52 protein-coding genes (2 of these 52 cut by a window edge) are annotated in these 57,671 nt (G+C 60.0%); 13 read left to right on the forward strand and 39 right to left on the reverse strand.

Annotation, left to right across the window (positions count from 1 at the left end; translation table 11 throughout):
- From pnp to L2D14_01755, 18 genes are all read right to left on the reverse strand, one after another.
- Positions 1-1,158, reverse strand: the 5' portion of a protein-coding gene (gene pnp, locus L2D14_01670; protein WNK01628.1) for a polyribonucleotide nucleotidyltransferase. The gene continues 990 nt to the left of window position 1, outside the view; the window shows 1,158 of its 2,148 coding nt (coding positions 1-1,158); its start codon is at positions 1,156-1,158; the stop codon falls past the left edge of the window.
- Between the two features lie 177 nt (positions 1,159-1,335).
- Positions 1,336-1,605, reverse strand: a complete 270-nt coding sequence (rpsO, locus tag L2D14_01675; GenBank protein ID WNK00149.1) for a 30S ribosomal protein S15 — start codon at positions 1,603-1,605, stop codon at positions 1,336-1,338.
- A gap of 14 nt (positions 1,606-1,619) precedes the next feature.
- Positions 1,620-2,555 (reverse strand): tRNA pseudouridine(55) synthase TruB, encoded by a 936-nt coding sequence (gene truB, locus L2D14_01680; GenBank protein WNK00150.1) that lies wholly within the window; start codon positions 2,553-2,555, stop codon positions 1,620-1,622.
- Positions 2,556-2,966 (reverse strand): 30S ribosome-binding factor RbfA, encoded by a 411-nt coding sequence (gene rbfA, locus L2D14_01685; protein ID WNK00151.1) that lies wholly within the window; start codon positions 2,964-2,966, stop codon positions 2,556-2,558.
- 29 nt (positions 2,967-2,995) lie between these two features.
- Positions 2,996-5,605 (reverse strand): translation initiation factor IF-2, encoded by a 2,610-nt coding sequence (gene infB, locus L2D14_01690; GenBank protein WNK00152.1) that lies wholly within the window; start codon positions 5,603-5,605, stop codon positions 2,996-2,998.
- The gene (locus L2D14_01695) at positions 5,602-6,225 is read right to left on the reverse strand and encodes a DUF448 domain-containing protein (protein WNK00153.1); all 624 of its coding nucleotides are present in this window, start codon (positions 6,223-6,225) and stop codon (positions 5,602-5,604) included. Before L2D14_01695 ends, infB begins: the two co-directional genes overlap by 4 nt.
- A gap of 22 nt (positions 6,226-6,247) precedes the next feature.
- Positions 6,248-7,828: a transcription termination factor NusA gene (nusA, locus tag L2D14_01700; protein ID WNK00154.1), complete on the reverse strand. Its 1,581-nt coding sequence runs from the start codon at positions 7,826-7,828 to the stop codon at positions 6,248-6,250.
- Positions 7,821-8,324, reverse strand: coding sequence for a ribosome maturation factor RimP (gene rimP, locus L2D14_01705; GenBank protein ID WNK00155.1), 504 nt, complete (start codon positions 8,322-8,324; stop codon positions 7,821-7,823). The genes nusA and rimP overlap by 8 nt, the downstream gene beginning before the upstream one ends.
- A gap of 210 nt (positions 8,325-8,534) precedes the next feature.
- Entirely contained in the window at positions 8,535-9,263 is a 729-nt protein-coding gene (locus L2D14_01710; protein ID WNK00156.1) for a tRNA (guanine(46)-N(7))-methyltransferase TrmB, read from the reverse strand.
- Between the two features lie 23 nt (positions 9,264-9,286).
- The gene (gene metK / locus L2D14_01715; protein WNK00157.1) at positions 9,287-10,453 is read right to left on the reverse strand and encodes a methionine adenosyltransferase; all 1,167 of its coding nucleotides are present in this window, start codon (positions 10,451-10,453) and stop codon (positions 9,287-9,289) included.
- A 233-nt stretch (positions 10,454-10,686) separates the two neighbouring features.
- Positions 10,687-11,166 (reverse strand): helix-turn-helix transcriptional regulator, encoded by a 480-nt coding sequence (locus tag L2D14_01720; protein WNK00158.1) that lies wholly within the window; start codon positions 11,164-11,166, stop codon positions 10,687-10,689.
- 102 nt (positions 11,167-11,268) lie between these two features.
- Positions 11,269-12,837, reverse strand: coding sequence for an apolipoprotein N-acyltransferase (gene lnt / locus L2D14_01725; GenBank protein ID WNK00159.1), 1,569 nt, complete (start codon positions 12,835-12,837; stop codon positions 11,269-11,271).
- The gene (locus L2D14_01730; GenBank protein WNK00160.1) at positions 12,834-13,778 is read right to left on the reverse strand and encodes a hemolysin family protein; all 945 of its coding nucleotides are present in this window, start codon (positions 13,776-13,778) and stop codon (positions 12,834-12,836) included. Before L2D14_01730 ends, lnt begins: the two co-directional genes overlap by 4 nt.
- Positions 13,779-13,789: 11 nt before the next feature.
- Positions 13,790-14,335 (reverse strand): rRNA maturation RNase YbeY, encoded by a 546-nt coding sequence (gene ybeY / locus L2D14_01735; GenBank protein ID WNK00161.1) that lies wholly within the window; start codon positions 14,333-14,335, stop codon positions 13,790-13,792.
- The gene (locus L2D14_01740; protein ID WNK01629.1) at positions 14,325-15,281 is read right to left on the reverse strand and encodes a PhoH family protein; all 957 of its coding nucleotides are present in this window, start codon (positions 15,279-15,281) and stop codon (positions 14,325-14,327) included. The genes ybeY and L2D14_01740 overlap by 11 nt, the downstream gene beginning before the upstream one ends.
- A gap of 83 nt (positions 15,282-15,364) precedes the next feature.
- A complete protein-coding gene (gene miaB, locus L2D14_01745) occupies positions 15,365-16,717 on the reverse strand; it encodes a tRNA (N6-isopentenyl adenosine(37)-C2)-methylthiotransferase MiaB (GenBank protein ID WNK00162.1) in 1,353 nt (450 codons plus the stop codon).
- 180 nt (positions 16,718-16,897) lie between these two features.
- Positions 16,898-17,326: a Fur family transcriptional regulator gene (locus tag L2D14_01750; protein ID WNK00163.1), complete on the reverse strand. Its 429-nt coding sequence runs from the start codon at positions 17,324-17,326 to the stop codon at positions 16,898-16,900.
- A gap of 87 nt (positions 17,327-17,413) precedes the next feature.
- Positions 17,414-17,833, reverse strand: a complete 420-nt coding sequence (locus L2D14_01755; GenBank protein WNK00164.1) for a MucR family transcriptional regulator — start codon at positions 17,831-17,833, stop codon at positions 17,414-17,416.
- 98 nt (positions 17,834-17,931) lie between these two features.
- Here L2D14_01755 and L2D14_01760 point away from each other — a divergent pair, with 98 nt between their 5' ends.
- Complete coding sequence (locus tag L2D14_01760) at positions 17,932-18,213, forward strand: sulfurtransferase TusA family protein (GenBank protein WNK00165.1); 282 nt, start codon at positions 17,932-17,934, stop codon at positions 18,211-18,213.
- A gap of 12 nt (positions 18,214-18,225) precedes the next feature.
- On the opposite strand, the gene tsaB is transcribed toward L2D14_01760, so the two are convergent.
- From tsaB to L2D14_01775, 3 genes are read right to left on the reverse strand one after another with little or no spacing between them, the layout of a single operon-like run.
- Complete coding sequence (gene tsaB / locus L2D14_01765) at positions 18,226-18,903, reverse strand: tRNA (adenosine(37)-N6)-threonylcarbamoyltransferase complex dimerization subunit type 1 TsaB (protein WNK00166.1); 678 nt, start codon at positions 18,901-18,903, stop codon at positions 18,226-18,228.
- A gap of 32 nt (positions 18,904-18,935) precedes the next feature.
- Positions 18,936-20,300 (reverse strand): hypothetical protein, encoded by a 1,365-nt coding sequence (locus tag L2D14_01770; protein ID WNK00167.1) that lies wholly within the window; start codon positions 20,298-20,300, stop codon positions 18,936-18,938.
- Positions 20,301-20,360: 60 nt separating this feature from the next.
- Entirely contained in the window at positions 20,361-20,963 is a 603-nt protein-coding gene (locus L2D14_01775) for a malonic semialdehyde reductase (protein WNK00168.1), read from the reverse strand.
- Positions 20,964-21,135: 172 nt separating this feature from the next.
- Here L2D14_01775 and L2D14_01780 point away from each other — a divergent pair, with 172 nt between their 5' ends.
- Positions 21,136-22,182: a polysaccharide deacetylase family protein gene (locus tag L2D14_01780; protein WNK00169.1), complete on the forward strand. Its 1,047-nt coding sequence runs from the start codon at positions 21,136-21,138 to the stop codon at positions 22,180-22,182.
- Here L2D14_01780 and L2D14_01785 read toward each other — a convergent pair.
- From L2D14_01785 to mutS, 6 genes are all read right to left on the reverse strand, one after another.
- The gene (locus L2D14_01785) at positions 22,170-23,195 is read right to left on the reverse strand and encodes a glucosaminidase domain-containing protein (protein WNK00170.1); all 1,026 of its coding nucleotides are present in this window, start codon (positions 23,193-23,195) and stop codon (positions 22,170-22,172) included. The two genes, L2D14_01780 and L2D14_01785, sit on opposite strands and share 13 nt — an antisense overlap.
- A 233-nt stretch (positions 23,196-23,428) precedes the next feature.
- The gene (locus L2D14_01790) at positions 23,429-23,980 is read right to left on the reverse strand and encodes a NifU family protein (GenBank protein WNK00171.1); all 552 of its coding nucleotides are present in this window, start codon (positions 23,978-23,980) and stop codon (positions 23,429-23,431) included.
- Between the two features lie 138 nt (positions 23,981-24,118).
- Positions 24,119-25,135 (reverse strand): tryptophan--tRNA ligase, encoded by a 1,017-nt coding sequence (gene trpS, locus L2D14_01795; GenBank protein ID WNK00172.1) that lies wholly within the window; start codon positions 25,133-25,135, stop codon positions 24,119-24,121.
- A 78-nt stretch (positions 25,136-25,213) separates the two neighbouring features.
- Positions 25,214-26,914 carry a murein biosynthesis integral membrane protein MurJ gene (gene murJ, locus L2D14_01800; GenBank protein WNK00173.1) on the reverse strand — a complete coding sequence of 567 codons (1,701 nt, stop codon included), beginning with the start codon at positions 26,912-26,914 and terminating at the stop codon, positions 25,214-25,216.
- On the reverse strand, positions 26,844-29,633 hold the full coding sequence (locus L2D14_01805; GenBank protein ID WNK00174.1) for a [protein-PII] uridylyltransferase: 2,790 nt from the start codon (positions 29,631-29,633) through the stop codon (positions 26,844-26,846). Before L2D14_01805 ends, murJ begins: the two co-directional genes overlap by 71 nt.
- Positions 29,634-29,736: 103 nt before the next feature.
- Positions 29,737-32,415, reverse strand: coding sequence for a DNA mismatch repair protein MutS (mutS, locus tag L2D14_01810; GenBank protein ID WNK01630.1), 2,679 nt, complete (start codon positions 32,413-32,415; stop codon positions 29,737-29,739).
- Between the two features lie 281 nt (positions 32,416-32,696).
- Here mutS and L2D14_01815 point away from each other — a divergent pair, with 281 nt between their 5' ends.
- Positions 32,697-34,961, forward strand: coding sequence for an NADP-dependent malic enzyme (locus tag L2D14_01815; GenBank protein ID WNK00175.1), 2,265 nt, complete (start codon positions 32,697-32,699; stop codon positions 34,959-34,961).
- On the opposite strand, the gene ppa is transcribed toward L2D14_01815, so the two are convergent.
- Entirely contained in the window at positions 34,958-35,491 is a 534-nt protein-coding gene (gene ppa / locus L2D14_01820) for an inorganic diphosphatase (GenBank protein WNK00176.1), read from the reverse strand. The two genes, L2D14_01815 and ppa, sit on opposite strands and share 4 nt — an antisense overlap.
- A 132-nt stretch (positions 35,492-35,623) precedes the next feature.
- Here ppa and L2D14_01825 point away from each other — a divergent pair, with 132 nt between their 5' ends.
- Together L2D14_01825 and L2D14_01830 are read left to right on the forward strand one after the other, a co-directional pair.
- On the forward strand, positions 35,624-36,916 hold the full coding sequence (locus L2D14_01825; protein ID WNK00177.1) for an MFS transporter: 1,293 nt from the start codon (positions 35,624-35,626) through the stop codon (positions 36,914-36,916).
- Between the two features lie 61 nt (positions 36,917-36,977).
- Complete coding sequence (locus L2D14_01830; GenBank protein ID WNK00178.1) at positions 36,978-38,003, forward strand: glycosyltransferase family 9 protein; 1,026 nt, start codon at positions 36,978-36,980, stop codon at positions 38,001-38,003.
- Here L2D14_01830 and L2D14_01835 read toward each other — a convergent pair.
- The 4 genes from L2D14_01835 to L2D14_01850 form a co-directional block, all read right to left on the reverse strand.
- Positions 37,957-39,267 carry an AmpG family muropeptide MFS transporter gene (locus L2D14_01835; GenBank protein WNK00179.1) on the reverse strand — a complete coding sequence of 437 codons (1,311 nt, stop codon included), beginning with the start codon at positions 39,265-39,267 and terminating at the stop codon, positions 37,957-37,959. The two genes, L2D14_01830 and L2D14_01835, sit on opposite strands and share 47 nt — an antisense overlap.
- 7 nt (positions 39,268-39,274) lie before the next feature.
- Positions 39,275-40,438, reverse strand: coding sequence for a glycosyltransferase family 9 protein (locus L2D14_01840; protein WNK00180.1), 1,164 nt, complete (start codon positions 40,436-40,438; stop codon positions 39,275-39,277).
- A 115-nt stretch (positions 40,439-40,553) separates the two neighbouring features.
- Positions 40,554-42,377, reverse strand: a complete 1,824-nt coding sequence (gene typA, locus L2D14_01845) for a translational GTPase TypA (GenBank protein ID WNK00181.1) — start codon at positions 42,375-42,377, stop codon at positions 40,554-40,556.
- Between the two features lie 31 nt (positions 42,378-42,408).
- The gene (locus L2D14_01850) at positions 42,409-43,401 is read right to left on the reverse strand and encodes an adenosine kinase (protein ID WNK00182.1); all 993 of its coding nucleotides are present in this window, start codon (positions 43,399-43,401) and stop codon (positions 42,409-42,411) included.
- A gap of 294 nt (positions 43,402-43,695) precedes the next feature.
- On the opposite strand from L2D14_01850, the gene L2D14_01855 reads away from it, so the two are divergent.
- From L2D14_01855 to L2D14_01865, 3 genes are read left to right on the forward strand one after another with little or no spacing between them, the layout of a single operon-like run.
- Positions 43,696-44,382, forward strand: a complete 687-nt coding sequence (locus tag L2D14_01855; GenBank protein ID WNK00183.1) for an EI24 domain-containing protein — start codon at positions 43,696-43,698, stop codon at positions 44,380-44,382.
- Positions 44,383-44,441: 59 nt separating this feature from the next.
- Positions 44,442-45,032 carry a polymer-forming cytoskeletal protein gene (locus L2D14_01860; protein WNK00184.1) on the forward strand — a complete coding sequence of 197 codons (591 nt, stop codon included), beginning with the start codon at positions 44,442-44,444 and terminating at the stop codon, positions 45,030-45,032.
- Entirely contained in the window at positions 45,025-45,492 is a 468-nt protein-coding gene (locus L2D14_01865) for a hypothetical protein (GenBank protein WNK00185.1), read from the forward strand. Before L2D14_01860 ends, L2D14_01865 begins: the two co-directional genes overlap by 8 nt.
- Positions 45,493-45,510: 18 nt before the next feature.
- Here L2D14_01865 and nth read toward each other — a convergent pair whose 3' ends face one another.
- Positions 45,511-46,149, reverse strand: a complete 639-nt coding sequence (gene nth, locus L2D14_01870; protein ID WNK00186.1) for an endonuclease III — start codon at positions 46,147-46,149, stop codon at positions 45,511-45,513.
- Positions 46,150-46,217: 68 nt separating this feature from the next.
- Between nth and L2D14_01875 the strand changes: the two genes are divergently transcribed.
- Positions 46,218-46,748, forward strand: coding sequence for a DUF2244 domain-containing protein (locus tag L2D14_01875; GenBank protein ID WNK00187.1), 531 nt, complete (start codon positions 46,218-46,220; stop codon positions 46,746-46,748).
- Here L2D14_01875 and dapB read toward each other — a convergent pair.
- From dapB to hrcA, 5 genes are all read right to left on the reverse strand, one after another.
- Positions 46,738-47,541, reverse strand: a complete 804-nt coding sequence (gene dapB / locus L2D14_01880) for a 4-hydroxy-tetrahydrodipicolinate reductase (protein WNK00188.1) — start codon at positions 47,539-47,541, stop codon at positions 46,738-46,740. The genes L2D14_01875 and dapB overlap by 11 nt on opposite strands.
- A 188-nt stretch (positions 47,542-47,729) precedes the next feature.
- A complete protein-coding gene (dnaJ, locus tag L2D14_01885; GenBank protein ID WNK00189.1) occupies positions 47,730-48,875 on the reverse strand; it encodes a molecular chaperone DnaJ in 1,146 nt (381 codons plus the stop codon).
- Between the two features lie 72 nt (positions 48,876-48,947).
- Positions 48,948-50,882, reverse strand: a complete 1,935-nt coding sequence (dnaK, locus tag L2D14_01890) for a molecular chaperone DnaK (GenBank protein ID WNK00190.1) — start codon at positions 50,880-50,882, stop codon at positions 48,948-48,950.
- 202 nt (positions 50,883-51,084) lie between these two features.
- On the reverse strand, positions 51,085-51,861 hold the full coding sequence (gene grpE, locus L2D14_01895) for a nucleotide exchange factor GrpE (GenBank protein WNK00191.1): 777 nt from the start codon (positions 51,859-51,861) through the stop codon (positions 51,085-51,087).
- 25 nt (positions 51,862-51,886) lie between these two features.
- On the reverse strand, positions 51,887-52,933 hold the full coding sequence (gene hrcA / locus L2D14_01900) for a heat-inducible transcriptional repressor HrcA (GenBank protein WNK01631.1): 1,047 nt from the start codon (positions 52,931-52,933) through the stop codon (positions 51,887-51,889).
- 183 nt (positions 52,934-53,116) lie between these two features.
- Between hrcA and rph the strand changes: the two genes are divergently transcribed.
- From rph to hemW, 3 genes are read left to right on the forward strand one after another with little or no spacing between them, the layout of a single operon-like run.
- Positions 53,117-53,833, forward strand: coding sequence for a ribonuclease PH (rph, locus tag L2D14_01905; GenBank protein ID WNK00192.1), 717 nt, complete (start codon positions 53,117-53,119; stop codon positions 53,831-53,833).
- 4 nt (positions 53,834-53,837) lie between these two features.
- Positions 53,838-54,449 (forward strand): RdgB/HAM1 family non-canonical purine NTP pyrophosphatase, encoded by a 612-nt coding sequence (rdgB, locus tag L2D14_01910; GenBank protein WNK01632.1) that lies wholly within the window; start codon positions 53,838-53,840, stop codon positions 54,447-54,449.
- Entirely contained in the window at positions 54,450-55,598 is a 1,149-nt protein-coding gene (gene hemW, locus L2D14_01915) for a radical SAM family heme chaperone HemW (GenBank protein ID WNK00193.1), read from the forward strand.
- On the opposite strand, the gene L2D14_01920 is transcribed toward hemW, so the two are convergent.
- Positions 55,599-56,990 carry a penicillin-binding protein activator gene (locus L2D14_01920; protein WNK00194.1) on the reverse strand — a complete coding sequence of 464 codons (1,392 nt, stop codon included), beginning with the start codon at positions 56,988-56,990 and terminating at the stop codon, positions 55,599-55,601.
- 68 nt (positions 56,991-57,058) lie between these two features.
- Between L2D14_01920 and rsmI the strand changes: the two genes are divergently transcribed.
- Positions 57,059-57,671 carry the 5' portion of a 16S rRNA (cytidine(1402)-2'-O)-methyltransferase gene (gene rsmI / locus L2D14_01925; GenBank protein WNK00195.1) on the forward strand. It continues 386 nt past the right edge of the window, so the window shows 613 of its 999 coding nt (coding positions 1-613); the start codon lies at positions 57,059-57,061; its stop codon lies beyond the right edge, outside the window.

The following is a 57,671-nucleotide window of genomic DNA, read 5'->3' on the forward strand; positions in this document are numbered from 1 at the left end:
GAAGTTATAATGCAGCATGAAGTTCTCACGGTAGTTATCCGCGAGACCGTCGATGATCTGTTCGTCCTGGCCGGTGCCGAGCGTCGTCGTCACCATGGCCTGCGTTTCGCCGCGCGTGAACAGGGCCGACCCGTGTGCACGCGGCAGGATGCCGACTTCGCTGGCGATCGGACGAACCGTTTTGGTGTCGCGGCTGTCGATACGCACGCCGGTATCGAGGATATCGTTGCGCACGATGTCCTTTTCGAGGTTCTTGAGAACATCTCCCATCACGGCGGAGAGCAGATCCTGATCAATGCTGTCATCGGCCTGCAGCTTTTCTGCAGCGGCTTTCTTGACCTCGGAGATTTTCGCCTGGCGATCCGATTTCACCTTGATGCCGTAAGCGGCACGCAGGTCATCGGCGGCGGCGTCGGAGATGCGCTTGGCGATCTCGTCAAGACCGGCCGGCGCTGCCGGCAGTTCCATCGGCTCCTTGGCACAGGCTTCGGCGAGATCGATGATTGCATCGATCACCGGCTGGAAGCCGCGGTGGCCGAACATCACGGCTTCGAGCATCTGCTGCTCGGAAAGCTCGCTGGCTTCGGATTCAACCATCAAAACGCCTTCCTGCGTCCCGGCGACGATCAGATCGAGATCGCTCTCGGCCATTTGCGCCAGCGTCGGGTTCAGAACCAGCTCGCCATCGACACGGCCGACGCGCGCGCCGCCGATCGGGCCCATGAACGGCAGGCCGGAAATGGTCAATGCGGCCGACGTGCCGATCATTGCAAGAATATCGGTTTCGTTTTCAAGATCGTGCGACACCACGGTGCAGATGACCTGGGTCTCGTTCTTGAAGCCTTTGACGAACAGCGGACGGATCGGACGGTCGATCAGGCGGGACGTCAGCGTCTCGCGCTCGGACGGACGGCCTTCACGCTTGAAAAAGCCGCCTGGGATCTTACCGGCGGCAAACGTTTTTTCGACGTAATGAACGGAGAGCGGGAAAAAATCCAAACCCGGTTTGGGGCTCTTTTCGCCAACCACGGTGCACAGCACCTTGCTCTCGCCAAGGGTTGCCATGACGGCCCCATCGGCCTGACGGGCAATCTTGCCGGTTTCCAATACCAGCTTCTGGCCGGCCCATTCGATCTCTTTACGGAATTCCTTAAACATCATTGTCTTTCCTCATCATACATACAACGCCGTGTCACCCGACACCGGCGCAACCCGCAGCCACCTCGGTCGCGGGCGAAGCGCAGAGCCACAAACATCTCTCAGCGTACTGAAAACATGAAGCGGCTTGCGCCGTCAGGGGTGCACACCCACCATGGATGTGCACCGCTAGCCGCATTAGCGGCGCAGGCCTAGCTTTTTGACTATGCCTTCGTATCGCTTCTCGTCCTTTTTACGCAGGTAATCGAGAAGCCGGCGGCGTTGACCCACCATCATCAGCAGGCCACGGCGCGAATGAAAATCCTTGGCATGGGTTTTCAGGTGTTCGGTCAGATTGATAATCCGTTCGGTCAGAACGGCGACCTGCACCTCGGGAGAACCCGTATCGCCGTCTTTGACGGCATGTTCTTTGATAAGCTCTTGCTTACGTTCGGCGGTAATCGACATCGTAATCTCCTAATCTAGATGTTCATGACACGGAACGGCTTTATTTCACCGCCCGTAATGCGCGCCAGAGCCAACAACGTGCCGTTCGCCGTCACCTGGACGACATCCCCTTGAGCGATATTTCGAAGGGGGGACCGCTGTGCGACAGGCAGGATGGGAACACCCTGCCCCTGCCTTAGTCTGCGCGCTTCCTGCTCCGTCAGGGCTAGTGCCGGGATGTCGTCCAGCACAGTCTCGACAGGAAGCAGATGCTTCTTCAGAAGCGCCGCCGCATGGACGCCTTCATCAGCTTCGAAGACTTCCATTTTTACAGCCTTTTCAATAGAAAAAGGCCCAACGGCAGTGCGTCTGAGGCGCCTTATATGGCCTTCGCATCCCAAGTGCAAGGCCAGATCTCTTATCAGGGCACGGACGTAAGTCCCCTTGCCGCAACGCATTTCGAAGTCGGCATGATCGGCGTCCGGCATCCCCGTGAGCCGCAAGGACTCGATGTCGACTTCGCGGGGGGCAATTTCCACGGTTTCGTCACGGCGTGCCCGCTTGTAAGCGCGCTCGCCATCCACCTTGACGGCGGAATAGACCGGCGGCACCTGCGTGATCCGGCCCGTGAAAAGCGGCAGCGCGGCCTCTATTTCCGCCTCTGAAGGCCGTTTGTCCGAACGGGCAATCACCTCACCCTCGGCATCGTCGGTGCTCGTGCTCTCGCCCCAGCGGGCGCGGAATTCATAGGTTTTAAAGCCGTCCATGGCGTATGCCTGGGTTTTCGTCGCCTCGCCGAAGGCAATCGGCAATACGCCGCTCGCCAGCGGATCCAGCGTCCCGCCATGACCGACTTTTTGGGCACCGGTGAGCCACTTGATGCGTCCGACACAGCCGTTCGAGGACGGCCCTTCAGATTTATCCAGGATCAGCCAGCCGTGAATTGGCGTGCCTTTACGCCCGCGCGCCATCTATTCACCGCTTTCCGGATCTTCGTCGTGCTTGATATCGCGCGCAACATGCGGATTGCGCAGCACCGCATCGATACGCGCCGCTTCATCGAAACTCACGTCGGCGGCGAACGATATTCTCGGAACATGGCGCAGTTGCACGTTTTTCGCGACCCAGCTACGCAAGAACCCGGACGCCCTGTTGAGCGCCTCGACGATCTGCCCGCTGTCGCCGCCACCCAGCGGCACCACATAGGCGGTGGCGTTCTTAAGATCGGGACTGACGCGGACTTCGGTCACGGTGACGGCCACGCCCTTGACCGCGGGATCACGAATTTCACCGCGCTCCAGCGCCTGAGCGATGACATGGCGGACTTCTTCACCGACACGCAATTGGCGTTGCGAAGGCGCCCGCGCAGGCTGACGGCTCATGGTATCTGCTCCTCAGATTTCAACCGCCCTTAAAGCTCGCGGCTGACTTCCTTGATTTCGAAGCACTCGATCTTGTCGCCGACCTGAATGTCGTTGTAATTGGCAAACGCCATACCGCATTCATAGCCTTCCTTGACCTCGCGGACATCGTCCTTGAAGCGCTTGAGCTGGCTCAGCTCGCCCTCATGCACGACGACATCGTCACGAACAAGGCGGACCTTGGCGCCACGTTTGACCTGGCCTTCGGTGATCATGCAACCGGCAATCTTGCCGACCTTGGTGATCGAGAAGACTTCGCGGATTTCCGCATAACCGAGCAGCTCCTCGGAAACATCCGGCGACAGCATGCCCGACAGCATCTTCTTCACATCGTCGGTCAGGTCGTAAATGATCGAGTAATAGCGAATATCGACACCATCGCGCTTGGCCGCTTCGCGGGCCTGCGGGTTGGCGCGGACATTGAAGCCGACGACCAGGGCATTGGACGCACGAGCCAGAGTGACGTCGGATTCGTTGATGCCGCCGACGCCGGAGTGCAGAACCTGCACTTCGACTTCCTCGGTCCCCATTTTGGTCAATGCGCCGATGATCGCTTCCAGCGAACCATGCACATCGGCCTTGATGATGACGGGCAGCATTTCAGCCTCGCCTTCCTTGATTTTCTCGAACATCTGTTCAAGCGTGCCGCGTGCACTGACAGAGGCGCGGGCGTCGCGGTCACGACGCTGACGGAATTCGGAAACCTCGCGCGCCTTCGCCTCGTCGCTGACAACGACGACATCGTCGCCTGCCAGCGGTGTGCCGTTCAGGCCCAAGACCTCGGCGGGCATCGACGGGCCGGCTTTGTCGAGCTTGTTGCCATGCGCATCGGTCAACGCACGCACGCGGCCCCACTCGGCGCCGGCAACGAAGATATCGCCGACATTGAGCGTACCGCTCTGTACAAGAACCGTCGCCACGGAGCCGCGGCCCTGTTCCATCTTGGATTCAACGACGACGCCTTCAGCCGGACGGTCGGGATCGGCCTTGAGGTCGAGCAATTCGGCCTGCAAAAGGATCGCTTCCAGAAGCTTGTCCAGGTTCGTGCGCTTCAGCGCCGAAACCGGGATGCAGAGCACATCGCCGCCCATGTCCTCGACCTGAATGTCATGGCTCAGAAGATCGGTCTTAATGCGATCGGGATTGGCATCCGGCTTGTCGATCTTGTTGACCGCGACGATGATCGGCACGCCCGCCGCCTTGGAGTGGTGGATGGCTTCGATCGTCTGCGGCATGATGCCGTCATCGGCGGCGACACACAACACGACGATATCCGTCACCTTGGCGCCACGCGCACGCATTTCTGTAAAGGCGGCGTGGCCGGGTGTATCGATGAAGGTGATATTATTGCCGTCGGCGGTCGTCACCTGGTATGCACCGATGTGCTGGGTAATCCCACCGGCTTCATGATTGGCGACATCGCTCTCGCGCAGCGCATCAAGCAACGAGGTCTTGCCGTGATCGACATGGCCCATCACGGTGACCACCGGTGCGCGCGACACCCTTGCGCCGTCTTGTGATTCCACATTGATCACAAGATGGTCTTCGACGTCGGCCTCGCTGACGCGTTTCAGGCGGTGGCCGAATTCCTGCACCACCAGTTCCGCCGTATCGGCGTCGATGCTCTGCGTAATTGTCGCCATGACGCCCATTTCCATGAGTTTCTTGACGACGACACCTCCGCGCTCGGCCATCCGGTTGGCCAGCTCCTGTACGGTGATCGTTTCCGGAATGACGACATCACGGATAACCTTGCCTCCTTCTGAACGGCGTTCGCGCTGTTTTTCACGGTCGCGGTCGCGCTGGCGTTTAACCGACGCCAGCGAACGGCGGTGTTCTTCGAGTTCCTCGAAGGATTCCGCTTCGGCAATGGTCAGTTTTCCATGGCGGCGCCGCTCTTCGCGGGTCTTGCCCGGCGAAGGGCGTTTGGCATCGGCCTTGACCGCCTTGCCCTTGCGGGCCGCTTTATCTTCACCTTCGCCGTCGGCAGCAGCATCGTCGCCCGCCGGACGTGTTTCACGAGCAGCTTCCTTGGAGCGGGATTTACGTTCCTCCACAAGAAGCTTGGCTTCAAGCTCCTGGGCTTCCCGGATGGCTTTTTCTTCCGCTGTTTCCTCGGGTTGCTCAGCGGCAGCTTCCTCGACAACGTCTTCTTCTTTTTCGTCAACGCGGCCAAGATCGGAAAGCTGCGGCTTGCCGCGGCCCGTCGGTTTTGCTTCCTCGCCGCCCTGGCGCGCGGATTCAAGTGCACGCATCCGTGCTTCGCGCTCGCTCTCGGTAAGCTTGGAAATATTCGCAAGTTCGGTCTCGGTGACGGCAGGCGCAGGCGCCGGCGCTTCGGGCGCCTCGGTAGCGGCGGCATCACTGGCCTCGGCCAGACTGGCGTTCCCGAAACCGGCCTTCACTTCGGCCATGTCTCCGGACGTGTCCGTCACGAAAGTCCGTTTCCGCTTTTTCTCGACGGTCACCATCTTGGAGCGCCCATGCGAGAAATTCTGCTTCACCTGACCGGTCTCGACCGTCTTGTTCAGTTCCAGTCGGCCGGGCTTGGCAAGGCCAAGCGGCTTTTTGCTGTTTTCAGTCTCTTTGGCGTCACTCATTTGCTTACGTCCATTTCCCCCGGTCGAAAACCGGTCAATCTCTCACACTCTCTTTTTAGCGATACCGCCAGTCCGCCACGCTGAATCGTCAAATACGAAACAACGCCCTTACCCGCGGCCTCACCCATTTCGCTGCTTGTCAGGCCGCTGACGACCGGCGTTTTGCGGGCCGCATAGATGACATCTTCCCTGGCCCCGCCGGCATCAATCGCAATTGCGACCAGACCCGCACCGCCGGCTTCCAACACTTCAAGCACCCGGTCGTAACCGAAAATCAGAAGATCGGAACGCCGTGCCAGGCCGATAATATCCTGACAACGCTTGGCCAACAGGGCCTCGACACGTTCCGCCAGATCTTCCGGCACCGTAACCTGAGCTTTTGCCGCGCGTGCAAAAAGCTTCTTGGCGCATGCCGTCTTCAGTGCATTCACGTCCGCGCTAAGCCAGATCCCGCGGCCAGGCAAACGCTCGCCAAGATCAGGTACTATAACATCATCCGGGCCGACGACGAACCGCAGCAACCCATGCTTGGGCGCCGTCTCGCCAGAGACGATACACCTGCGCTCGGGCGCGCCGGTCTCTCTGCTCTCGGGCTTCGTCATTTCAGCCAGTGCCGTCATTTATACCTGTCTTCCCGTTTGCTTACTCAGCCGGTTCCGCCGAAACTTCTTCCGCAGCTTCTTCGGCTGTCTCTTCGTCGGCGAACCAGTGCGCCCGCGCCGCCATGATCAGTTCATTCGCCTGATCCATGTTCATCGATCCGGAAGGCGCAATTTCAAGAAGCTCGTCACCGGCGAGGTCGGCCAGATCGTCACGCGTCTTGATGCCTTTTTCGCCAAGCGCCACCATCAGCGATGCCGACATGCCTTCCAGCTCGGCGACATCTTCCTCGACGCCAAGCTCTTTGCGTTTGGCGTCCATTTCCTCTTCGCGTGTGGCAAGGTGATTGCGCGCACGCGCCTGAAGCTCGGCGGCAACGTCTTCGTCGAAGCCTTCGATGTCGGTGAGATCCTCGACCGGCACATAGGCCACTTCCTCGGCCGAGCTGAAGCCTTCCGTCACCAAAAGGTGTGCAATCACGTCGTCGACATCGAGTGCATCCACGAACATCTTCGAGCGGTCCTGGAATTCTTTCTGACGGCGTTCGGATTCCTCGGCCTCGGTCAGGATATCGATATCCCAGCCCGACAACTGCGATGCCAGACGCACGTTCTGGCCACGACGGCCGATGGCGAGCGAGAGCTGCTCGTCGGGCACCACGACTTCGATCTTGTTGTTGTCTTCGTCGAGCACGACCTTGGCGACTTCGGCCGGGGCCAGCGCGTTGACGATGAACGACGCGGCATCGGGCGACCACTGAATGATATCGATCTTCTCGCCCTGCAGCTCACCGACAACGGCTTGCACGCGCGAGCCGCGCATACCGATGCAGGGGCCGACCGGATCGATCGAGCTGTCATGCGAGACAACGGCGATCTTGGCGCGCGAGCCCGGATCGCGGGCGACCGACTTGATTTCGATGACGCCGTCATAAATTTCCGGCACTTCCTGCGCAAACAGCTTGGCCATGAAGTCCGGGTGCGTGCGCGACAGGAAAATCTGCGGGCCGCGCGGTTCCTGGCGGACATCGGCGATATAGGCGCGGATGCGGTCGCCGTTGTTGAAATGCTCGCGCGGAATCGATTCGTCGCGGCGCAGGATCGCCTCGGCACGGCCGAGGTCGATGATGGCATTGCCGTATTCCATCCGTTTGACCAGCCCATTGACGATTTCGCCGATGCGGTCCTTGTATTCCTCGTACTGGCGCTCGCGTTCCGCTTCACGGACTTTCTGCACGATAACCTGTTTTGCCGTTTGCGCGGCGATGCGCCCGAAATCGATCGGCGGCAGAATATCGACGATGAATTCGCCGGCCTGCGCATCAGGCTTTTTGCTCAGTGCTTCGCTCAGGAACATCTGCGTCACTTCGTTTTCGCGCTCGGCACCGTCTTCCAGTACCTCGATATAACGCGCCAGCATGATTTCGCCGCTTTTGCGGTCGATGTGGGCGCGGATATCGTGCTCATGACCGTATTTCGAACGGCCGGCTTTCTGGATCGCCATTTCCATGGCTTCCAGTACCTCTTCGCGTTCAATACCTTTGTCACGCGCCACCGTATCGGCAACGACCAGCAGTTCGGGCCGGGCGTGTACGTCACCGGCTTCCATAAGCGTTTCACTCATGAGCTTTTTCTTCCTCTAGCTTGGCAAGCATCTCGTCCGTAATGATGAGTTTGGCTTTAGCGATGGCGGCATGTTCAAGTCGGACCTGCTCGCCATCAATATCGATTAAAACATCGGCACCGTCGGTGCCGTCGACCCGGCCGCGGAACTTGCGCCGCCCGTCGATCAGGGATTTCATTTCTATCTTGGCGTCAAAACCGGCAAAGCGGTCGTAATCGCCAAGGCGCACCAGCGGCCGGTCCAGGCCGGGCGAGCTGACCTCTAGCGAATAGGCGCTCTGGATCGGGTCTTCGACGTCCAGCACCGCGGACACTGCGCGCGAGATATCCGCGCAATGATCAACCGTCATTTCGCGGCCATCCAACGGCTCGGCCATAATTTGCAGAACGGCATTATTGCCGCCGCTAAGCGAGACGCGCACCACATTGAAGCCCATCGCTTCAATGGTCGGCGTCAGCAGCTGTTCAACGCGTGCAGCCAGCAATTCCTCGCTCACATCTGTCCTCTTGGCTTGGCCGGGCGGTCCCGTGGATCGCAAATCGGCATTAAAAAAGGCGGGCCGTTGGCCCACCCATCAATCTCTATTACATCGTTAGATTAACGAGTGCCCTCGTAAGGGCACGGCTGATATATCCAGATTGCCCAGGAAAAGCAAGAGGATTGTCAGGAAATCAAGGACCTAGGCCGATCCGTTCATGGCTTCCGTTCATGGCCGGAAACGGCGACGGAAGCTCAGATACGCGGGCTTGTCGCCCTTGGCCAGGGCCTTGGTTTCATAGCGCGTCGGCACCCAGTCCGCAGGCGGCCTGCGCCAGTCTTCGGGACCTTGCGCCGTCCACGACCAATCGGGATGCCGCCGTGCCTCGCCAAGCGCCCAGGCGACATAATCCATATGGTCTGAGGCGAACAGCAGGACCGTATCGTCACGTGCGATCCGGGCGAGTGCACTCAGGGTTTCCGCCTGAAAAATACGCCGCCTGTTGTGGCGTGCCTTGGGCCAGGGATCGGGGAACAGGATATAGATCCGCGATACCGAAGCTTCCGGCAGACGTTCCAGCAACAAACGCACGTCATCATCGAAAAGGCGGATATTCCCAAGACCCATGCTTTCGACATCTGCCAGCAACGCGGCAAGCCCGTTGATGAAGGGTTCGCAGCCGATGAAGTCGATATCCGGATTGGCCGCGGCCTCGCCGCTCAGGTGCTCGCCGGCACCGAAACCGATTTCCAGGCGGAGTTCGCGGGCCGGCGGACCGAAGCCGGGCTCGAACACAACCGGCCCGGCCGACGAAGCATCGGCAATCAGAAGCTGCGGCAGAAGTTCGTCGACCAGATGCTGACGGCCGGGGCGGAGCTTATGCGTCCTGCGCCGGCCGTACCACATGGGTTTCCCTGACGGGTCTTTCGGTGGGTCCTTCGGCATGTCCCGGGACATGAGACGGCCCCTCTACAAATGGCTTAGAAAGCGCTCTTCAAGGCGTCTGCGATGTCCGTGCGCTCCCACGAGAACCCGCCATCGGCTTCAGGCTCGCGCCCGAAATGACCGTAAGCCGAGGTCCGGGCATAGATCGGACGGCTCAGCTCCAGGTGCTCGCGAATGCCGCGCGGCGACAAATCGACCAACTCGCAAAGTTTTGCCGCAATCGCATCCTCGTCGACCTTTCCGGTCCCGTAGGTGTCGATGTAAACCGACAGCGGCTTTGAGACGCCGATCGCGTAAGCAAGCTGGATCGTGCACTTGTCGGCCAGACCGGAAGCGACGACGTTCTTCGCCAGATATCGCCCGGCATACGCTGCCGAACGGTCGACCTTGGTCGGATCCTTGCCGGAAAATGCCCCGCCGCCATGCGGCGCGGCACCGCCATAGGTGTCGACGATGATCTTGCGGCCGGTCAGACCGGCGTCGCCATCGGGCCCGCCGATCACGAAGCGGCCGGTCGGGTTGACGTAGAATTCATCTTCCGGGCACATCCAGCCGGCGGGCAAAATGCCCTCGACAATCGGACGAACCAGCTCGCGGACATCATCCTGCGACAGGTCTTCATCGTGCTGCGTCGAGACGACGACCGAGGTCGCGCGGACGGGCATACCGTTTTCGTACTGCAGCGTGACCTGGCTCTTCGAATCCGGGCCGAAACCGGAAAATTCCCCGGATTTCCGCTTAATCGCCATTTCCTTGAGGATGCGATGCGAAAAATGAATAGGGGCCGGCATCAGGCTATCGGTTTCATTGCAGGCATAGCCGAACATGATACCCTGGTCGCCGGCGCCTTCGTCCTTGTTGCCGAGCGCATCGACACCCTGTGCAATATCGATGGACTGCGGATGCACATGCACCTGCACCTCGGATTTTTCCCAGTGGAAATTATCCTGATCGTAGCCGATATCCTTGACGGCCAGACGCGCAAGCTCTTCCATCCTGGAGGCGGGTATGTCGCCGGCACAACGTGTTTCGCCGGCAAGAACGATCAGATTCGTCGTCACCAGGGTTTCAACAGCGACACGCGCACCTGCATCGACAGCAAGGTATGCATCGACGATTTCATCGGAAATCCGGTCACAGATTTTGTCCGGATGTCCTTCGGATACGGATTCGCTGGTAAAAAGATAATTTGATCTGCTCAAGTCGGTCCCTCCCGAGCTTAAAAGTAAAACCTGCATCATGGACCGGGGGCCGCGTATCGATCACGCTATTAGCCCACTTAGCTCAGTATTTTATGTGGCGGCAAGCGGTCCAAATCCATCCACAACGCCGAAACAGGCGCGCAGGTCTTTTTGCAACTTCCAAGCTTCGCGTCAAGACAATCCGCCTTGATGATCAAACGTGGGTGTTAACGCCCGGATCGAGCGGCCACGGGTCAGCTCTCGTCCGGGAGGTTCGCCATGGAGCGTAACAGGTCGAACAGACGCTTGCGGATTTTATCATCCTGAATCCGGTAATAAGCGCGCACCAGTTCCAGCGTTTCCTGACGGGCAAGTGGATCGTCGGTGATATTTTCCTGGCCCTGATCGGACATCCCCGTCGCTATGGGTTTGATCGGCTTGCTGCTTCCCGGCAAGGTTATGGTCGGCATATCCTGGAAAAAGAAGGATACCGGTACTTCGAGAATACTGCTGAACTGATAAATACGGCTACAACCGATACGGTTTGCGCCTCGCTCGTATTTCTGGATTTGCTGAAATGTCAGACCAACAGCCTCACCGAGTTTTTCCTGTGACATGCCAAGCATGGTCCGGCGCAAACGGACACGGCTACCGACGTGAACATCAACGGGGTGCGGCGTGCCGGGGGGAAACTCTCTCTGGCGGCGGCCGCGTCCAATTCCGGCGGGGCTCATGTAAATCTCCGGCAATCTAGCCAACGCGACTCTCCTTAACTGAACAGTTCAAAGTTCGATCCGTCAGCGCCAGGCATGTCATACGCAAAATCTGAGATTGGCTCAGGTTTTGCCGGGTTTGCGCCTATAACGACCGAACAATCCGCTAAGTATACCGAGCCACGCGATAATCAAACCTGTGGATTGTCCGTAGATTGCAAAGAAAGTTTCCGCGAGGGGCCGCGGCAAGGGGGCGTCTATAACCCCCTGTTCATCCAGTTCGATACGGTTTCGCACCCGGCCGAACGGGTCGATAACGGCACTGATGCCGGTATTGGCGACCCGGACCACGGGAAGCCCTTCCTCGATGGCGCGAAGCTTTGCCTGCACGAGATGCTGTCTCGGCCCCGTCGACGGCCCGAACCAGGCGTCATTCGTTATATTCAGGATCCAGGCCGGGCGGTCCTTCGGATCGACGACATGCCCTGAGAAAATGACCTCATAGCAGATAATCGCTGCAAATGGCGGCAGTCCTTCGAAATGCTGGGTTTTCGGGCCGGGGCCGGGAGTAAAGTCGCCCCTTCCCGCGGTCAGTTTCTCGAATGGCAGATAGTTGCGGAGCGGTACGTATTCGCCGAACGGTACAAGATGATATTTATCGAAAACGTCAACGATCTTGCCGTTGCCGTCGATGACAAAAAGACTGTTATAGACATTTCCGTCCTTATCGCGGCGCGGCGCGCCGAATATCAGAGCGCCTCCGGCCGGCACGGCCGCGGCAAGCGCGGGCGGAATATCCGAGTCGGGGCCGATAACATACGGCACGTTGGTTTCCGCCCAGATGACGTGGGTCGGCGCACCGGACGGACCCACAGTGCGTTTGCTCATCGCCATCTGCTTGAGAACATGTTGTTGGCGCAGACCGGACTGCCATTTAAGCGCCTGCGGGATCGCCGGCTGGATGAGCCTGAGAACGATACCCTCATGCGTCAGCAGGCTTGCATTGTCTACTCGCCAGGTGCCACCTGCCCACAGCAACGGCAGCAACACACCGAATCCCAGAACCTGCAAGGCACAGCGCCGAAATGCCTGGCGCTCGCAATTATATAAAAGCACCGGCGCGGTAAAAATCATCACCGTCAAAAAGCCGAGCCCCAAGCTGCCGACCCAGGCCGCGGACTGCATCATCTCGGGCAGACCGCCCCAGACCGAAGCAACGGGATTCCATGGGAATCCGGTCAGGACCCAGCCGCGCAACCATTCACTTAGCGCCCAGCACCCGGCAAAGGCGGCCACCAGCAACGGGCCGAAACGCGTGTATTTTTTGGCCAGGAAATGGAACACCGCTGCGTGCAGCGCCGTATACAGAGCCATGCCGGCGGCAATGCCGATAACCGCCATCGGCATCAGCGCGGCATAGCGCTCGGCATCGACCAGAAAGGCATGGCCGATCCAGTAAAAGCCGCCGCCGAACCAGCCGAGGCCAAACAGCCAGCCTTCCACCACGGCACGGCGCCATGTCGCCGCCGTCCACACCAGCAGGGCAAATCCCGCCAGTGCGGGCCACAGCATTACGATGACATAGAACGGCGGCAGCGCCGCAACCGCGCCGAGACCGAGGAACAAAGCCGCAAGCTTCCGATACCGCCCGTTTTCCAGAACGGCTGCCAGGAAGCTCACAGCCTGAGTCACTTGGACCCCTTGGATTCCGACTGTTCGGTCTTTGATGACCCCTTACGGATGCGCACCCGATGGATGCGCCTTGGATCGGCATCGAGAATTTCAAATTCCGTGCCGTCCGGCAGGCTGATGATTTCGCCCCTGATCGGGACCCGGCCGGCAATCGAGAAGACAAGACCGCCGAGGGTGTCGATGTCTTCATGCTCGTCGTTGCTGAAGCTCTTGCCCAGGCGCTCCTCGAAAGTTTCCAGTTCGATGCGGGCATCGGCAACCCACGAACCGTCGCGTCGATGTTCCATTTTTGGATCATCGTCGTTGTCATGCTCGTCGTCGATTTCCCCGACGATTTCCTCGACCAGGTCCTCAATGGTAACCAGGCCGTCGACACCCCCGAACTCATCGACCACCAGCGCCATGTGCGAACGTTTGACGCGCATTTCCAAAAGCAGTTCCAGCACGCGCATCGACGGGGCCACGAAAAGAAGTTTGCGCTGCACGTCTTTCAGTTTGAATTCCGCGTCGCGGCCACGCCAGCCGACCACATCCTTGATATGCACCATACCTTGTGCGTCATCGAGGGTTTCGCTGTAGATCGGCAAACGGGAATGGCCTTCGCGGGTGGCAACGTCGATGACTTCCTGCAAAGAAGCATTGATCGGAATAGCCACAATATCGGCGCGCGGCACCATGACGTCATAGATGGTAAGGTTTCTGAGTTCGAGAATATTGGCGACAAGCAACCGCTCGTCCGGGTCGAGCGGCTGTTCCGATTCTTCGCGCTCGTCGATCAGCTCATCCAGCGTATCGCGCGCTGATCCGTTCGACCCCGAAATCCGCTTGAGATTGCGCATCCAGAGCCGGATGCGGTCGGAAAAATTCTGGTTCTTGCCGCCGTCGTCGTCTCCGTCCCCTTCCGGACTCGGAGGCTCCTCAATTGGATTTGAATCTTTCATATCCGGGTCTGTCATTCTTTCAGGGCCGCCAACCGGCCGTCATAGGGGTTTGCAACGCCGCGTGATGCAAGAATTTCGATTTCCAGCGTTTCCATTTTTTCCGCGTCTTCATCGGTTTCGTGATCATATCCGCCAAGGTGCAGCATGCCATGCACCAATAAATGACAAAAATGATCGGCAAATGACAATCCCTCAGCGGTTGCCTCACGCTTGACCGTTTCAAGCGCCAGCGAGATATCGCCGAGCGGCAAGGGCATATCGCCGGGGAAACCGTCCGCCGCACTTTCCCCCGACGGGAACGACAGCACGTTGGTAGACGCATCCTTGTCCCGGTAGCAGGCATTGAGTGTCTGCTGGTGCGCATCGTCCGTCAGCACCACCGACACTTCATATGGACGCGACGGATAGTTCAGAAACGCGTAAGCCGCGCCGAGCACTTCCCGGCAGAAATCCGCGGGGTCATCCAGCGCCTGACGCCAGGCCGGATCGGCTATATCGACATCGATCATCAGGTTTCCCCGCGCGCCATCAACGTCTGCAGTGGATTCAGTCTTCATCGTCCCCTGCGGCCTTGTCTTCGTTCTTGTACTGCGCGCCCGCACCGCGTTTGCTCTCAAGACTGTTGTAGGCCTTGACGATGCGGCCGACCAGTTGGTGGCGCACGACGTCACTGTCCTTGAAACGCAAAAAGCGGATGCCCTCAACCTGTGACAGGGCCTCGCGCGCATCGCGCAGCCCGGATCGTGTGCCGCGCGGCAAATCGACCTGGCTGAGGTCTCCGGTAATCACCATCCTGGAATTTTCGCCCAGACGCGTCAGGAACATTTTCATCTGCACCGCCGTTGTGTTCTGCGCCTCATCCAGAATAACAAATGCATTGGCAAGAGTGCGGCCGCGCATGAACGCCAGCGGGGCAACTTCGATCTCGCCGCTTTCGAGACGCTTCTGCACCTGCTGACCGGGCATCATGTCATGCAGCGCGTCATAGAGCGGGCGCAGGTACGGGTCGACCTTTTCACGCATATCGCCGGGCAGAAAACCAAGCTGTTCACCGGCCTCGACCGCCGGCCGCGAGAGAATGATCCGCTCCACATCGCCCCGAACCAGGCGCTCGACCGCCTTGGCAACAGCCAGGTATGTCTTGCCTGTCCCGGCCGGGCCTTCGGCGAAAACCAGCTCCGACTCGTCGATGGCGCGCAGATAGTCCGCCTGCGTCGGCGTGCGTGCGCTGACAACGCGATTGCGGGTGCTGACACCGGCATCCATGCCCGGCATCGAGCGCTCGGGCTCGGCGGAAAAGCGCAACATGGCATCGACTTCCGGTTGATCCACATCCTGACCCTTTTCGAGACGTTCATATAAAGCATCGAGAACGCTGAGGGCGCGGGCAACGGCTTCGGCGTCGCCGGTGATCGTAACCTCGTTCCCGCGGGCGTGAATAACGACCTTGAGGCTGCTTTCGATTTGCGCCAGATGGCTATGATGTGAACCGAAAAGGGCGATGGCCAGCGCGTTTTTCGGGAATGTTTTCTTGCGTGTGACGGCACCGGAATCTTTTGTCCGGGTCACGGTGCGGCTGCCCCTGCTCAAGCGACGGCCTCCTGTTGATCACGGACGGCGGCGGAAAGGCTGTTTGGTTTCGCTGTGTCGATCATGACGGTGACGATCTCTCCCATAAGGTTGGTGGGCAACGATGCATGAACTGCCTGCATGTAAGGGCTGCGTCCGACAAGCTGTCCGTCGCGCGCACCCGGGCGGTCGAACAGGACCGGCATCGTGCGCCCGACACAGCTCTCATTAAACACGATCTGCTGACGATTGAGTTCGCCCTGCAGTTCCTGCAGCCGTTCGGATTTAAGCGCTTCGGGCACCTGGTCTTCCATGTCGGCGGCCGGCGTGCCGGGACGCGGACTGTATTTGAAGGAATACGCCTGAACGAACCCGACGTCGCGGACCAGTGCCATGGTTTCCTGAAAATCCGCATCCGTTTCGCCGGGGAAGCCGACGATAAAGTCGGATGAAAGGGCAAGATCCGGTTGTGCCGCACGCAAGCGGCTGACGATTTCCCGGTAATCTCCGGCGCTGTGGCGGCGGTTCATGGCTTTCAGAACCTTGTCCGAGCCGGACTGCACCGGCAAATGCAAAAATGGCATGAGTTCCGGTACATCGCGATGTGCCGCGATCAGTTCCGCGTCCACTTCAGCCGGATATGACGTGGTATAACGAATACGCTCGAGGCCGTCGATTTCCGCCAGCTCACGGATCAGTCTGCCAAGCGACCACTCCGCACCGTCATCATGCACGCCATGGTATGCGTTGACGTTCTGGCCGAGCAGCGTGATCTCGCGCGCGCCCTTGGCGGCGAGAAGGCGGGCTTCGCGCAATACCGGATCGACAGGCCGGGAGAATTCCGCACCGCGGGTATAAGGAACGACACAGAAGGTGCAGAACTTGTCGCAGCCTTCCTGAACCGTCAGAAACGCGCTGGCACCCTCAAGCTTGCCGGCTTCCGGCAGCTGATCGAATTTATCGTCCGCCGGAAATTCCGTATCGACAACGGCCTGTCCCCGGCTTTCCAGTTCGCGCAGCATCAGCGGTAGCCGGTGATATGTCTGCGGGCCGAAGACCAGGTCGACATAAGGCGCGCGGCGCAGGATTTCCTCGCCTTCCGCCTGGGCGACGCAGCCGCCGACGGCAATGCGCATCGGACGTGAAGATTGAGCGCGCTCGGCCTTCTCCTGGCGCAGACGGCCAAGCTCGGAGTACACCTTCTCGGCCGCCTTCTCGCGGATATGGCAGGTGTTGAGGATAACCAGATCGGCACCGCTCATATCAGTGGCGCTGTCATATCCCAACGGCGCCAGAACATCGTGCATCCGCGATGCATCATAGACATTCATCTGGCAACCATACGATTTGATATGGACGGACTTTTTCACGGGCACTCTCTAAACCCCGGCATCATCACGGGGCGCGCTTTGACGCCAACTGCATTACGGGCGCGGAACATGATCATCGGCCATGCACCTGTCAAGCTGGCGCCTGTCAAGCTGGCAACTTTCAAGCTGGCAACTTTCAAGCTGGTAATTACCAAACGGCACGCTCCATGAGCGATGTTCTCATTCAGCCTTGTCCGATTCCTTGAGGGGGACGCCGTATAGCTCCAGGCGATGCCCGACCAGCTTAAGCCCATGCTTGCGTGCCACACGTTCCTGCAGGCGCTCGATTTCCTCGTTTTGAAATTCGATCACGCGGCCCGTCTTAACATCGATCAGGTGATCGTGATGTTCGTCCGAAACCTCTTCGTAACGCGCCCTGCCGTCACCGAAATCGTGACGCTCGACAATGCCTTCGTCTTCGAAAAGACGCATTGTGCGATACACCGTGGCGATGGAGATTTTGGAATCCTGTTTCGAGGCGCGCCGGTAGACTTCTTCGACATCCGGATGGTCCTCGGCATCCGACAGAACACGGGCGATCACACGCCGCTGCTCCGTCATTTTCATGCCCTTGTCGACACACAGCCTTTCGAGGCGAGATACGTCCATAGCCATCCCTTGCCGTTCAACAGATTGATGGTAACGCCCCAATCACGCCGTGTGAAGGGGAGAGAGCATAATTGGATGACTTTGGGCTTATTTGGCGTTCCGGCGCGCGCCCGGCTTACGGCCGAGGCCGATTTTCTTGGCGAGCGAGCTTCGCTTCTTGGCGTAATTCGGCGCAACCATCGGATAGTCCGCAGGCAAACCCCACCGTTCGCGGTATTCTTCGGGTGTCATGTTATAGGATGTCTTCAAATGGCGCTTCAGCATCTTCAGCTGCTTGCCGTCCTCAAGACAGACGATGTAATCCGGCGTTATGGATTTTTTGATGGCAATGGCCGGTTGCGGACGTTCCTGGGGGGCATCGATGCTGCCCAGTGTTTGCAGCGTTGCGAAAACATCTTTTATGATCTGCGGCAAATCATTTGCGGCAATCGTATTGTTTGATGCGTGCGCAGACACAATCTCAGAGGTAAGTTCAAGAAGGTCCGTTTGGGTCGGCTGCTCAGACATTGGCTTTGGTTGACTCCGGTAAAATAAATTCTCGTGCGGCAAAAAATAAGGTAAGCCACGTTTTATAAGTATATTCATTATTTGGTGCAAGTTATCCCATGAAAAAAATCAATAATGATCAGAAAAGTATTTCTCCGGACCATACAATAGACATCACCGGCCTGATCTGCCCCATGACCTTCGTGCGGACAAAGCTGCTCCTTGAGAAAATAGCCCCCGGCGACGTTCTCGAGGTCCGGCTCAAGGGCGAAGAGCCGCTGACAAACGTGCCCCGCTCCGCACGTCAGCACGGCCACACCATATTGTCGCTCACGCCTGAAACGCCGGACCAGGCGCCGGCAGGCATACACCGCCTGCTGATTCGCAAAGAAGACGCCTAGCCCATTTGTTGCTCAGGCCTTGGGCAGCGACACATCCGGCGGTCGCAGGTACAGCGGCGTCGCTGGGAAATTATCTCTTATATTCAAATTGTTATATCCAATCCTTGCAATGACACAAGGATCCGGAATGTCGACGTCATGCAAATGCCGGACATCGAAATTCGCGCCCAGGGCCTCTGCCACCCTGGCACCGCCATCGCCAGCGACGACGACTCGCCTACAGCCCTCCAGAAGCCCGCCAACCTGCTCCGGGCGTAATACTGCGGCCTCACCGATTGGCCCGCCCTGCGGGTTGAACAGGGCAATGAAGAGTTCTTCACGCTTGCTTTCAACGGCGATAACCAATGCGTCCGCGCTTTCGAGCGCATCCGTTTCGAGTACTTGCGCTAATAATATGTCGAAAGTAATGATTCCGAGACAGGGGCGGGCAATGGCCAGTGCCAAAGCGCGCGCTGCGGCAAGACCGATCCTGAGCCCGGTGAACGCGCCGGGCCCCCGGGTGACGGCAATCGCATCTATATCGGCGAAATCGACACCGCTGCGATCCATCACGTCATTGATCATCGGCAGCAAGGCTTCCGACTGGCCGCGCGCCATGCGCTCACGTGCGTCGGCAAGGCGTTCGCCATCACGGCACAGCGCCACGGCACAGCCGCTCGTTGCGGTATCGATGCCGAGTACGATTGTCATGTGCGCGCCTCGTTCCAGGAATACATGCCGGCTCACGAATACAACAGATGGCGGATGATAACCACATAAGTGGCCACCACGCATGATGACAATGCGATCACCGGCGGACCCCAGCGCCAGGCGATGACATGACTGGGCAATCCCACGACACGTGCCATGAACAGCGTCGTCGCCGAGAACGGCGAAACCATGGTCGATGTCCCCCACACCCCGAGCAGTGCAATCGCCAGCACCTCGGGCGCAATGCCGATCACCTCGGGCGGCAGGACTTCACCGACGAGGATGGCAATAATCACCGGATGCAGCCCCGCCATCCCCAGCAGCGAAGTGCCGAAAACGATCCCGACCACGATCACGTCTTCATGGATGCCGAATGTCTGCAGCCACACGCTGATTTTTTCCGGCGGCAGCACCTTGGAAACGCCAACCCCGAAAACGGACGCGGCGACAAAGGCAATCGCCTCGTTTCTGAGTTCCGGTATGTTGATGAATATGCGCTGTATCAGCGGCCGTGCGCCCAGTGACCAGCGCCGGCCGCGCTCGACCTGCACTGCCGCCCAGGCAATGGCGAACGGCGGGCCGATAACGCCAAGTGCAATGGGAATGGAGAGACCGATAATTTCATGCGCGCCCATAACCAGGAAAATCAACTGCACCAGAACGAGCGCGGCACGGCCGATGGTCACCGGTGTCAGGGGTGTGCCGCTTCGTGTTTGCCCGACGACCGGCTTTTCGCGCAGAAAGATGCGGTCATAACTCCAGCCAACCAGCAGCAGAAATACCGATAGGCACAAACCAAGAGGTGCGATCTCAATCCACCTGAGCCCAGGAATCGCGGTCAGAATGACCGATATGCTGACGTAGAACGGCCCCCACGTCGACGCTGTCGTAAACCCATGCATCAGGCAGATCGACAGGCGTTTTTTCAACCGGGCATCGGTTTGCTCGCCGACCATGGACGAAAGCAGACTCATCGCCGCCAGATTCAACACAGAACCCAGAAAATGTCCGCTCAGCCATAAGATCGGGTAGCGCCGCCCGGCAGGCTGGCTGACCACCGCATCGCGCAGTGTCCTGAGCGAAGGGCTGGTGACCGCAGGCTCGCGGAGCCACATCACGGCGAAAAACATCACCAGGAAAATCTGCGAACGTTCAAGTCCGTTCATCATGCCGCCGACGAGATCGCCGCCGGCCCAGGCACCGGCAAAGCCCAAACAGAATAGAAGTGCGCCGACATTCCGCTGCAGGGCGGGCGCCTTGGCGAATTCCAGAGCCAGGAACACTACCGTAAGCCCGATCCCGATTTCACGGCCGTAAGGGAATGGCCATATTCTCGAGATAATCGCAACGACGACCAGGACGAGGTAAATGCTTGCTGAAAACACGTTTCGTGTCACGTCGTCGCCTTGCTGCCAGAGAAACGAAATCACACGCTAAACACGCGGGCTATAAATCTATTATGCGACACGGCAGGCTTCTGCAAACGTGAGGCGCGGGCTGCGCGGGAAAAGATTCTTATCCGTGCCATAACCGATATTGCACAGGAAGTTGGATTCAACCGCTGTCCCGGCAAAAAATGCGGCATCGACCTTTTTCTTGTCGAAGCCCGACATCGGACCGCAATCGAGCCCGAGCGCGCGCGCCGCGAGCATGAAATAAGCGCCCTGCAAGGTGCTGTTGCGGAATGCCGTTTCCCGGATCAACGCGGCATTCCCGGCGAACCAGGACCGCGCATCGTCGTGCGGAAACAATTCCGGCAATTTATCGTAAAACGCCATGTCCTGGCCGATGATCGCCGTGGCCGGCGCCTGCATGGTTTTGTCGACATTGCCGCCCATCAGAAAGGGGCGAAGTTTTTCCTTTGCCGCCTTGGACGTGACGAAAACGATTCGTGCCGGGCTGCAGTTCGCGCTCGTCGGACCCATGCGGGCAATATCCCATATTCTCTCCAGCATGACCTTTGCGACCGGCTTATCCGACCAGGCGTTATGGGTCCGCGCTTCCATGAACAGCGTATCCAGCGCTTGTGCATCCAGCGGTGCTTTTGGTGAAAGTGACATTCAGGTCCTCCGCGGGCTTGATATTCAGGGGCGGCCGTGCGACGCGTCACAGCCGAAGCGGATCATCCGGTACATACTTGATGATCCTAAGACGATACCGCAACAATTCTTGCTAAGCTGACGTTAAGTCATCATGTTTCAGTTTGGTCTGCTGCTCATAGGGGGAGCGTGGATGTTTTTATTTCGATTACTTGTTTTGCCGGTCGTACTCGCATCGGTAGCCGGCGGCTTAATGACGACGGCATCGGCGAGTGAGCCGGCGACCAAAGCCGTGGTCATTATGTATCACCGTTTCGGTGAAACGGACTTCCCATCCACGAATGTTACCATGGAGCAGTTCCGCGCCCACGTCGAGGAACTGCGCACTGGTGGTTATCATGTCGAATCATTGCCGAAAATCGTCGCCGCCCTTAGAAGCGGCGAGAAGCTGCCGCCCAAAACCGTCGGCCTGAGTGTCGATGATGCCTATGAGAGTGTTTATTCGCGTGCCTGGCCGATCCTGAAGGAAGCCGGGTATCCCTTGACCGTGTTTGTTGCCACGGACCCTGTCGAGCGAAATCTGCCTCGCTACATGAACTGGGATCAGCTGCGCGAGCTTGCCGATCAAGGTGTCACCATCGGCAGTCAGACCAAATCGCACCCGCACATGGCCGATATTGGCCGCGAACGTGTCGTGGCCGAGCTTAGAAAGTCGAATGCCCTGTTCGAAGAGAAGCTTGGGAACGCGCCGGATCTGTTCGCCTATCCTTATGGCGAGGCCAACAATGACGTCATGACTCTGGTCAAAAGCGGTGGCTTCGTCGCTGCCTTCGGTCAGCATTCCGGCGCCATCGGCACCGGCAGCGAGCTATATTACCTGCCGCGGTTTGCCATGAACGAGGCCTTTGGCTCGCTTGACCGATTTAAGCTGGCGGCGAACGCGCTGCCGATACGGGTTGCCGACATAACGCCCGACGATCCGACCATATCCAGCCCGAACCCCCCGCTCATCGGTTTTACCCTGACATGGCCGGACAGGGGACTGGATCGCCTCAACTGTTATTCATCGCATGTCGAAAAACTTGATTTGCAGCGGCTGGGCAAGCGGATCGAGGTACGTACCGAAACCGCCATGCCGCCAGGCCGTACCCGGCTCAACTGCACCATGCCGGCCGGCAACGGCCGCTGGTACTGGTTCGGGCGGCAGTTCTACGTTTTGAAAAAAAATCAGACCGACTGATCGTCATCCTTGGCGTCGGCGACCAGACGCGCATCGTCCAGTTCACTCAGACCGTTGACGCCGATGATGGTGCTGACACTGTCGACATATTCCTCACCACGCTCGGAATATTTCGTCAGGCTCTTGGCAAGAAGCAGCCCGTCCAGCGCATCGCCGCCCTGGCGCAGCACCGCACGTGTCTGGCGCAGCCCCTTGTAGGCGCGGTGTGTGTTCAGATTGCGCATGTATGCAGCAACGGATTGCTCCAAATTGTCAAAGGCGCGAACCTTGTGGTCCATACCTTCCGGGCGCTCGTTAGGAACCAGTCCCTCACCGTCGGCCGTGGTCCACTGGCCGTAAATGGCGTTGCCGTGCCGGGCAAACCGCGACGTGCCCCAGCCACTTTCTTCGGCCGCCTGCGCCATCGCCAACGAAGGGGGAATCACATCGACGCGCTGTAAAAGCGTGCCGAGGTTCTCGTCCTTGACCTTATAGCGCTCTGCCAGAACCGCCAGCCACAGGCGGTCGCGGGCCGCAAGCTTGCCCCCTAGTGCCTGTTCCGCCTTAAGCCGGATCAAACGGTGGCGGTCTCTCAGAATGCGTTCGTTTTCCTGCAGGATCAGCGGCAGCATGGTCTGAAAGAAAACCGTTTTCTTGAGGGATACTTCTGGAACGGCATGCAAATCGTGAGGCATCTCAGCAAGGAACACACGCGGCACAGGCGATCCCTGTTCGCGCACTCTGTCCAGATGGTAGCCCATTTTGTCGAAGCGATCCGCCAACACATGTGCATCGCGTATCGACGCGATGGCGGGGCCTGCGGCGAGTTCCATATTTTCCGGCATATCTTCCGGCGCGACACGCTCAACGCCCTGATTCAGGTGCGCCGCTTCGGCGTGGGCCTGATCGAAGGAAACCCGGGGGCTGGCGGTGACGCCCGATGATTGCGGGCTGACAAGACTGGCGGATGCCGTGGCAATCACGGCAAAGCCGATGATGCTGAAGATCATGTGGTCGAATTTACGAGTCGTCATAAATGCTCCCGGCGTCATGCTTACGGCATGCACGCCGTTCCCCTACTCTCGTTTCAGTCGCCCTGGGTTTTTTTCGGCTCAATCGATACTCATCCAACGGTATTTTTACCTGTCGGATCACTGGCCGGCTTTATTGTGGGAACATGGTTAACATAGACAACTTCGGCGCGCTACATATTTTAAGCGCCTCGTTTTGTTATCTAAAAAAGTCAATGAAACAGTGGGTTTACGACCTATTCGACGGCCCGGACTTCCTGGACTTCGGGCACGTAATAGCGCAGCATGTTCTCAATTCCGTGCTTGAGAGTCGCGGTCGAACTCGGGCACCCGGCACACGCACCCTGCATGTGCAGCGACACCACACCGCCTTCAAAACCCTTGAAGACAATATCGCCGCCATCCTGTGCCACGGCGGGACGCACGCGTGTGTCGATCAACTCCTTGATCTGCTTGACGATCGGATCGTCTTCGCTGTCGGAGGATGTATCGCCGCCGACTTCGTCCTCGATCATCGGCCGGCCCGACTGATAGTGCTCCATGATGCCACCAAGGATTTGCGGGCGCAGAACATCCCAGTCCTTGTCATCGGTCTTGGTTACGGTCACGAAATCGGACCCTAGAAACACGCCGGCCACACCTTCGATCGCGAACAGGCGCGTGGCCATCGGCGAACGGGCGGCTTCCGACTGTTCGGCGAAGTTCGCCGTGCCACTTTGCATAACGGCCTTACCGGGCAGAAACTTGAGCGTCGCCGGATTAGGGGTGCCTTCGGTCTGAATGAACATTTCTCTCTCCAATACCGCTGCCACGCACATCAGGGCAGCGTCGTTCGTCGCTGTCGGTCAGTATACCCCATAACGTGGGGCGGGGGATAGATACATGCAACCTCGCAGATGGGCTCTGGCAACGAAGCTTTACATAACTCAGCCGCGCTTTCTATTAGGACGCAGGAAGCCGATGACGTCCTGGACTTCGCGGAGCACCGGCTCGGCGATGGCGCGTGCGCGTTCCGCGCCATCCGCCAGCGCATCGTCGATGATCGCCTTGTCAGCCAGAAGGCGTCGGTATTCGTCCTGGATAGGTGCCAGGTTTGCCACGGCGACATCGGACAGACGCTCCTTGAGCGCGGAAAACTGCTGCCCGGCGAATTCCTGCACCGCCGCATCTACGGTGATGTCGGAAAGGGCCGCATAGATGCCGAGCAGATTTCTCGCTTCCGGGCGGTTTTCAAGGCCGGCCGTGCTGTCGGGCAGCAGGTCCGGATCGGTCTTGGCCTTGCGGATCTTGCGTTGAATGGTCTCGGCATCGTCCGTCATGTTGATGCGCGACAAATCGGACGGGTCGGACTTCGACATTTTGCTCATGCCGTCCTTCAACGACATGACCCGTGTCGCGGCCCCCAGGATCAGCGGTTCGGGAACGGGAAACGTCTCGGTCTTGAAATCGTTGTTGAATTTTTGCGCGATATCGCGTGCCAGCTCCAGATGCTGCTTCTGGTCCTCGCCGACAGGTACGTGCGTGCCTTTGTATAAAAGAATATCCGCGGCCATCAGGTTCGGATAGGCGAACAGCCCGACTGAGGCGTTTTCCCGGTCCTTGCCGGCCTTTTCCTTGAACTGGGTCATGCGTCCGAGCCAGCCCATGCGGGCGACACAGTTGAATATCCACGCCAGTTCGGCATGGCCCGAGACCTGCGACTGATTGAAGATGATGTGCTTTTGCGCATCGACACCGGCGGCAATCATCGCCGCAGCGACTTCGCGGGTCGACGCGCGCAGGCTTGCCGGATCCTGCCAGACCGTGATGGCGTGCAGATCGACGACACAGAACAGGCAGTCGTAATCGTCCTGCAACTTCACCCAGTTTCGGATCGCACCCAGATAGTTCCCCAGATGCAGGTTGCCGGTCGGCTGGACGCCTGAAAAAATTCGCTCGCTCATGATCGGTTACGGTTCCGGTTGCTCATATAGAGAGCGGGTTATCGCGCGTAGCTTCAGGGTGGTCAAGGTTTGCCCCGCTCAGCGCGCGCGTCGCACCGTGGCCTTGATTTCCTGAATGGAATAGACACCGAACAGTCTGGCCGAAATCAGATACAGCGCGAGACCGCCGGCAATCAGCACAGCCAGCGTCACGACCTGTTCGATAGCGTTGCCGGACAGCCACGGCACGGCCCAGGCTGCGGCGAACCACAACACCCCGGCCATGATGACGCTGGCGCCGGCGATACCGAACAGCCGCGATATCAGCCGGGCGTCGGATTTGTAATGACCGCGCCGTGCCAGCACGACCACCAGAAGAATGATATTGAGCCATGCCGAAACACTCGACGCCACCGCGATGCCGACATGACCGAGCGGCTGCATCAGCACAACATTGAGCACCACATTGACAAGCATGGCCAAGGCCGCGATTCGCACCGGCGTCGCGGTATCCTCGCGGGCGAAGTATCCAGGCGTAAAAACCCGGATCCCGACATAGGCCGGCAAGCCGATCGCATACGCCATCAAGGCCGCCGCCGTCGCGTCCGTCGCCGCGCTGTCGAAGGCGCCGCGCTCGAACAGGACCTGAATGATCGGCTGTGGCATGACAATCAGCGCAAGCGCCGCCGGGACGGTCAGCAGCAGGGCGATTTCGATGCCGCGGTTTTGCGACGTGTTGGCCTGTTCGTCGTTCCCGGCCTCGAGCTGACGCGAAATCATCGGCAACAGCGCGGTTCCCACCGCGATGCCGACGACGCCCAGCGGCAACTGCGTCACCCGGTCGGCATAATAAAGATATGAAACCGCCCCGTCGGAAATCATCGTCGCCAGTATGGTCCCGATCAGCAGATTGATCTGGTACAGGCTGGCGCCGAAAACGACCGGCAGAATACGCCGCCCCAGCACCCGGACCTTATCGCTGAGCACCGGCATGCGAAGGCGGAGAACGACACCTTCGCGGTGGCAATGCCAGGCAAGCCAGACAAACTGCACGATCCCGGCCGCGAACACTCCCCAGACAAGGGCGCGCCCGGACTCCGCGTCCGAGCCGCCGAACGCCAGCAGGAACGTGATCAGCGTGATGTTCAACAGCACCGGCGCGGCAGCGGCGGCGCTGAATTTACCGAAGGCATTGAGCACACCCGACTGCAGGGCAACCAGCGAGATGAACAGCAGATAGGGAAATGCAATCCTTGAAAACACCGTCGCCATTTCCATTTTCCCCGGTACCTGATCGAACCCCGGCGCCAGGTACGGCATCAGCCACGGCATCGCCAGTTCGAAGGCGGCAACGAAAACAAACAGCACGACGGCCAAAACGCTGAAGGCTTGCTCGGCAAAAATGCGGGCAGGCTCGCGCCCTTCGCCTTCGAGGCTTCTGGAAAACATCGGCACAAAGGCCGCGGCAAACGCCCCTTCTGCGAAAAGTCTGCGAAACAGGTTGGGAAACCGGAATGCGACGACAAAAGCGTCCGCCACCGTGCCGGCGCCGAGAAAGTTGGCGATCAGGATATCGCGGGCAAAGCCGAAGATGCGGCTCAGCATGGTCATAGACCCGATGGCGGAAATGGCGCGAACCAGGTTCATCGCCGCAGCCTTGGGCCGGAATGCGGCATGGATATGGCGCCGGTCTTCTGTCTGGCCATAGTGCCCTTCAGCGGATCGGCGTTCACTCGGCGGCCTCGGGTTCGGCGCTGCCTGTCGTTCCGGTGATGGCGGCCAGAAGCTTGGCGCGCACATCCTCGATCTTGTTCGGCTGTTCCATTTTCAGCCCGAAGATGTCCTTCACGTAAAAAACGTCGACGACCCGCTCACCATACGTCGTGATGTGCGCCGATGAAATCTGCAACCCCGCACTTGTCAGTACGTTGGTGGTGTCGTGCAGGAAGCCCAGCCGGTCACGGCCGTTCACCTCGATCACCGTGTGCGTCCGGCTCGCCTTGTTGTCGATAAGAACACGCGGCGGCACCTTGAAGACGCTTGTGCGGGACGGCATCGCATTGGCGCGTGCCTCCTTCAGTTCGTACGCCGGCGACGCGAGGCCGGAGAGTGCACGTTCCAGCCGGGTGCGGATACGCGCCATCCGCGCTTCACCGGAAATCGCTTCCGACTGCTTGTCCTGTACCCAGAACGTGTCCAGCGCCATGCCATTATTCAGTGTGACGATCTTGGCATCGACGATGTTGATGCTGCCCAGCGACAGCGCGCCGGCAACCTTGGCGAACAGGCCCGGATGATCGACGGTGAAGACGACGACTTCGGTCGCGTCATGGGCCTCGTCGGCGGTCAGGTCGATCACCAGATTCTGGTTGTTGATGGCGGCGGTTTTGATCAGTTCCGCATGACGCAACAACGCGTCGGTGTCGAACGTCAGCCAATAGGTATCGCGGCCTAGATCCAGGTGCGCTTCAATTCTTTCGGGTGTCCATTCGCTCGAACTCTCACTGAGCGCCTGAGCGAGCTTTTGCTTGGCTGTTTTCGCCCGCTTCGACAACCGCTCCTGCGGGCTTTCGCCGGACATCGCTTCGCGTGCTTGCCAGTATAATTCGCGCAGCAGCCCCGCCTTCCAGGCGTTCCAGACGTTGGGGCCGACGGCACGGATATCGGCAGTGGTCAGAATCAACAAAAGCCGCAGCCGTTCCGGCGACTGTACTATCTCGATGAAATCGGACACCGTTTTCGGATCATCGATATCGCGCTTGAAAGCCGTGTGGCTCATCAGCAGATGATGGCGCACCAGCCACGCAACGGTCTCCGTTTCCCAGTCGCTGAGACCCATGCGCGGGCCCAGCTTGAGCGCGATCTCGGCGCCCAGTTCCGAATGATCGCCACCCCGTCCTTTGGCAATATCGTGCAGCAAGACGGCCAGATACAACGCGCGTTTCGACTGCACCTCGCCGATCACGGAGCACGAAACCGGGTGATCATCGATCAGGCGGCCGGTATCGATACCGTGCAACACGCCGATGGCACGGATGGTATGCTCGTCAACGGTATAGACGTGATACATATCGTACTGCATCTGCGCGACGACACGGCCGAAGTCCGGCACGAACTTACCGAATACCCCGGCTTCGTTCATACGCAACAGGGTTTTATCCGGATCCGGGCCGGTCAGAATGTTGATGAAGATTTCGTTCGCTTGCGCATCGTTCTGCAGCTTGCGCGTGATCCGTTTCAGGTTCTTGGTCACCAGGCGGAGCGCACTCGGGTGCACATCGAAGTGATGCTTTTGCGCCTGCCAGAAAAGGTCCAGAAGCTTCTTCGGGTCTTTTTCGAAAATATCGTCGCTGGCAACCATGATGCGGTCGCCGTCGACGCTGAAGCCGTCGATTTTCGGGCCGCCCTTGCCGAATCGCGGCAGACGGAACCGCTGGCGTTTCTTTTTATGCTGCTCTTCAAGCGCGGCACAGATGATCCGCGTCAGATCGCCGACATCCTTGGCGATCAGGAAATAGTGCTTCATGAACCGCTCAACGCCGCTTAATCCCGCGTGGTCGGTGTACGCCATGCGCTCACCGATTTCGGTCTGCACGTTAAACGTCAGGCGTTCCTCGGGCCGGTCGGCGAGGTAATGCAGGTGGCAGCGCACGGTCCACAGAAATTCCTGCGCCTTTTCAAAACGCCGGGCATCGTCCGCCGTCAGCACATCTTTCTGCTTCAAATCAACGATAGATTCGATGTCATACAGATACTTGGCGATCCACATCAGCGTCTGCAGGTCACGCAAACCGCCCTTGCCGTCCTTGATGTTGGGCTCCAGCACATAGCGCGTGTCGCCCATGCGTGCGTGGCGGTCGTCGCGCTCGGCCAGTTTGGCCTCGACGAAGGCCATGCCGGAATCGCTGACGACGTCATCGTGAAACAGTTTGCGGAACTTCTCGAATTGCTCTTCGTTGCCGGTGATCAGCCGCGATTCCAAAAGACTGGTGCGAATCGTGATGTCGTCCTTCGAAAGCCGCACCGCTTCTTCCGCTGAGCGCGTCGCATGCCCGACCTTCAACCCGAGATCCCAGAGGGTGTAGAGCATGTATTCGACGACCTGCTCGGTCTGCGGCGTCAGCTTGTAGGGCAGCAGGAACATCAGATCGATGTCCGAATGAGGCGCCAGTTCGGCACGCCCGTAACCGCCGGTCGCAATGACCGACAGCTTGTCCGTGGATATCCCGGCACCAAGCGGATAGACGTGCTCTGTCGCTACTTCGAAGATGATCCGCACAAGCTGATCGATTAAATAGGCACCGGCGCGTACCGTGTTGCTGCCGCTCTGCTCGCCACTTTCGAAACGCCGCTGTATTTCCTTCCGGCCCTTTTCAAGCGTCGTGCGGTAAATCTCGAAAATTTCAGGCTGCGTTTCGGGCGTGTAGCCGGACCAGCCGAGGATTTCGTCCAGGCGGGTCAGCACCGCCTTACGGTCGATGATATCGCGTGGCTTGGTCACTTTGATCATGGACGGCATTTATACAGACCCCGTACCGCTTTGCGCAAAACAGAACGAAAGGACAAGGGGCGCCGCGCCGGAAATACCCGCAGCGACAGGAAAACAGCTTAATGTCAGCCGATTAATCATGATTCATTGCCATCAATGATTTGAGCTTATATAGCTCTTCGAGGGCTTGAAGCGGCGTTAGGCTGTCTGGGTTAATCTTATTGAGTGCCGCCTCTGCCTTGCTTTCCTGTTTAGGCTCAGGGTGCTGCGCTTGAATTGCAGAAAACAGGGGTAAATCGTCCCCCAACGTACTGGACTGACTCGATTTCTTGCTTTCAAGCTTCTCTAAGATCATCTCGGCACGTCTAATAAGACTAGTCGGCAATCCCGCTAATTGGCCGACATGAATGCCGTATGAGCGATCGGCGACACCGGCCTCGACCTCGTGCAGGAAGACAACGTCGCCTTTCCATTCCTTGACCCGCATGGTGTAGCATTTGAGCGCGGACAGGCGCTCGGCCAATGCTGTCAGCTCGTGGTAATGGGTGGCAAACAGGCCCCGGCAGCGGTTGACCTCGTGCAGGTGCTCGACGACGGCCCAGGCAATGGACAACCCGTCAAAGGTCGAGGTGCCCCGGCCGATTTCATCAAGGATCACCAGTGCGCGCGGCCCGGCCTGATGCAGGATCGCCGCCGTTTCAACCATTTCCACCATGAAGGTGGAGCGCCCGCGCGCCAGATCGTCGGCGGCGCCGACCCGGGAAAACAGCCTGTCGACGATCCCGATGTGTGCGTGTGCGGCGGGAACATACAGGCCGGCCTGTGCCAGCACCGCAATCAACGCGTTTTGACGCAGAAATGTGCTCTTCCCGGCCATGTTGGGCCCGGTCAGCAGCCACAGCTTTGCACCTGCAGCGTCATCGTCGCCCGGCTCAAGCCGGCAGTCGTTGGCAACAAAGGCCACGTCGCCGCTTTTCGCCAGCGCCGCCTCGACCACCGGATGGCGGCCGCCCTCGATGCCGAAGGCTTCGCTGTCATCGACAAGCGGGCGGACAAAATCGTCGCTGAGCGCCAGTTCCGCCGTTGCCGCCGCAACATCCAGCACCGCCAAAGCCGATGCCGTGGCATCGATCGCCGCGGCGGCGTCACGGATCATTAAACAAAGCGCTTCGAAAATTTCCATTTCCAGCGCCAGCGCACGCTCGCCGGCGCGGGCGATTTCGGCTTCCAGATCGTTCAGCTCAACCGTGGTATAGCGCACGGCGTTGGCCATGGTCTGGCGGTGAATGAACGGGCTGTCCGTGCCGCTCGGTATCTGGTCGGCCTGTTTCGCCGTGACCTCGATGAAATAACCCAGCACATTGTTATGGCGCACTTTCAGGGCCGATATCCCGGTCGCATCGGCGTAGCGCTTTTGCAGCGCGGCGATCAGGCGGCGGCTTTCGTCGCGCATCGCAACCAGTTCATCGAGGCGCGGATGAAACCCCTTGCGCACGAACCCGCCATCGGCGCCGCTCATCGGCGGTTCGTCGATCAGGGCACGTGCCAGTTCGTCAATCAGGTCGTCGTGTCCGCCAAGCGCGTCGACCAGTCCCGGCAAATCGTCAGCCGTTTGCAAAGACGGCAGATCACGCAGATTGCGCTTGATATCCAACGCTGCGCTCAGACCGGCCCTAACCGCGCCGATATCGCGCGGGCCGCCGCGGCCGATGCTGATCCGGCTCAGTGCACGGGCAATTTCCGGCACCGATTTCAGCCGCTCGCGCAGCCTGTCGCGGGCACGGCTGTCGGCATGGAAAACCGCCGCCAGGTCAAAGCGCGCATTGATCTCCGCGGGCGACGTCAGGGGCGCCGCGATCCGCGCCGCCAAAAGACGCGCACCACCGCCGGTAACGGTTCTGTCGACCGCATCCAGCAGGCTGCCCTTGCGCCCGCCCGACATGGTCTGCGTGATTTCCAGATTACGCCGTGTCGCCGCATCGATCTCCATCACCGCGCCCTGTTCGACGCGGGCCAGCGGATGCAGACGCGGCAGCTTGCCTTTCTGCGTCAATTCGACGTAATCGACGAGCGCGCCGGCGGCGGCGATTTCGGCGCGGCCAAAGGCGCCGAATGCGTCCAGCGTCTTGACACCGTAAAGCGCCAGCAAGCGGCGGCGGCCGTTTTCGCTGTCGAATCGCGCCGCCGGCAATGGTGTCAGCTTGTCGGCGACATCGAACCATGTCTGTTCCGGCAACGCATCGCCCAGCAGGCTATCGGCGACAATGACTTCGCCGGGGTCGAGGCGTGCCAGAATCGCCGCGATATCCCCGGGCGCCGCAGACTGCGCGCGAAAGTTGCCGGTCGAAACATCCAGCCAGGCAACGGCGCAATCCGACTGCGCACGGGCAACACAGGCAAGATAGTTGGCCCGCCGCGCTTCGAGCAGATGATCCTCGGTGATTGTCCCCGGCGTCACGACCCGCGCCACATCGCGCTTAACGACGGATTTCGAGCCGCGCTTCTTGGCTTCGGCGGGGTCTTCCGTCTGCTCGCAGATGGCGACGCGGAAGCCTTTGCGGATCAGGCGGTTGAGATACGATTCATGACTGTGCACCGGGACCCCGCACATGGGGATATCTTCGCCCAGATGCTTGCCGCGTTTGGTCAGCGCGATATCGAGGGCCGCGGCGGCGGCAACCGCATCATCGAAGAACAGCTCGTAAAAATCGCCCATCCGGTAAAACAGCAGATCGTCCGGATGCGCACGCTTGATGCCGAGATACTGCGCCATCATCGGCGTCACGGATTTATCCCCGCCCCCGGCGCGCATCAAGGCAGATTCCGCGCCCCCGTTTTCCGGCGCAGCTTCATATTCCGGGGTTTCGTTCGCAAGCGGGGTTTGTTGGTTCATCCGTTTTCCGGGGCTTTCCGGCAACACCTGGCGGCAATAACAAAATCGTCTGGACCATATCACACGTGAAGGCGTAGGCACACGCGCCGTTGCACTTTTTGTTTCTACTGGCAATATTGTGGTTCAGACGCAGGCTAGCCCCTATGGCGTGCCCGGCAACGAACAATGAACGATACAAATTTCCTGGGAGAAACGTCACTATGGACGAGCGCGCCACCGAACTGCTGTACAACGAAGCCATGCGCATGCACGCTTCGGGCAAACCCGGTAAAATCGAAATCCACCCGACCAAGCCGCTGACCACACAGCGGGACCTGACGCTGGCATACTCGCCGGGCGTTGCCGGTCCGTGCCTGGCCATCCACGATGATCCAAGCCGCGTCTGGGAACTAACGGCGCGTGGCAACATGGTGGGTGTTGTTTCAAACGGCACCGCCGTGCTCGGTCTCGGCAACATCGGCCCGCTGGCGGCAAAGCCGGTCATGGAAGGCAAGTGCGTGCTGTTCAAGCGCTTTGCCGATGTCGATGCCTTCAATGTCGAGGTGTTCTCGGAAGACGTCGACGAAATCGTCGAAAGCGTGCGCCTGTTCGGCAATGCCTTCGGCGGCATCAATCTTGAAGACATCAAGGCGCCGGAATGTTTCATGATCGAGGAGCGCCTGCGCGAGCTGCTCGACATTCCGGTTTTTCACGATGACCAGCACGGCACCGCGATCATCACCGCCGCCGGCCTGATCAATGCCGTGGCGTTGACCGGCCGCACCCTGGCGGATTCCAAAATCGTCATCAACGGCGCCGGCGCGGCATCGATTGCCTGCGCCGATCTGATGACAGCGATGGGTGTGAACACCGAAAACATCACCATGTGCGATTCCAAGGGCGTTATTTATCGCGGCCGCACCGAGGGTATGAACCAATGGAAATCGGCGCAGGCCGTCAACACCGACGCCCGTACCCTGGCCGACGCCATGAAGGGCGCCGACGTGTTCATCGGCCTATCGGTGAAAGATGCCGTCAGCAAGGACATGGTGAAATCCATGGCCGAGCGACCGATCATCTTCGCCATGGCCAACCCGGATCCGGAAATCACCCCCGAAGACGTCAAGGACGTGCGCAGTGACGCCATCATCGCGACCGGGCGTTCCGATTATCCGAACCAGATCAACAATGTCCTCGGCTTCCCCTACATTTTCAGGGGCGCGCTCGATGTCCGGGCGCGGCGCATCAACGAGGAAATGAAGATCGCCGCCGCCAACGCACTCGCCGAGTTGGCCCGCGAAGATGTGCCCGACGAGGTCGATGCCGCCTATGCCGGAATCCATCTGCAGTACGGGCCGGAGTACCTGATTCCGACCCCCTTCGATCCGCGTCTGATCGTTGCCGTTCCGAAAGCAGTTGCCCAGGCGGCGATGGATTCCGGTGTCGCGCAGAAACCGATCGAGGATATGGCCGTCTATGAGAGCGAGCTTTCGGCGCGCCTCAATCCGATCATCGGTAATCTGCAGGCAACGCTTGATCAGGTGCGCGCCAAGCCCCGGCGCGTCGTCTTTGCTGAAGGCGAGGAAGAGAAATCCATCCGCGCCGCACATGCCTTCTTGAACGCCGGTTACGGCACACCGGTCCTGGTCGGCCGCGAAGAACGCGTGGTTGAAACAATGAAATCCCTGGGGCTCGGCAAGATCGACGGGCTGGAAATTCATAACGCCCGGCTGTCCGACCGCAATGCAGACTATGCGGAGTATCTGTATGCGCGCCTGCAGCGCAAAGGCAGCCTGAAGCGCGACTGCCAGCGACTCGTCAATCAGGACCGCAATATCTTCGCCGCCTGCATGGTCGCGACGGGCGATGCCGACGCCATGGTGACGGGCTTGACCCGGAACTTCCATGCGGCGATGAACAATATCGCCCAGGTCATCGAGCCGGCACCGGGCGCACGTGTCATGGGCCTGTCGATGATCATTGATCGCGGCCGGACACTGTTTGTCGCCGATACCGTCGTCGCCGAATCGCCGAGCCCGCGGGCCCTGGCCGATATCGCCCGCCAGTCCGCCGCCGAGGCCCGCCGCTTCGGTCACGAGCCGCGCGTGGCGCTGATCTCGTTCGCCAACTTCGGCCACCCGGCGCTGCCGCGTGCCGAACTGGTCCGCGAGGCCGTGCAAATTCTCGACAAGGAGGGCGTCGACTTCGAATACGACGGGGAAATGGCCGTCGACGTCGCGCTTAACAAGGATTTGCTGGCGAACTACCCGTTCTGCCGCCTGTCCGACACCGCCAATGTTCTGGTGATGCCGGGCCTGCACAGCGCGCAGATCAGCATGAAACTGCTGGCATCGGTCAGCGGCGCAACGGTACTCGGGCCCCTGATCAAGGGGTTGAGCAAACCGATCCAGGTTGTCCCGATGGGATCAACGGTGGCGGATATGGTGACGCTGGCGGCCCTGACGGCGCACGAAGCGGCGGATTAATCCGCCGTTTTGGCGCGTTCCATCGCTTCACGGATCAGTGACATCGCTTCCTCGGCCTCGCCCCAGCGCTGCACCTTGACCCACTTGTTGGGTTCCAGGTCTTTGTAGTGCTCGAAGAAGTGCTGGATCTGTTGAATCTGCACCGGACGGATGTCCCGGTACGAGCTGACATCGCCATAAAACGGATGCAGCTCGTCAACCGGCACGCACAAAAGCTTTTCGTCGATGCCGCTTTCGTCCTCCATAATCAGCGCGCCGATCGGCCGACACTTGATGATACAGCCGGGGATCACCGGCATCTGGCCCAGAACGGCGGCATCGATAGGGTCGCCATCATCCGACAATGTGTGCGGCACAAAACCGTAGTTGATCGGGTAATACATCGCCGTGTGCAGAAAGCGGTCGACGAAAATAGCGCCGGATTTCTTGTCGACCTCGTATTTGACCGGATTGCCGCCCAGCGGAATCTCGATCAGCACATTCACGTCATAGGGCGGGTTATCGCCAACAGGCACCAGATCCATGTTCATTGCAGTTTCCTCAATAAAAAATCCGTCAACGAGCCCTCCCAAGCGGGCGCACCATAAACTTTTAGCCGCTTCGGCTCCACATATTTTCGCCGAGCTGATAGCGTAGCGCGATCTGACGGGAGTTACATCACCTTGCGACTTCGTTTCATCAATGCGCTGGCCGGGCGCCTGCCGTTTTACTATGGCTGGGTGATCCTGTTCGCCGTCTGCGCCGCGTCGTTTTCCCGCCAGGGGCCGGCTGTCGCCACACTGTCGATCTTCATCGAGCCGATGACGTCGGAATTCGGCTGGTCGAGGACGGAAATATCCGGCGCGGTCTCGCTGGGCGGGATTCTCGGCGCCGTCGCCGCGCCGCTGATCGGTCCGTTTCTGGACCGCAACGGGGCCAGAACAATCCTCTGCTTTGCAGTGCTTTTCACCGGCGTTCCTCTGTTATTCCTGTCCACCGTCAACGCCTTGCCGCTGTTTTATCTGTGTTACTGCATCGCGCGGATGAACTTTACCGGTCCCTACGATATCGGCATCTACGGATCGATCGTGAACTGGTTCTACAAGAAGCGCTCGTTTGCGACATCGATCACGACCATGGCGCTGATGTCCGGACTGGTCGCGATGCCCCTGATCGCACACTTCGCCATGCAGGCCGGTGGCTGGCGCTATGCGTGGTTGGCGGTCGGCACGACCGTGCTGATCGTCGGCTTCCTGCCGGTGTGGGTGTTTCTGCTACACCGTCCGGAAGACCTCGGGCTCGCCATCGATGGTGTAGCAAGGTCAAAGAATCGCAACTCCTCGGGCGAGGCGGCCGTGTCGGATGATTACACGCCCGCACCGCAGGAGCCGGCTTTCACCCGCGCCAAGGCCATGCGAACGCCGGCATTCTGGTTCCTGAGCCTTTTCACGCTGCTGGTCTGGCCGATCCAGGCCGGGGTCAGCCTCCATCAAGCGCCGCTTTTGATCGAACGCGGCCTTGATGCGACGGTGGCGGCAACGGCGGTCAGTACGTTTTCGCTGGTCTCGGCAATCACCGGTTTTGCCTACGGCTTTTGGCCCCGGCGCGTGCCGCTCAGGTTCGCGCTGGTGCTGGTCGGGCTGTTGCTGGGCTCGGCCGCACTGGCCATGCATGAAGTTCACAGCGCCCCCATGGCATACGCCGCAGCGGCGCTTTTCGGCTGTGGTATCGGCGGTCTGCTGACCATCTTACCGATTGCCTGGGCGGATTTTTTCGGCCGCCGGAGTTATGGCGCGATACGCGGCGCAGCTTTGACGGTACAGGTTGCAAGCCAGGCCGCCGGCCCGCTGATCGCCGGCGCACTCCGCGACAGTACCGGCACCTATGATGCGCCGCTTTTAACCTTTGCGGTATTCGGTTTCACCGGCGCCTGCGTTGCCATGCTGGCGCGGCCGCCCAAGCCCCCGGTGCCATGACCCGTGCCCTTTTTCTCTACAAACATGCCGGAACGTGCTAGCGACATGTCTGGAGCAACGCATGCGTAAACCCGTTCACAATCCGGAAAGCGTTCTTATCCATGTCGGTCTCGACCGGTTGGGGGACGGCCTGTTGAAGCTGCCGTTCGTGCGCGGGTTGAGGACGGCTTTTCCAAGCGCCAATCTGACCTGGTTCGCCGGCAAGGAAACCAGCGTCTATGGCAGCATGCTTGCGCCGTTGGCAACCAACCATCTCGACGAGATCATCGAATACGGCGGCATCGGGTTCAGCCCGAAGGAACTGCTGCAGCCCCGGCCTCTGGCGGAACGGCGCTTCGATCTGGTGATCGACACGCAACGTAATTTTTCGACCGCCCTTGCCGTCAGGCGCATCCGCCACACGCATTTTATTTCCCCGGCGGCGAAGTTCCTGCTGTCGTCGATCAAACCCAGGAAGGATTACAAATTCCCCAAGGCGATGCAGCGCCAGATGCTCGATCTATTGGAGATCGCGTCGGGGCAATCCTTTGCGACACCGGCCAAACTGGACCTGAACATCCCCGTGCAATACACGTCCGATGCCGCAAGCTTGTTGCCGGACGGCAAGCGCTACATCGGCTTCGCCCCCGGTTCCGGCGGCCGGCCGAAATGCTGGCCGCTGGACAGGTTCATCGCCGCTGCCTGCGATGTCCGCGATGCCGGCTATACGCCGGTGTTCCTGATCGGGCCGCAGGAAGAAGAATGGGCGGAAGACATCCGCCGTGACGTGCCGGAAGCGATCCTGCCGCTGCAAGAAGGGCAGGGGGCGGCGGATCACAATTACGACCCGCTTTTGACAATCGCCCTGGGGACGCGCATGACGGCCGCCGTTTCCAACGATTCCGGGATCGCACACATGCTTGCCGTCGCCGGGGCGCCGCTGATTGCGCTTTACGGGCCTACGGTATATGAGAAATTTCCCCCGATGACCGATGACATTGCCGTCATTCGCGCCGAGGCATTCGGGTCGCGGGAAATGAGCGCAATCCCCGTGGATGCCGTTACCGACGCGCTTCGGGGGCGGCTGGCAGCGGTACCTGCTTCATAAGCCAGAGCAACATCATCAGTCCGGGGATCGCGGCTAAACCGGTCAGCAGAAAATACGATACCCAGTCGATCTGGTCGGCGAGCCAGCCGCCCCCGGACGCCAGTACGGTCCGCGTGAACGCCATCAGCGAAGACAGCAGGGCGAACTGCGTCGCCGTATAAGCGATATTACAAAGCCCGGACAAGTATGCGACAAAGGCTATGGTGCCGATGCCGCCGGTCAGATTCTCGACCCCGATGGTGACAAACAGCATCGGGAGCTCGGGCCCGATCCAGGCCTGCAGGGCGAACACCCCGTTGGACGCCGCTTGCAGGATGCCACCGAACAGCAGCGCCTTGAGCGTTCCGTATCGCGCGACGACAACGCCGCCGATGATGCCGCCCAGCAGCGTCGCCGCCAGCCCGAAACCCTTGGTCACCAGCCCGACTTCGGTCTTGCTGAAGCCGAGATCCAGATAGAACGGGTTGGCCATCACCCCCAAAAGCGCATCGCCGTATTTGTAGAGCGCAATGAACAGAAGCACCGCCGGCCAGTTCTGCCGCTTCATGAAATCGACGAAAGGCATCAGCACGGCCCGGCGCAGCGTGTCGATGACGGTCGGGAGGCCACGTGCAATACCGTCTGCCGGTTGATCGTCCCGGCGCACCGGTTCCGGCCCAAGCAACGTCGCCACGATGCCCGCCGACACCAGCACCGCCATCACCGCATAAGCGGAAAACCAGCCCGCCTGATCGGCGATGATCAGCGCGCCCGCGCCGGATGCAAAAGTCGCAATCCTGTAACCGACCACATAGTTGGCGGCGCCCGCGCCCATACGAGCCTCGTCGAGAATCTCGATCCTGTAGGCATCGACAACGATGTCCTGGGTCGCCGATGAAAATGCCAGGGCCACGGCCCAAAGCGCCGTCCATGCCAGGTCGTCGTGAGGGTCGGTGCTGCCCAGCATCACGATTGCCGCCATGACGCATAACTGCGAAACCAGAAGCCAGCTGCGGCGCTGGCCCAGCAGGCGGGTAAGCCCGGGCAGCGGGCAGCGGTCGACCATCGGCGCCCACAGGAATTTCAACGCATACGCACTGCTGGCCACGGAAAACCAGCCGATCACCGTCAGCGATACGCCCTCGTCATGCAACCATGCGGAGAGCGTTCCGTACACCAGCAACAACGGCAGGCCGCAAGAGAAGCCGAGCAGCAGGATCAGAAACACGCGAAATTCGAAATACACGGCGGCGGCGGCAAACCAGTCCTGCAGGCGCGTCGCCATATGTGTTCTATCCCGCTGCCATTGGGCGCGTGCCCTTTGTCTCAGCTGCTTCGATCAGCTCTTCGCAGACCGACCACACGCCGTCGATGGGGACGGCGGCGACACATGGAAAGACCTCGTATTTGGTTTTGCGTTTATGGCAGCGCCAGAAGCAGTGATAGCAATCCATCACTTCGTAAATGAAACGCGCATTTGGCGGGCAGACATTGTCCGGGTACGGCACAAAGCTCGTGAAATGCCCGCCGCCGACAACCACTAGGGTCGGCGCACCAATCGCAATCGACAAGTGCGCCGGTCCCGTATCATTACTGATCACCAGACCGGCATATTTCATCAGGTCCATCAGCTCGTTGAGCGTCGTCTTTCCGGTCAGATCGAGAATGCCCGGCCGCGTTGCGATCTCGTCCAGCAAGGCTGCGTCCCAGCGCTCGCCGCGGGTACCGACAAAGGCCACGCGCCATCCCATATCCAAAAGTTTCTCTGCGATGGCAACATAGGATTCGAATGGCCAACGGCGCCCAGGCTCGTTGCTGCCGGGATTGATCACTGCATACGGGCCTTCGGCGGCGAGATCCGGTACCCGCTCGGGCCAATCGATCTTTGGTGGTTCCGCTGCAATCGCTTTCCCTGCAACCGCTGACACAAAACGAAAGTGCCGTACAATTTCGTGTGTAGGATAAGTGCCTGTGTCGATGATTTCATCGACCTGGCTGAGATAGTACGTAAACTCCGAGCGGGTCGGCTCGTTCACATACGGCATGGACACCACGGTTCTGGGCGCCGCCGATGCCCAAACAAGACTGTCCGCCATCATTGCCCGGCGCAGATAGGAATCGCACACTGCAATTTTCGGCGCCAGCCGGCGCACCACCAGATTGACACGAAAGCGGTACATGAGCTTGCGCGCATAAGCGTGCTCATCGATTGTGATAACCCGGTAACCTTTGAACACCTCGTCGGCGATCGCTTTCCAGCTATCGCAGCCGAGCACGGTAATGTCGGCCTTATCGATACCGAAGGCTTCGGCATAATGTTCCAGGCTCTGGCGGAACAGCATCATGTCGCCAATGCCATCCATACGAACCACCAATAATCCGCGGGACTGACGGAATATCGGGAAATGACGTGCGATCAGGTCGAACGACCTGAACATCCACCAGCGACGGCGCATGCCCGCAGGGAACATGCGCCAGAAAGCGGAAACTTTTACCCGGGGTCTCTCGGCGTATAACGCTGGTGCTTCAGAACTCTGCATAGGTGTAGGCTATCCCCACTCCATGCCCGGCTCAACCGGCGTCCTTCTGTCTGTCCGCTTTCTTACGCTCATGCGGATCAAGGAGGCGCTTGCGCAGCCGCAGATTCAACGGCGTGACCTCAAGAAGTTCATCGTCATTTACATAAGCAATGGCGTCTTCAAGGCTCATCCGGCGCGGCGGCGTCAGGCGGATCGCCTCGTCGGTGCCGGAAGCACGGACATTGGTCAACTGCTTGGCTTTCAGCGGATTGACCTCAAGATCGTTGCCGCGGCTGTGCTCGCCGATGATCATACCTTCATAAACCGGCACACCAGCGCCGATCAGCAAAACGCCCCGGCCTTCCAGCCCGGACAAACCGTAGGCATTGGACTTGCCCGTCGCGTTTGAAATCAGCACGCCGTTGCGCCGTCCCGGCACTTCGCCCTGATACGGCGCATAACCGTTGAACACGCGGTTGAGTACGCCGGTGCCGCGGGTTTCCGTCATGAACTCGCCGTGGTAGCCGATCAAGCCCCGCGACGGCACAATAAAGGTCAGGCGCACTTTGCCGCCACCGGCCTGGCGCATTTCCGTCATGCGGCCCTTGCGGACACTCAGTGCCTCGACGACGATCCCGGAAAATTCCTCATCGACGTCGACGACCACTTCTTCCAGCGGTTCCATTCTTTCGCCGCTGTCCGGATCTTCACGGTACAGCACGCGCGGCCTGGAAATCGAAAGCTCATAACCTTCGCGGCGCATCTGCTCGATCAACACGCCGAGCTGCAGTTCACCCCGCCCGGCGACCTCGAAAGCGTCCTTGTTGCCGGCTTCCGTAATGCGGATCGCGACATTGCCCTCGGCTTCGCGCATCAGTCGTTCGCGAATCATCCGCGACGTGACCTTATCGCCATCCTGGCCGACGAAAGGCGAGGTATTGACGGAGAATGTCATCGCAAGGGTCGGCGGATCGACCGGTTGCGACTGGATCGGTTCCTCGACTTCGGTGGCGCACAGGGTATCTGCCACCGTTGCCTTGGTCATACCGGCAATGGCGACGATATCGCCGGCGACACCCTGATCGATGGCTTCGCGCTTAACATCGCGGAAGGCGAGAATTTTCTGCACGCGGCCCTGTTCGATCACATTGCCCTTGCGGCCCAGCGCCTTGATGGTCTGGTTCGGTTTAACCGATCCGGAGAACACCCGCCCGGTAAGAATCCGGCCCAGATACGGGTCCGCTTCGATGGTCGTGACGAGCATCGAAAACGGGCCTTTTTCATCCGCCTGCGGCGGCGACACGTGCGTGACGATGCTTTCGAACAGCGGCTCCAGGGTATCGCCGTGCTGGTCCGGTTCCAGGGCCGCCCAGCCGCTGCGGCCGGACGCGAACAGAGTCGGAAAATCAAGCTGCTCGTCATTCGCGTCCAGCGCCGAAAACAGATCGAAGACCTCGTCCTGTACTTCAAACGAACGGGCATCGGGCTTGTCGACCTTGTTGACGACGACGATCGGCTTGAGGCCCAGTTTCAGCGCCTTGGCGGTGACGAATTTGGTCTGCGGCATAGGACCTTCGGCGGCATCGACCAACAAGACGACCCCGTCGACCATCGACAGAATACGTTCGACCTCACCGCCGAAATCGGCATGGCCAGGGGTATCGACGATGTTGATGCGAACATTGTTCCATTCCACCGATGTGCATTTGGCGAGAATGGTAATGCCACGCTCGCGTTCCAGTTCGCCCGAGTCCATGGCCCGTTCCGCAACTTTCTGATTGTCGCGGAAAGCGCCGCTCTGGCGCATCATGGTATCGACCAATGTGGTTTTCCCATGGTCGACGTGCGCGATGATCGCGATATTTCTGAGTTCCATTAAATTTATCCTGTAAAGGCGTTAGCCGTGTTCAACCATCCAGACCCTGCAGCAGGTGCTGCACGTCGGCGGAAGGCCGGGCGCCGATTTGTTGTATAATCACCGCCGCCAGAAGACCGCCCAATTCGGCAGCCTGCCTGAGGCTTTGGCCCCGGGTATAGGCAGCAAGGAAACCGGCCGCATAGGCGTCTCCGGCTCCCGTTGTATCAATAACCTTATCGACCCTCGATGCGGGGACCGTGATGACGTCCTCGGCCGTAACGACAACCGAGCCCTTTTCGGATCGCGTCAGTGCGGCGATATCGGTCATGCCCCGGACACGCTCGGCGGCGGCATCAAAATCATCGACCTGAAACAGCGACAAAATTTCGTCCTCGTTGGCAAACAGGATATCGACATGTTCGCTGATGAAATTCAAAAAGCCGTCGCGATGCCGGTCGACGCAAAACGGATCGGATAAAGACAAGGCGACCTTGCGTCCGGCATCGTGCGCCACGCGGGCGGCTTGCAGGAATGCTTCGCGGGCCGGATCCGGATCCCACAGATAGCCTTCGAGATAAATGACTTCGGCCGCTTCAACCTGCGCATGATCGAGATCCGCCGCCGAGAACTCGACACAGGCCCCGAGGTAGGTCTGCATGGTGCGTTGACCGTCCGGCGAAATCAGCACCAGGCATGTTGCCGTCGGCACGCCATCCGTGGCCATGGCGGTATCGAACGTCACGCCGGCGGCACGGATGTCGTGCGTGAAAACGGTGCCGAGCTGGTCATCCCTGACCTTGCCGGCAAAAGCGGCACGGCCGCCGAGCGCGGCAATCCCGGCCAGCGTATTGGCGGCGGAACCGCCGGAGCTTTCGATCGCCTGGCCCGTCTTGTCGTAAAGCGCGCGCTGCGCCTCGGCGCTGACAAGGCCCATGGCGCCCTTGGTCAATCCGTTCGCGTCGAGAAAGTCATCACCCGTTTGCACCAGGATATCGACAATTGCATTGCCGATACCAAGAACGTCAAAATCTGCTTTAGCCATTGCGCACTCGCTGAGTATTTGTCGCGGGCAAAGGGGGTGCCCGATAATTGGCGCGGAGTATAGTCAAAGGCAGGGTCGGAGCAAGCGGGATCGGGAACAGCGCGGGCGCACCCGCCAAACAGCTTGATCAGATATTAAAGTTTCAGCTTTAATATGGTTAATAATATATTGATAAATAATCAAATTAACGATTTTTTAAGATTCTGGTTGAGAATCCGGCCTTGACCCGCGCCCGACTGCGTCCTTAAATCGGCGGGAGAGCCGTACATTAATATAGAATCTGGTAATATCAATATGATAGGTGCTTTTGTTAAAGGAATAGATCAGCTAGGGGATAAAGCGACCAGAAAATATTTGTGGTTTTCTATTCTCTCGGCCCTAATCACATTTGCGGCGCTTTGGACCGTCATCGGCTGGGTGCTGCGCGAAACCGCAATCTCCGAAATCGGCTGGCTCGAAGGCATGATCGATTTTCTCGGCGCGGCGGCGACACTGGTGCTGACGTGGTTTCTTTTTCCGGCCACGGTCAGCGGCGTCATTGGCCTGTTCCTCGACCAGGTCGCGGACTGCGTCGAAAAGCGCCACTATCCGGCACTGCCGCCGGCAAGCGGGCAGTCGGTCGGCGAGGCTGTCGTGATGTCGGCAAAATTTCTCGCCATCCTGATCGTTCTCAATATCCTGATGTTGCCGTTCCTGTTTCTGGGGCCGCTTTTCCCTTTTGTTTTCTATCTTGTGAACGGCTATCTTTTGGGCCGGGAATATTTTGAACTGGTGGCGTCCAGGCGGCTGGCGCAGGCAGATGTGACCAAATTGCGCAAAGCCCGCCAGGGCAGCGTGCTGATGGTGGGGATCTTGATTGCATTTTCACTGACGATCCCGCTGGTCAATCTGTTGATGCCCGTGGTCGCGACATCGGCGATGGTTCATCTTTTTGAAAAATGGCGCCCGAGCGGGACCGGGGGCGCACCGGCGAAAGCCTGAGTACCGGCCCGAAAGGCATTGCGCTCAAAGTAATCTGCACCGGTTGGGGATAGACATTCATGTTCGGCAAGAAAAAAGACGATGAAGATCCGGCAAAAGCACCAGGCAAGCCGGATGCGCTGCATTCCCGGATGGAATCCGGCGACGAAGATGCTGGCGATGCGCCGCCTTTGAAGCCGTTTTCGAAAAAGGGCTCGCATGCGCCCGCCAAGCCGCCGTCATCGAGTTCGCACATGCCCGACCTGCAGCGCCGCAGCCCGGACCTGCCCAGTGCGCCGGCGCGCCGCATCGACCGTCCGCGCGCCAACGAGGTCGAAGGCCGCCGCCTGATCGTCGGCCGGGATATCCAGCTCAACGGGGAAATCACGTCCTGCGACAAACTGATCGTCGAAGGCCATGTCGAAGTGACCCTGCCGGGCGCCAGGGTTCTAGAAATTTCACCGAGCGGCTATTTCAAGGGTGCCGCGGAAGTCGACGAAGCGGACATAAGCGGCCGCTATGAGGGCGATCTGGTCGCCCGCGAGCGGCTGATCGTACGCTCCGGCGGGCGCATTCACGGCAAGGTCCGCTATGGCCGGATCGTGATCGAATCCGGCGGCGAAATCGCCGGTGACATGCAGACCCTGACATCATCGGACAGCGATGAATAAAGCGGCCGGCAGGCGCTTTTTCACGCCACTTTCTGCCCTGATCGCCGTCCTTGGCGTGCTTGCCGGATGTGCCGGCAACGCGCCCGCGCCCAACACGGCGCCGGCACAGACGACAACGCCCGCAGCCCCGCAAACGGCGGCCCTGCCTGCGCCGCGCCCTGCACCGGCGCCCAAGCCGGAGCCGGAAATCGATGCACCGGCACCGGCCGCGGTGATCGGCTGGTCTACGGATGCATTGAACGACGCTTTCGGCGCAGCCAGTCTGGTGCGTCACGACCTCGGCGCTGAAATCTGGCAATACCGCACCGAACAGTGCGTTCTGTTGTTGTTTTTGTACCCGCAATCAGGACAAAGCACCGGCCCGCTGACGGTCCGTCACCTTGACATCAGCGGCAGCAAAGATGCGCCGTCCTGCGTCAGGTCCGTGGTCCGAAGCCACCTGCGGCTCGGCACCGGCTAGAGTTACAGACAAGGGCGTTCAGGAGAGCGACGTTTTGCCCTTGAAGGCACAGACGTCAATGACCTTGCAGTTCGGGCAGTCCGGCTTTCTGGCCTTGCAGACATAACGGCCCAGCAGAATCAGCCAGTGATGCGCATGCAGGGCAAATTCCGCAGGCGTTGCTTTCAGAAGCTTCTTTTCGACCGCCAACGGCGTCTTCCCTGGCGCCAGACCTGTCCGGTTCGAGACCCTGAAAATATGCGTATCGACGGCAATCGTCGGCTCGCCGAACGCGATATTGCGGACCACATTGGCGGTCTTTCGGCCGACCCCGGGCAACGCTTCCAGCGCCGCCTGATCGTTGGGCACGACACTGCCGTGCCGCTCGATCAGCAACTGGCTGAGCGCGATCACGTTCTTTGCCTTGGTATTGTAGAGACCGATGGTCTTGATGTAATCCTTGAGCCCGGCAAGGCCCAGCTTGACCATCGCCTCGGGCGTCTTGACCTTTTTGAACAGCGGCCGGGTCGCCTTGTTGACGCCGACATCGGTGGCTTGCGCCGACAGCGCGACGGCGACCAGCAGGGTATAGGGGTTTACGTAATGCAACTCACCGACGGGTTCCGGGTCGGCATCGCGGAGGCGACTGTAAAACGTGATGACATCGGCTTTTTTCATGGCTCTGTTATCCCGCATATGCTGCGCCGAGAAAACCCGGTTGTTGCTTTTTGACAAGATCGCCTAAAATGACGGAAATGGTAACACAACCGCTTACAGACGATCACGATGCAGACGCGACGACGATCCGCTTTTCAAAGGTCCTGCGTCCACATCGCAGTTCCAGCGAACGCGCGGTCAAAATTGTCTCTCTGTTCGTGCTGTTCCTGTTCATCCCGACCGGCACCGCATTTCTGATTGCAGGCGCCTGGCCGGTCTTCGGCTTCATGGGGCTTGAAGTACTCGCCCTGATCTTCGCGCTACGCTACAACCACAGGGTTGGCTCGGCGTTCGAAGCGATCACCATCAGCGAGCGCGAGTTCCGGTTTTCCAAGGTCGATCACTGGGGCAAGCGCAAGCACTGGTCGTTTCAGCCGCAATGGCTTCAGGTGCGCCTCGACGGCCCCTCTAAACAATTGATCGCCGGCACGCACGGCAAGCGCATCGTCATCGGCAAGTTTCTCAATCAGGACGAGCGCGAGATGCTGTGCGAGGTCCTGGCCCACGAAATCCGCAGGTTGGCCGACATCCGCCACGTCGATACGGGCGCTATTTGTTAAGACCCAGCACGTCGCGCATGGAATAAAGCCCCGGCGCCTTGTCTGCCGCCCACAACGCGGCACGGATCGCCCCCTTGGCAAACAGGCCGCGATCGGCGGCGCGGTGTGTGATTTCGATGCGCTCATCGTCGGACGCGAAAATCACCGAATGATCGCCGACGACCATGCCGCCACGGAGCGTCGCGAAGCCGATATTGCCGACGGTGCGCTCGCCGGTGTGACCATCGCGGACCCGGTCCGAAACCTTGTCCAGATCGACGCCGCGTCCCTTGGCCGCAGCCTGGCCCAACGCCAGCGCGGTGCCGGACGGGGCATCGACCTTGTGGCGGTGATGCATTTCGAGAATTTCGATATCGAATTCCGGGCCGAGCATGGTTGCGGCCTGTTCGGCCAGGCCCAACAGGACATTGACGCCGACGGAATAGTTCGCCGCCTGCACGATCGCCACGGCCTGCGCGGCCGCTTCGATCTTCGCCTGATCGTCGGCGGAAAGCCCGGTGGTGCCGGGCACCAGCGCCGTGCCCGTCTCGGCGGCCAGCGCCGCGTGCGCGACGGTCGCCGCCGGTGCGGTAAAATCGACGACCGCATCCGAGGCTTCGAACAGTTCGCGCGCGTCGCCGGTGATCTTCAGGCCCGACGCCGGCAGACCCGCCAACACGGCCGGGTCTTCGCCGACAGCATCCGAGTGCGGCGCTTCCGAGCCGCCGGCCAGTTCGGCCCCCGGCGTTTCAGCGACGGCCTTGATCAGCATGCGGCCCATGCGTCCGGCACATCCGACAATTCCGATTTTCATGGCACGCCTCCTCAGCAATCTGTTGAAACGCATATTACGTTTTTCGTAACGCGTGTCACGCCTAACGCCATAGTGTCACTGCCGTGAACGCAGGAGTCCCGTCCCCGGCAATGGCAGTTCGCGGAATTTGAGGTCTGTCCCCCGCGATCGCAGGAGTGAAGGGTTTGGCGGCCAGCTTTAAGCTGCGCTCAGTCCCTGAGGTCTTCCCAGAGTTCCTTGACCTTGTCGAGGAAGCCGGTGCTTTCCGGGCTGTGTTTTTTCGACGTCTTTTCGTCGCCGGAGAATTCCTTCAGCAGGTCTTTTTGCTTCTTCGTCAGGTTGACCGGGGTTTCCACGAAGATCTGCACGAACATGTCGCCGCGGCTTTCCGAGCGCAGTACCTTCATGCCTTTGCCGCGCAGCCGGAGCTGGTGACCGGTCGGTGTGCCTTCGGGGATCGAGACGCGGAGCAGCTTGCCTTCGACGGTCGGCACCTCGATCTGCCCGCCCAGTGTCGCCGTCGCCATCGGCACCGGTACACGGACATGAACGTCGGCGCCGTCCCTGCGGAAGAAGCGGTGCGGTCTGATACCCAGGAAGATATACAGATCACCTGCCGGTGCGCCGCGCAGCCCCGCTTCGCCTTCGCCGGCAAGGCGGATGCGTGTGCCGTCCTCAACACCGGCCGGAATGTTGACGGCGAGGGTTTTTTCTTTCTGCTGGCGTCCGGTGCCCGAGCAGCCCCGGCACGGATCCTTGATGGTGTGGCCCGTGCCCTGGCAGGTCGGGCATGTCCGCTCGACCGTAAAGAAACCCGATTGCGACCGCACACGTCCGGCACCGCCGCAGCTGTCACAGGCGACCGGTTGTGCACCGTCCTTGCCGCCGCTGCCCTTGCAGTCTGAACAGACCACGGACGTCGGCACGCGGATATCGGTCTTGAGGCCGTTGAAGGCGTCCTCAAGGGTGATTTCCATATTGTAGCGGAGATCGGACCCGCGTCCGGCGCTGGCGCGCTGGCCACCGCCACGCCCGCCCATGAAGTCGCCGAACATCTCTTCGAAAATGTCGGCAAATCCGCCGGCACCGGCGCCACCGCCGCCGAAACCGCCCGGCCCGGGGCCACCGCCTTCGAAGGCGGCATGACCGAAGCGATCATAAGCCGCACGTTTTTCTTCGTCCTTGAGGACTTCGTAGGCCTCGTTAACTTCCTTGAAGTTCTTCTCCGCCTCGTCATCGTCCGGATTGCGGTCCGGATGATACTGCATGGCGAGCTTGCGGTACGCTTTCTTCAGCTCAGCCGCATCGGCGTCCCTGGAGACCCCCAAGCATTCGTAATAATCCCGTTTGGCCATGATGACTTATTCCCCGAAGCGATCCGTCGGTAAGGGGACCCGGCAATCCGGGCCCCCCTGACCGAACAGCGGTTAGCCGCTTTTCTTGTCTTGATCCGGATCGACTTCTTCGAAGTCGGCGTCGACGACGGTTTCGTCATCGGGCTTGGAGGCATCGCCTTCCGCACTTCCGGCGTCCCCGCCGGCGGCTTCGGCTTCAGCCTGCTGCTCCTTGTACATGGCCTCGCCGAGTTTCATGGATGCCTGGCTGAGCGCTTCCGTTTTGGCGGTAATGGCCTCGAGATCGTCGCCTTCCATGACCTCGCGCACTTCGGCAATGGCCGTTTCGATGGCCGTTTTGTCGGCGTCGTCTATCTTGTCGCCGTATTCGCCAAGGCTTTTTTCGGCGGCGTGCGCCATGCTGTCGGCGTTGTTACGGGCATCGACAAGTTCGCGGCGCTTCTTGTCGGCGTCGGCATTCTGTTCCGCTTCCTGAACCATCTTTTCGATGTCGTCGTCGGACAGACCGCCCGAGGCCTGGATGCGAATCTGCTGTTCCTTGCCGGTTGCCTTGTCCTTAGCGCTGACGTTGACGATGCCGTTGGCGTCGATGTCGAAGGTGACTTCGATCTGCGGCATGCCGCGCGGGCTCGGCGGGATACCGACCAGGTCGAACTGGCCGAGGATCTTGTTGTCCGCCGCCATTTCACGTTCGCCCTGGAAGACGCGGATCGTCACTGCGGACTGGTTGTCCTCGGCGGTTGAGAAGGTCTGGCTCTTGCGCGTCGGGATCGTCGTGTTGCGGTCGATCAGACGGGTGAACACGCCACCCAGCGTTTCGATACCGAGTGACAGCGGCGTCACGTCGAGCAGCAGCACGTCCTTGACGTCGCCCTTGAGCACACCCCCCTGAATGGCGGCGCCCAGTGCCACGACTTCGTCCGGGTTCACGCCCTTGTGCGGCTCGCGGCCGAAGAAGTTCTTCACCGTTTCAATGACTTTCGGCATCCGCGTCATGCCACCGACCAGGATCACTTCGTCGATCTCGCCGGCGCTGATACCGGCGTCCTTGAGCGCGTTCTTGCACGGGCTGATGGTACGTTCGATCAAATCCTCGACCAGCGTTTCCAGCTTGGCACGGGAAAGCTTGATGTTAAGGTGCTTCGGACCCGATTGATCGGCCGTGATGAACGGCAGGTTCACTTCGGTCTGCGACGTCGATGACAGTTCGATCTTGGCCTTTTCGGCGGCTTCCTTGAGCCGCTGCAGCGCCAGACGGTCATTGCGCAGATCGATGGTGTTTTCCTTTTTGAACTCGTCGGCAAGATAATCGACGATGCGGTTGTCGAAGTCTTCGCCGCCCAGGAACGTATCGCCGTTGGTCGACTTCACTTCGAACACGCCATCGCCGATCTCGAGGATCGAGACGTCGAATGTCCCGCCGCCCAGATCGTAAACGACGATGGTGCCGCCTTCTTTCTTCTCGAGGCCATAAGCCAATGCGGCCGCGGTCGGTTCGTTGATGATGCGCAGCACTTCAAGACCGGCGATCTTGCCGGCATCCTTGGTCGCCTGGCGCTGGGAATCGTTGAAGTAGGCCGGAACCGTGATTACCGCCTGCTCAACCTTCTCGCCGAGATAGCTCTCCGCCGTTTCCTTCATCTTTTGCAGGATGAACGCGGAAATCTGCGAGGGGGAATACTTGTCGTCGTCGACGCTGACCCATGCATCGCCGTTGTCGCCCTTAATGATGTTATAGGGAACGACCTTCTTGTCCTTTTCCGTGACCGGATCGTCGTAACGGCGGCCGATCAGGCGCTTGATGGCGAACAGGGTCTTTTCCGGGTTGGTGACGGCCTGGCGTTTTGCCGGCTGACCGACCAGACGCTCGCCGGAATCCGCGAATGCAACCATCGACGGCGTGGTCCGCGCACCTTCCGAGTTTTCAATAACCTTGGCATCCTTGCCGTCCATGACGGCAACACACGAGTTGGTCGTGCCCAGGTCGATACCGATAACCTTACTCATAATAACCTCACTTTCTGCGGCGGTCGCTTCCGGCCTTTGCAAGCGCCTGAAACGACCCCTCGGTTAAAAACCGGTCACTGCAGGTAACCGGCCTTCAAGAATTTCCACTCCCGCCACATGCGATGAACGGATTTGAAAGGGATATAGGCCCGGAAATCCGGGCCTGCAACGATTTCTCAACATTATTTTTAGGGGCTTTTCCCTACAATTCCTCGTCGATGTTCGTGCCGGACGGCTTTTTGTCGTCCTCATAGGCGCTGCCGCCCGATGACGACGGTTTTTCGCTCGCCGCTTCATCCAGCGTCTGCTGCGAGGGCGTCGGAGCCGGACCCGGCTTGGGGCCGCCCTTCGTCACGCCCACCTTGGCCGGGCGCAGGGGCTGATCATGCAGCGTGTAGCCAAGTTCCATGACCTGGCCGACCGAGCCGGCCGGCTTCGAGGGGTCTTCGTATTCGAACATCGCCTCGTGATGCTGCGGATCGAAGCGATCGCCCAGCGGATTGATGATCTTGATACCGTTTCTGGCAAACGCGTTCTGCATTTCACGCGCCGTCATTTCGACGCCTTCGAGCAGGCTTTTGACGGTATCACCGCCTTCAAGCTTGTCCTTGTCGACGGCTCCAAGCGCGCGGTTGAGGTTATCGGCGACAACCACCATTTCGCGGGCGAACCCGGCAATCGAACGCTTCGACGCATTTTCCACATCGCGCGATGCCCGGCGGCGCACGTTTTCGGCTTCGGCCAGGGCCCGCAAAAGTTTATCCTTGGCATCCGCCAGTTCCGCTTCCAGATCGAACGCCTCGGCTTCGGCAGCAGCCGGCGAATCCTCATCCTCGGCGGCGTCGGTGCGGCCTTCGCCAGCGGCCTCGTCCGGCCCCGCTTCGCCGGCGTCTGCCCCCTTAGCTTCAGGGGTTTCAGCAGCGGCTTCGTTCTGTTCTTCTTCGGCCTGCTTGTCGGCGTTGTCTTCGCTTTGCATCATCTTCCTATCACTTCAACGGAGTCCGTTATCTAAACCTTTGGCCGATCATCCGGGCCGTATAATCAACCATTGGAATAATCCGCGCATAATTCATTCTCGACGGCCCGATCACCCCGATCGCGCCGACAATGTGGCTGGCGTCGTTGCGGTAAGGCCCGACGATCATCGAGCACCCGGCAACATTGAACAGTTTGTTGTCCGCGCCAATGAAGATTTGGACTCCTTCGGCACCGTCCGCAAGGCTCAGCAGCTTGAGCATTTCATTTTTTGTCTCCAGTGCCTCGAACAGCGAGCGGATTCGCTCAAGGTCCGTCAGCGCCGTCACGTCTTCCAAAAGCTTCGCCTGACCGCGCACGATCAACGTCCCCGTCGCGCCAGATTGATCGCCGCTTCCGGACCATGTGGCAAGGCCGCTTTCGACGACTTTCTGGGTCAGCTCGTCCAGATGCGCGTGATGGCTTTCCAGCTCGGCGACGATTTCATCGTGTGCTTCCTGCAGCGTGCGCCCGACCAGCCGCGCACTCAGGAAGTTCGTCGCCTGCACCAGCGCCGACGGCGGCAACGTCATCGGCACGGAAATAATGCGGTTTTCGACGACCCCGTTTTCCGTCACCAGAACGACAAGCCCGCGCCCCGGACTGAGGCTGAGAAACTCGATATGCTTTAACGGACTGTCGGTTTTCGGTGCGAACACAAGGCTGGCGAAGCCGGTCAGGCCGGACAGGGTCGAGGTCGCTTCCTCGAGTACCTGATCGACGTTCTGTGACGAGCCCGCGCACTGTGCCTCGATCCGCTTGCGTTCATCGTCGGACAGATTGCCGACCTCGAGGATACCGTCGACGAAAAGACGCAAGCCCGCTTCCGTCGGCAGCCGGCCCGCCGAGGTGTGCGGCGAGAACAAAAGCCCGGCCTCTTCCAGATCGGCCATGACGTTGCGGATCGTCGCCGGCGAGAGGCTTTGCGTCATGCGCCTGGACACCGTGCGCGAGCCGACCGGATCGCCGGTGTCGCAATAAGCCTCGACGATCAGGCGGAAGATCTCCCGCGAGCGCTCGTTCAGTTCGGCAATCATCTTTTGTTTCAGCACCTTCCCGCTCACGTACAAAAGTCGGCGTTATGTAGTTTCCGCCTTTCCTGCCGTCAACTCAATGCAAGCCTCTCAATGCCGCCATCAAGGCAAGAAGCAGTTGCCGCCTTTACGCCGCTGGGGCGAGCCGTTAGCTTGGCCGTCGTTTACCACATGCGGAGAATTCATATGCGCCCTTCCGGCCGCCAACTCGATCAGATGCGCGACGTGATCCTTGAAACCGACGTCGCGCGGCATGCCGAAGGGTCGTGCTTTGCCAAGTTCGGCGACACCCACGTGCTGTGCACCGCCAGCGTCGAGCAACGCGTACCGCCATGGATGCGCGACAGCGGCAAAGGCTGGGTGACGGCGGAATACGGCATGCTGCCACGCTCAACGCACACGCGCTCAAACCGCGAGGCGGCACGAGGCAAACAGTCCGGCCGGACCCAGGAAATCCAGCGCCTGATCGGCCGCTCACTGCGCGCGGTTACCGATCTGAAAGCCATGGGCGAGCTGCAGATCAAGCTCGATTGCGACGTCATCCAGGCCGACGGCGGCACGCGCACAGCCAGCATCACCGGCGCTTACGTGGCGTTGTACCGCGCCTTTCAGACATGCCAGAACCTCGGCATCCTCACGGATATTCCGCTGATCGACAGTGTCGCGGCCATATCGTGCGGCGTGTTCGAGGGCAAATCCGTACTCGATCTCGATTATGACGAGGATTCCAACGCCGAAGCCGATGCCAACTTCGTGCTGACCGGGCGTGGCGGCATTGTCGAAATTCAGGGCACCGCCGAGGCCGATCCGTTTTCCGAAGCAACCTTCATGGAACTGATGAACCTTGCGAAAAAAGGTGTGCAGGAACTGACGCAGGCGCAGAACGCCGCGCTCGGCCTTTAAGGGCCTGAACGTGGCGCGCCGCTTCGATCAGCCGAAACTGGTCATCGCCAGCCACAACGTGGGCAAGGTCCGCGAAATCGCCGAGCTTCTTTCACCCTACGGGGTCGAGGTGGTATCTGCCGGTGATCTCGGATTGGCGGAGCCGGAAGAAACCGGCACAACCTTTATCGACAATGCGCTATTGAAGGCGCACGCGGCAGCGGACGCGGCGAAACTGCCGGCACTTGCCGACGATTCCGGTCTGGCGGTCAATGCCCTCGACGGTGCGCCCGGCATTTATTCGGCGCGCTGGGCCGGCGCGGGCAAGGACTTCGGTGCGGCCATGGAAAAAGTCGAGGAACTGCTGAGGGGATCCGAAGACCGTTCCGCCAAATTCGTCTGCGCCCTGGCACTGGCATGGCCGGACGGGCACGCGGACGTTTTCGAAGGCACCGTCCGCGGCGAAATCACCTGGCCGCCCCGGGGCGACAAGGGCTTCGGCTACGATCCGATCTTTACCGCGGACGGCGAAGACATCACGTTCGCGGAAATGGAACCGGCCCGAAAACACGCCCTGTCGCACCGCGCCGATGCGTTCGCCAAACTGGTCCGGGCCTGCTTCGGCGACACGAAATAGGTGCGCGCGCAACCCCCCGGCTTCGGCGTTTACGTACACTGGCCGTTTTGCCGGCAGATCTGTCCGTATTGCGATTTCAACGTTCATGCCGCGACGGAAATCGACGAAGCGGCGTGGCGCGAAGCGCTGTTGTCGGAGCTTGCCCATTACGCTACCGAGCTTGAAGGACGCACCGTCACCAGCCTTTATTTCGGCGGCGGCACACCATCGCTGATGGCCCCCAAAACCGCTGCCGCGCTGATCGATGCCGTCAGGGACCACTGGTCCGTTGCCGACGATATGGAAATCTCGCTGGAAACCAACCCGACCTCGTCCGAGCGGGCGCGGCTGCGGGATTTCAAGGCCGCCGGCGTCAACCGGCTGTCGGTCGGCGTTCAGTCCTTCGATGACGCGGCGCTGGCGTTTCTGGGCCGCGACCACGCCGCAACCGATGCACTGCGGACCTTGGAAGACGCAATGTCGGTTTTTCAGCGGGTAACGTTCGATCTGATCTATGCGCGGCCCGGACAGACGCCGGATGACTGGCATCGGGAGCTTGAACAGGCACTGGTGCTCGGGGCCGGTCACCTGTCGCTGTATCAGCTGACTATCGAGAGCGGCACCGCCTTTTTCAAGAAAGGCGTCTCACCCCCAGACGAAGACATATGCGCCGACATGTTCGAGGCAACGCAGGAAACGCTCGGCGCTGCCGGCATGCCGGCGTATGAAATATCCAACCATGCGCGCCCAGGGCAGGAAAGCCGTCACAATCTGACGTGCTGGCGCGGCGGCGATTATCTGGGGATCGGTCCCGGCGCCCATGGCCGGTTGAAGATCGCAGGCGCGTTCTTCGGCACGCACCAGATCCATAACCCGATGCGGTGGCTTAAGCTGGCCACCGAGAACGGCCACGGCACCGCGAAACGCCGCCCGTTGAGCCCCCGGGACCGCGCGCGGGAACTTGTCATGATGGGCCTCAGACTTGTTGAAGGTGTTGATATTGAAAGGGTTTTGTCAATATCGGGTGTGCGGACAGAAGCAGTTCTCGACGCCGCGGCAAAAGACCGGCTGCAGGGTGGCGGCCTGATCGAATGGACGGACACCACGCTTCGCGCCACACCCGACGGCCGTCAGCGCCTGAACGCGGTGCTGGCAGCACTGCTAAACTGATCAGTTGATCTGTGGCTGAAAACTCTCGGGCGCGGGGTCGATGACCTTGCTCGATTTCCGGGTTATTTCCAGAACCGCGAGGCCGCGCTCGGTAATGCCGCTCGGCATCAGGCGGAAAATGCCGTCCCGGCCCCAGTATCCATTCGGCGAGGCGAGTGCCTGAGCGGTAAAGTTCGGCCCATTCCTGCCATCCTGATTGTTGCCATGACCGAGCACCGCGGCGAGTGCCGTCACATCATAGGCAAGGGTGGCGAGGCGCGGCGGCTGTTCGCCGTAGGTGGACATGTATTCCTTGACGAACTCAGCCCGCGCGCTCGGGTCCGGGGCGGCATACCAGCCGCCCACCAGCGCCGGTTCGTTGCCGAGGCCCGGCACATCCCACTGTCCCGTGCCGAGAATCTGCACCACCGCCGGATCGACATCGAAGAACGGCAACAGGGCGGCTATCTGCTGCAATCGCTTGCCGCCATCCGCCACGAGCAGCGAATCGAACGGCAGATCGCCCGCCGTCTGCAGCTGTTCCAGCCGTTCCAGCGTCTTTTTGGAGATTTCGTCATCCAGCTGTTTCAGTTCGGCGATTTGCCGCTCAAGCTCGCGCTTGCGCATATCGAAGTCGGAAATCTCGCGAACCACGGCGGTGTAATCCTCGGCGTTCGGGTCGTACAGCCGGGCGCGGGTGATTTCGACGCCGTAACGGATCGTCACCTGCTGCATCGCCTGCAGCACCGCCGCCCCGTAGGCATTGTCCGGCGCTAAAAGCCCAAACCGGGTCAGGCCCCGCGATATGGCGTAACCGAGCACACGTTCCGTCTGCGCCGACGGCAAAAATCCCATGACATACACGCCGTCACCGGCGGCATTGCGGTCACTGGAAAAGCCGACCACAGGCACGTTTGCGGCCCGGGCAATCGGCCCGACCGCCTGTACCGAGGCCGACAGCAACGGTCCGATAATCAGCTGTGCGCCATCGCCGATCGCCAGTTGCGCGGCAACCAGCGCGCCGTCGACATTGCCGCCGGTATCATGCGGCAGCAATTCGAAACGATCGTCAGCGAACTGGAAAAGCGCCAGTTGCGCGGCGTTCAGCATTGCCTGGCCGAGCTTTGCGGCAGGCCCCGTCAGCGGCACCAGCAGGGCGACCCGGACGGAATCGACGTTCGCCGCCGGAACCGTCGAGGTCATGATCTGTTGCGGTACGTTCGGGTTCGCAGGGCGGTTCAGCAGTTCGGCAAGGGACGGCAGCGGCTCGCCGGCACGCGCACGGGGCGCGCTCGACGGCACCTGCGGCAGATTGGGGCCGGGCGGCACCCGGGGGCCGGACACCGGCGGCAGTTGCTGCGATCTGGGCAACGCCCCGCCGAGAGTCTGCGACGGGGACGGGCCAGCGACCATCGGCTTTCCTTGCCCGCCGTCCTGGTTTGCGGTTTGCTGGCATGCAGCAAGAAGCAGAAGGGCGAGACATGGCACCAGCAGACAAAAAGCGTGGCCAGAAACCACACCGGAAGGTAAAAACGAAAGCCGGGAAAGGGGAAGTCGCAACATCTGTCTCTCGTTCAGTCGATGCCGGGCGCAATACCGGTGACGGTAGCCGCTTGCCCGAAGCGAGTAAACCGCAACAAAAATTCGAACGCGGTCTTTATATCGTGGCGACGCCGATCGGCAATGCCGCAGATATAACGTTGCGCGCTCTCGATGTGCTGCGCCACGCCGACGTTATCGCCTGTGAAGACACCCGCGTCTCGGGAAAGCTCCTGCACATGCACGGCGTCGAACACGGCAGGCTGATTTCCTATCACGAGCATAATGCGGCCAAGGCCGGACCGCACCTTATGGAGCATCTGAATTCTGGCGAAATCGTGGCGCTGGTTTCGGATGCCGGGACACCGATGATCAACGATCCCGGTTACCGCCTGGCCGAGGAGTGCCGGGCAGCGGGTATTCCCGTTCATGCCGTCCCGGGGCCGTCAGCGGTGACCAATGCACTGGTGCTGGCCGGACTGCCGACCGACCGCTTCATGTACTGTGGCTTTCCACCGCCGAAGCAGGGCAAGCGGCGCACCTGGCTTGGCCCCT

The organism is Thalassospiraceae bacterium LMO-JJ14, from assembly GCA_021555105.2.
GTDB lineage: Bacteria > Pseudomonadota > Alphaproteobacteria > Rhodospirillales > Casp-alpha2 > UBA4479.

Bases quoted from the DNA above. Each gene is read 5' to 3' on its own strand.
- rpsO (WNK00149.1), bottom strand. From the start codon at position 1,605: ATGTCGATTACCGCCGAACGTAAGCAAGAGCTTATCAAAGAACATGCC.
- truB (WNK00150.1), bottom strand. From the start codon at position 2,555: ATGGCGCGCGGGCGTAAAGGCACGCCAATTCACGGCTGGCTGATCCTG.
- rbfA (WNK00151.1), bottom strand. From the start codon at position 2,966: ATGAGCCGTCAGCCTGCGCGGGCGCCTTCGCAACGCCAATTGCGTGTC.
- infB (WNK00152.1), bottom strand. From the start codon at position 5,605: ATGAGTGACGCCAAAGAGACTGAAAACAGCAAAAAGCCGCTTGGCCTT.
- L2D14_01695 (WNK00153.1), bottom strand. From the start codon at position 6,225: ATGACGGCACTGGCTGAAATGACGAAGCCCGAGAGCAGAGAGACCGGC.
- nusA (WNK00154.1), bottom strand. From the start codon at position 7,828: ATGAGTGAAACGCTTATGGAAGCCGGTGACGTACACGCCCGGCCCGAA.
- L2D14_01710 (WNK00156.1), bottom strand. From the start codon at position 9,263: ATGTCCCGGGACATGCCGAAGGACCCACCGAAAGACCCGTCAGGGAAA.
- L2D14_01720 (WNK00158.1), bottom strand. From the start codon at position 11,166: ATGAGCCCCGCCGGAATTGGACGCGGCCGCCGCCAGAGAGAGTTTCCC.
- L2D14_01730 (WNK00160.1), bottom strand. From the start codon at position 13,778: ATGAAAGATTCAAATCCAATTGAGGAGCCTCCGAGTCCGGAAGGGGAC.
- ybeY (WNK00161.1), bottom strand. From the start codon at position 14,335: ATGAAGACTGAATCCACTGCAGACGTTGATGGCGCGCGGGGAAACCTG.
- L2D14_01750 (WNK00163.1), bottom strand. From the start codon at position 17,326: ATGGACGTATCTCGCCTCGAAAGGCTGTGTGTCGACAAGGGCATGAAA.
- L2D14_01755 (WNK00164.1), bottom strand. From the start codon at position 17,833: ATGTCTGAGCAGCCGACCCAAACGGACCTTCTTGAACTTACCTCTGAG.
- L2D14_01760 (WNK00165.1), top strand. From the start codon at position 17,932: ATGAAAAAAATCAATAATGATCAGAAAAGTATTTCTCCGGACCATACA.
- tsaB (WNK00166.1), bottom strand. From the start codon at position 18,903: ATGACAATCGTACTCGGCATCGATACCGCAACGAGCGGCTGTGCCGTG.
- L2D14_01775 (WNK00168.1), bottom strand. From the start codon at position 20,963: ATGTCACTTTCACCAAAAGCACCGCTGGATGCACAAGCGCTGGATACG.
- L2D14_01780 (WNK00169.1), top strand. From the start codon at position 21,136: ATGTTTTTATTTCGATTACTTGTTTTGCCGGTCGTACTCGCATCGGTA.
- L2D14_01785 (WNK00170.1), bottom strand. From the start codon at position 23,195: ATGACGACTCGTAAATTCGACCACATGATCTTCAGCATCATCGGCTTT.
- L2D14_01790 (WNK00171.1), bottom strand. From the start codon at position 23,980: ATGTTCATTCAGACCGAAGGCACCCCTAATCCGGCGACGCTCAAGTTT.
- trpS (WNK00172.1), bottom strand. From the start codon at position 25,135: ATGAGCGAGCGAATTTTTTCAGGCGTCCAGCCGACCGGCAACCTGCAT.
- murJ (WNK00173.1), bottom strand. From the start codon at position 26,914: ATGTGCGCGCCAAGCTTCTGGCCGCCATCACCGGAACGACAGGCAGCG.
- L2D14_01805 (WNK00174.1), bottom strand. From the start codon at position 29,633: ATGCCGTCCATGATCAAAGTGACCAAGCCACGCGATATCATCGACCGT.
- mutS (WNK01630.1), bottom strand. From the start codon at position 32,415: ATGCGCGCCGGGGGCGGGGATAAATCCGTGACGCCGATGATGGCGCAG.
- L2D14_01815 (WNK00175.1), top strand. From the start codon at position 32,697: ATGGACGAGCGCGCCACCGAACTGCTGTACAACGAAGCCATGCGCATG.
- ppa (WNK00176.1), bottom strand. From the start codon at position 35,491: ATGAACATGGATCTGGTGCCTGTTGGCGATAACCCGCCCTATGACGTG.
- L2D14_01830 (WNK00178.1), top strand. From the start codon at position 36,978: ATGCGTAAACCCGTTCACAATCCGGAAAGCGTTCTTATCCATGTCGGT.
- L2D14_01835 (WNK00179.1), bottom strand. From the start codon at position 39,267: ATGGCGACGCGCCTGCAGGACTGGTTTGCCGCCGCCGCCGTGTATTTC.
- L2D14_01840 (WNK00180.1), bottom strand. From the start codon at position 40,438: ATGCGCCGTCGCTGGTGGATGTTCAGGTCGTTCGACCTGATCGCACGT.
- typA (WNK00181.1), bottom strand. From the start codon at position 42,377: ATGGAACTCAGAAATATCGCGATCATCGCGCACGTCGACCATGGGAAA.
- L2D14_01850 (WNK00182.1), bottom strand. From the start codon at position 43,401: ATGGCTAAAGCAGATTTTGACGTTCTTGGTATCGGCAATGCAATTGTC.
- L2D14_01855 (WNK00183.1), top strand. From the start codon at position 43,696: ATGATAGGTGCTTTTGTTAAAGGAATAGATCAGCTAGGGGATAAAGCG.
- L2D14_01860 (WNK00184.1), top strand. From the start codon at position 44,442: ATGTTCGGCAAGAAAAAAGACGATGAAGATCCGGCAAAAGCACCAGGC.
- L2D14_01865 (WNK00185.1), top strand. From the start codon at position 45,025: ATGAATAAAGCGGCCGGCAGGCGCTTTTTCACGCCACTTTCTGCCCTG.
- nth (WNK00186.1), bottom strand. From the start codon at position 46,149: ATGAAAAAAGCCGATGTCATCACGTTTTACAGTCGCCTCCGCGATGCC.
- L2D14_01875 (WNK00187.1), top strand. From the start codon at position 46,218: ATGACGGAAATGGTAACACAACCGCTTACAGACGATCACGATGCAGAC.
- dapB (WNK00188.1), bottom strand. From the start codon at position 47,541: ATGAAAATCGGAATTGTCGGATGTGCCGGACGCATGGGCCGCATGCTG.
- dnaJ (WNK00189.1), bottom strand. From the start codon at position 48,875: ATGGCCAAACGGGATTATTACGAATGCTTGGGGGTCTCCAGGGACGCC.
- dnaK (WNK00190.1), bottom strand. From the start codon at position 50,882: ATGAGTAAGGTTATCGGTATCGACCTGGGCACGACCAACTCGTGTGTT.
- grpE (WNK00191.1), bottom strand. From the start codon at position 51,861: ATGATGCAAAGCGAAGACAACGCCGACAAGCAGGCCGAAGAAGAACAG.
- hrcA (WNK01631.1), bottom strand. From the start codon at position 52,933: ATGATTGCCGAACTGAACGAGCGCTCGCGGGAGATCTTCCGCCTGATC.
- rph (WNK00192.1), top strand. From the start codon at position 53,117: ATGCGCCCTTCCGGCCGCCAACTCGATCAGATGCGCGACGTGATCCTT.
- L2D14_01920 (WNK00194.1), bottom strand. From the start codon at position 56,990: ATGGTCGCTGGCCCGTCCCCGTCGCAGACTCTCGGCGGGGCGTTGCCC.